Genomic DNA, 57,671 nt, shown 5'->3' with positions numbered 1-57,671 from the left:
CACATTCTGCTTGTTGGCGCCGCGCCCGGCATCGTGCCATGCTCTGCCAAATTCGCCGCCGCCGCGCAGATTGGCGATGGCATAGACCCCGCCCTGCTCCAGCCAGGCCATGCGGGTGGCGGAATAGCCGGGCGTCAGGCTGATGTTGAAGCCGCCATAGCCATAGAGGATGGTCGGCGCGGCGGTCGCGCTGTCGGCCAGCGCTCTCTTGCGCAGGATGGTGAGCGGGATCATCGTGCCGTCCTTCGACGGGTAGAGCCGCTGTTCGATGCCATAGTCGTTCGGGTCGAAGGGCAGGTCGGGCTGGGCGAAAAGCTGGAACTGACGGGTCGCGGTGTCGAAGCGATAGATGCTGGCCGGCGTGACGAAGCCGGAAAAGCTGAAAAATGTCTCCGGATCGCCCGACCGGCCGCCAAAGCCAGCCGCCGTACCGAAGCCCGGCAGCGGCACGTCACCCACCCTGCGCCCGTCAAGTTCGACCAGTTCGGCGATCGTCTGCGCGCCGTTCATGGAAGCGAGGATCAGGCGATCGCCCACCAGCGCGCCGCCCACCAGCGTCTGAGCGCGTTCGGGCACGATTTCCTGCGCGCGCCTTCGGGGATTGGCGGCGTCGAGCGTGACCACGCGCCGGTGCGGCGCGCGATGATCGGTGAGGAAATAGAGCGTCGATCCCCGGCTGCCGATCAGCCGCCAGTCCTGCGCGGGACCGCGCACCAGCCGGCGCAGGACGATGGGTCCGCCGGTCAGGGGCGCGACATGGATTTCGCGGCGCGGATCGATACCTTCGAACGAGCTGACGACCAGCCAGCGCCCATCGGCCGTCACCTGCGCTTGATGGCTGAGCCGGGGGCGGTCGGGCGTGGCGTAGATCAGCTGATCCTGCCCCTGAGACGTGCCGATGCGGTGATAATAGAGGCTCTGGCCAAGGTTGGTCGAGCGGAACGTTTCGCCGGGACCGGGTGCGGCGAAACGGGAATAGAAAAAGCCTTCGCTCCGCCCGTCCCAAGCGGTTTGCGAGAATTTGACCCATTGGACGGCATCGTCGAGCGTGCGGCCGCTGTCGACGTCGATCAGGCGCAGCGTGCGCCAATCGCTGCCCGCATCCTGCACGCCATAGGCGAGCATCCGGCCATCGGGCGAGGGCGTCCACTCCGCGAGCGCGCTGGCGCCATCCTGCGCCCAGCTGTTGGGATCGAGCAGAAGCCGCTGCCTGCCCGTCAGCCCTTCGCGCACATAAAGCGGGGTCTGATTTTCCAGCCCCCGGTTATAGCCATAGAAATAGCGGTCGCCCGCCTTGCGGGGGACAGTGTAACGGCCATGGGCGAAGAGCGCCTGCAAGCGCGCCTTGAGCGCCTCGCGCCCCGGCAACGCGTCGAGATAGCGGCGAGTGAGCGCATTTTCCCGCGCCACCCAGTCGCGGACCGCCGGATCGGCGCGCAGGTCATTTTCCAGCCAGCGATAGGGATCGGCGACCGGCACGCCGAAATGATCCTCCACTATGTCCTGCCTGCGGGCGAGCGGATACCGCAGCGCCGGATCGCTCGCCGCGATCGCCGCGTCGTCGGGATGTGCGCGCAGCATGGCCGGGGCAGCGGCCAGCCAGAGCGACAGCAGGATCAGGGCGAAGCCGCGCATCCTCTCTTCCAAGCTCTTTTATACATAACCAAAACAGGCCGCGCTTCCCATAAAGGAAACGCGGCCTGTCGGTAAAGCATCCCGTCCCGCGGCGCGGGACCGCGAAGATCAGGCGGCTTCGAAATCGTCCTCGTCGGCGCCCTGGACCGGACCGGAATCCTGACCCTTGGCATCGACGTCGCGGTCGATCAGTTCGATGATCGCGACCGGGGCGGCGTCCGACGCGCGGAAGCCGGCCTTGATGACGCGGGTGTAGCCGCCGTTGCGGTCCTTGTAGCGTTCCGCCAGCACTTCGAACAGCTTGGTCAGCTGCGCATCGTCCTGGAGCCGCGAGCTGGCCAGACGGCGATTGGACAGCCCACCTTTCTTGGCGAGGGTGATCAGCTTTTCGACATAGGGACGCAGTTCCTTGGCCTTGGCGGTGCCGGTCAGGATCTGCTCATGCTTGATGAGCGAGGCGGCGAGGTTGCGCAGCAGGGCGGTGCGATGACCGGCGCTGCGCTGAAGCTTACGATGACCGATTTTGTGACGCATGTTCGTTTCCTTCGTTCGTTAAGGGCCCGTGTGAGGTAGCCCAGACCAGGCGACCCTTGAGGGTCGTCGCCCATGACCCATTCCGTTCGATTCGAGCCTGTCGAGAATTGTTCTCGACCGACGCGTCTCGACAAGCTCGAAGCCTGTCCTGAGCGACTGCTGCAAGCAGTCAGTCGAAGGGCTGCTCGAACCGAACGGCGGTTGGAGTTTAGCCCAACAGCTCCTGTTCGAGCTTCTTGGCCATTTCCTCGATATTTTCCGGCGGCCAGCCGGGGATGTCCATGCCAAGGCGCAGACCCATCGACGAGAGCACTTCCTTGATTTCGTTCAGCGACTTGCGGCCGAAATTGGGGGTGCGCAGCATCTCGGCCTCGGTCTTCTGGACCAAGTCGCCGATATAGATGATGTTGTCGTTCTTGAGGCAGTTGGCCGAGCGGACCGACAGTTCCAGTTCGTCCACCTTCTTGAGCAGATAGCGGTTGATCTGGTTGGCGTCGCTTTCGCCTTCCGAAGCGGCGGCACCAGCGGCATGGCCGGTGGCGGGCGCAGCGGCGGGCAGCGCGTCTTCGAAGTGGACGAACAGCTGGAGCTGGTCCTGCAGGATGCGCGCGGCATAGGCCACCGCGTCTTCCGGCGTGACGGTGCCGTCGGTTTCGAGCGTCAGCGACAGCTTGTCATAGTCCAGTTCCTGGCCGACGCGGGTGTTGTCCACCTTGTAGGCGACCTGACGGACCGGCGAATAGAGCGCGTCGACCGGGATGAGGCCGATCGGCGCATCGGCCGGACGGTTGGCGACGGCGGGGACATAGCCCTTGCCGACGTCAGCGGTCAGTTCCATGTTGAGCGTCGCGCCCTGGTCAAGGTGACAGATCACCAGGTCCGGGTTCATCACTTCGATATCGCCCACGACGCTGATGTCGCCGGCCTTCACCACGGCAGGGCCGGTGGCGGAAAGCTGGAGCCGCTTGGGGCCTTCGCCTTCCATCTTCAGCGCGACCTGCTTGATGTTGAGGACGATGTCGGTCACGTCTTCGCGCACGCCGGTCAGCGACGAGAATTCATGCAGGACGTTCTCGATCTTGATCGAGGTGACCGCCGCGCCCTGAAGCGAGGACAGAAGAACCCGACGCAGCGCGTTGCCGAGCGTCAGGCCGAAACCGCGCTCCAGCGGCTCGGCAACGAACGTCGCCTTGCGCTTGCCGTCGCCCGACGCCTTGATCTCGAGGCTGTTGGGCTTCTTCAATTCCTGCCAGTTCTTCATGTTGACAGTCATGTATTTCCCCTGGGGATGGGCCGAAACGCTGTATGATCCTGACCCGACAGGAACGTTCCGGCGATGCAAACGGGAAAACGGGCGACGCGTCCGCCGCCCGCATGTCATGCAACGCTGCGGTTAGACGCGGCGACGCTTGGACGGACGCACGCCATTGTGCGGGATCGGCGTGACGTCACGGATCGAAGTGATGTGGAAGCCCACGGCCTGGAGGGCGCGCAGAGCCGATTCACGGCCCGACCCCGGACCCTTGACTTCGACCTCGAGGGTGCGGACGCCATGTTCGGCCGCCTTGCGGCCGGCGTCTTCGGCGCAGACCTGCGCGGCATAAGGGGTCGACTTGCGGCTGCCCTTGAAGCCCATCATGCCGGCCGAGGACCAGCTGATCGCATTGCCCTGGGCATCGGTGATGGTGACCATGGTGTTGTTGAAGCTGGCGTTGACGTGCGCGACGCCGGCCGAGATATTCTTGCGTTCGCGGCGCTTAATGCGCTGAGGTTCGCGTGCCATTTTGCTCTATCCTACTGAAACTTGTGAGGCTGGAGGCGTCATCCCGTGGGAGAGCTGCCCCCGGCGGAGAAGAAGACGAAACAGTCCCCCGGACTGTTTCTTACTTTTTCTTACCAGCGATCGGCTTAGCCTTGCCCTTGCGGGTGCGCGCATTGGTGTGCGTGCGCTGGCCGCGAACCGGCAGGCCCTTGCGATGACGCAGGCCGCGATAGCAGGCGAGATCCATCAGGCGCTTGATATTCATCGCGGTTTCGCGACGCAGGTCGCCTTCAACCGTGTGATCGGCGTCGATGGCTTCACGGATCTGGAGGACTTCGGCGTCCGACAGGTCCTGAACGCGGCGGCTATGGTCGATGCCCAGCTTGTCGGCGATCGACACGGCGGTGTGGCGGCCGATGCCGTGAATGTAGGTGAGCGCGATGATCACGCGCTTGTTGGTCGGGATGTTAACACCCGCAATACGTGCCATGGTAAACTATTCTCCTGCTCCACAGGGCGCTTGCGCAACCCTATCTCAAAGCGTCCGGGCCATGCTTCCCTGGCAAGGAAGAATGGCCGATTTCCTATCCCCCCAGACGCAAAAAAGACGGCCAGTGCGAAAAGCACTGCCGCTCGCCAGCGTGTTGGGGAGGGTCGCCATTAGCGATTCGGTACATCCAAGTCAACCGCGCGGCCGGGTTTCCACGCGAATCTCAAACAGCTTGGGCCAATATTTTCCGGTGACGAAAATCCGGTCCCGCGCCGCGTCATAGGCGATGCCATTGGTCACGGCTTCACTGTCTGTGACGCCCGCCTTCGCGCGCAAGGGCGCAAGATCAATCCAGTCGATGACCGTGCCCGATGCCGGGTCGATGCGGGCGATGCGCGTATCATACCAGATATTGGCCCAGATTTCGCCGCGCACATATTCCAGTTCATTGAGGCGCTGCACCGGGCGGCCGTTCCAGGTCACGGTGATGCGCCTTTGTTCAGCCAGGCTGTCGGGATCCAGGAAGCGCAGCTGCGCCGTGCCATCGCTCATGATGATGTGCCGGCCATCCTGGGTCAGCGCCCACCCCTCCCCTTCATAGCGGAATTCGCCCTGCGGCGCGAAGTCGGCCAGCGACCAGACGAAACCGCGCCGGTGCCGCCAGGTCAGGCTGACGATCCGATCCTTCCAGTTGACGATGCCTTCACCGAAATAGGGCGGATCGACGACGCGGCGTTGCAGCACCTTGCCGCTTTTGAGCGCCACCTTGCGAATGTCGGAGCGGCCCTCAAGCCCGGTACTCTCGTAAAGCGCGCCGTCGTGATAGAAGAGCCCCTCGGTAAAGGCGGACGGATCGTGCGGGTAGGTTTTGACCAGGGTCCAGGGCGTTTGCGCCTGGGCGGGCGCACCGAGGAGACAGGCGGCGAGGACCGCCAGCAGCGCGCGGATCATACCGCAGCTTCCCCCGCGATCGCCGCGGCAAGCCAATCAGGCAGCAGCGCCGGGTCCAGCCCCTCCACGCGGCGAAGCTCGATCGACAGGCCAAGATCGGGCAGGGCGGCGCGCTGGCGCTTGTCATCCGCCTTGCCGAGCGGGACGGCGACCAGCCGGCGGCTCACCTTGTTACGATAATGCATGCGCGCGGTATTTTCCTGCCCGACATAGCAGCCCTTGTCATAATCGACGCCGCCCAGTTCCTGCGCATTGGTTTCCAGCCAGAGGACCTGGTCCTGCCCCAGCTCCTCGACCCCTTCGAACACGCCGAGCGAGAGACGATGGGTGCGGAAGGCGGCGGCGGCATCGCCCTCCCCGGTCTGGTCATCCGCCGACGCAAGCCAGCGATGGCCGAGCGCGGGAAGGCGCGGATCATGCGGCTGGTCGGCCGCGTCAGGGGACCAGTGCACCGCCAGCGCCTCTTCGCGCGCGATCGTCACTTTGCGGCGCAGACGATAGAGGGTGAGGCGCTTTGCAAGCATGTCGGCCTGCGAAGCCTCGCAGTCGATCAGCACGTCGCCGCCATCTTCCCACAGGATGACGTCGAACAGCGCCTTTCCCTGCGGCGTCAGCAGGCCGGTCCAGCGCGGATGGCCTGGCTGCAATGTCAGGACATCGCGGGTCAACAGGCCCTGAAGAAAGGCGCGCGCCTCCTCCCCGGAAATTCTAAGGAGCGCGCGGTCAGTGAGGGTGGTGCCGGTCATCGGCTTTAGGTAGGACGGCAACAGGACGAAGCCAAGCCGTTCGCGCGGCCAGAGCAGACAGGAATTTGCCATGACCCAGACTTTCGACATGATCCTGAAGAACGGCACGGTCCATACGCCCGGCGGCGCGGAGCAGGTCGATGTGGGCGTGCGCGGCGGGAAGGTCGCCGCGATCGGCACGTCGCTGGGCGACGCGGGCGAAGTGATCGATTGCACGGGCCTGGACGTGCTGCCCGGCTGCATCGACAGCCAGGTTCATTTCCGCGAACCGGGGCTGGAGCATAAGGAAGATCTGGAATCGGGCAGCCGCGCCGCGGTGATGGGGGGCATAACCGCGCTGTTCGAGATGCCCAACACCAATCCCAATACCGACACCGCCGAGCGGGTGCATGACAAGCTGAGGCGCGCGCATCACCGCATGTGGTGCGACCATGCCTTCTACGTCGGCGCGACCGCCGATAATGCCGAGAAGCTGAAGGAACTGGAGCGCATTCCCGGCACGTCGGGGGTCAAGATCTTCATGGGGGCGTCGACCGGCAGCCTGCTGGTCGATGACGACGACGCCCTGTCGCGCGTGCTGGCGAGCGGCACGCGCCGCGTCGCCATCCATGCCGAGGACGAGGCGCGGATGAATGCGCGCAAGGATTTGCGGGTGGAGGGCGACCCGTCGTCGCACCCGGTCTGGCGCGATGATGAAAGCGCGATGATCGCCACGAAGCGGATCATCGCGCTGGCCCGCAAGGCGCGACGCCGTATCCACATCCTGCACGTCACCACGCCCGCAGAACTGGAATATATCGGCCAGAACAAGGATATCGCCACCTGCGAGGTGACGCCGCAGCATCTGACGATGGCGGCCGAGGACGCCTATCCGCGGCTGGGCACCTATGCGCAGATGAACCCGCCGATCCGCAGCGCCGCGCATCGCGACGGCCTGTGGTTCTGGCTCAACCAGGGCGTGCCCGACGTGCTGGGCAGCGACCATGCGCCGCACACGATCGAGGAGAAGGCCAAGCCCTATCCCGCCAGCCCCAGCGGCATGCCGGGGGTGCAGACGCTTATCCCGCTGCTGCTCAACCATGTGGCGCAAGGGCGACTGACGCTGCGCCGCTTCATCGAACTGACCTCGTCGGGGCCGCAGCGCGTGTTCGGGCTGGTGGGCAAGGGGCGGATCGCGGTCGGCTATGACGCGGATTTCACTGTGGTCGATCTCAAGAAACAATGGACCGTGGACAGGGACTGGCTGGCGTCGCGCTGCGACTGGTCGCCCTTCGACGGCGATCGGCTGACCGGCAAGGCGGTCGGCACCATCATTCGCGGCAACCGCGTAATGTGGGAAGACGCGCTGGCCAACGATGCGATCGGCGAGCCGGTGCGGTTCGAGGCGACCGAATATAATTGAGCCGGGTCAGGCGGCAGCCGCCGTCCGGTTGCGCCGGGCGGTGGCGATGCTGTCGCCGGCGAAGAGGATGAGGCCGATCCAGATGAGGGCGAAGCTCAGCATCTGGCCGATGCTCAGCACCTCCCCCAGCAGCAGGACGCCGCACAGAAATTGCAGCGTTGGGGCGATATACTGCATCAGCCCCAGCGTCGCCATCGGCAGGCGCTGGGCCGCGGTGGCGAACAGCACCAGCGGCACGGTGGTGACGCCGCCCGACAGGATCAGCAGGGCGCTGGTGGGGAGGTCCTGCCCGAAGCCGATGCCGCCATGGCCCGCTTCCCAGATCAGATAGGCGATGGCGAGCGGCGCGAGCAGCGCCGTTTCGACGCCCAGGCCCGTCATCGGCGCGACCGGCGTCAGCTTGCGCAGCAGGCCATAGAAGGCGAAGCTGAAGGCCAGGGTCAGGCTGATCCAGAGGGTGGTGAGCGCCGATGCGGCGAGGATGGCGACGCCAATGGCGGCAAGACCGATGGCCAGCAACTGGAACCGGCGCAACCGTTCCTTGAGCACGAGGACGCCCAGCAGGACATTCACCAGGGGATTGAGGAAATAGCCCAGGCTGGCAGCAACGACATGATTGTCGTTCACCGCCCAGACATAGGTCAGCCAGTTGATCGCGATCATCAGCGCCGATCCGGCCAGCGCCACCACCAATCGCGGATTGCCAAAGGTAGCGCGAAATACCGGCAGCGTGCCGCGCCAGGCCAGGATCGGCAGGATCAGCAGCAGCGACCACAGGATGCGCTGCGTCACGATCTCTATGGCGTCGATATGATGCAATAGGCGAAAGAACAGCGGCAAAAGCCCCCACAGCCCATAGGCAGCGGTCGCGGCCAGCAGGCCGCGCCGGGTTTCGGCCTGCGTCTGCGTCAGAAAATGCCTCCGCCCAGAAACAGGCGCAGCGCGCCGAAGGCGGCGACGATAAGGCAGAAATACTGGCCGCTTTTCTTTGACGACATCAGGCCGATGAAAGCGCCGAACAGCGCGATCGGCACCAATATCCAGTTGAGCGCCCCCAAAAGCGGCAATACCGCCGGGATCATGAGGATGAGGGTGACAAGGCCGATAAAGCCTGACAGGAGGTTGAGCATAGCCAATCCATGCCCCCGAACCTGTGCCAGAGCAAGACAGGTGACCGGTGCCAGTCAATCGAAACTGGCCTTTCGGCAAAAAATCGGCAGATTCACCAAAAGTCCTAACGAATGTTTAACCTTCCCTCTTCATCGCTCATTTACAAAGGAGTGAAGAATGGCCCTGTTTCGATCCGTATGCGCCGCGTCGCTGCTGCTGGCGCTGGCCGCCTGCAACAAGAAGGACGGGGATGGCGACCTTGCCGCCCTGGACGCACAGCTGACCAATAATGCGGCGGACCCGGCGATGAAGGGGGCGCTCAATGATCCTATCCTGGTCGATCCGCAACTGGTGGGGCAGGCCAATCGCGACGCCGTGCGTCCCGCCGACAAGCCCGCCACGGGCGCGGTGCCGGTGATGAGCGGGGACGCGGCCAAGGCGCAGGCGCAGGCCGTACGACAGGCGGGCGGCAAATTGCTGTCGGCTCCTGCCCCGACCACGGGCGAGGCGATGGCGTCCACGGTGACGCTGGGGGCGGTGGCGCGCGAACAGGCTGCGGCGAAGGGCGGCAATGCGGACTGCGCCAAGAAACTGAAATATGGCATGGAATGGGCCCAGCGCCTGCCCGAGGGCTTTCCCCTCTATCCCGGCGCGCAGCTGATGGAAGCCGCCGGCGCGCAGGCCGATGGCTGCACGCTCCGCGCCGCCAGCTTCGTGACGGCGGTGCCACGCCAGGGAGTGATGGACTATTATTATACGCTCGCCCGCCGCGCGGGCTATGATGGCGAGCACAAGATCATGGGCGGCGATCATGTGCTGGGCGGCACCCGCGCATCCGATGGCGCAGCCTATTTCATCCTGTTCACCGACGCGCCGGGCGGCCGCACCAGCGTCGACATCATCGCGGACCAGGGGCGCTAACGCCTCGCCCCGGCCGCGATTCGCACTACCGCCGCGCGCCCGTCAGCCGCTATTGCGCAGGGCCGTGGCGATCGCGTTGATCGACAATTCGATACCTTCCTTGATGCGCGGGTCTTCCTCCCCCGCGCGATGGCGTTTCAACAGTTCGACCTGCAACAGGTTGAGCGGTTCGATATAGGGCAGGCGCAGGCGGATCGAGGTTTCGAGCGCCGGGTTGCTTTCCAGCAGCCGGCTCTGCCCGGTCGCTTGCAATAGGCCGTCATGCGCCGCCTGCCAGCCTTCGCGGATGCGGCCGAATATGTCGTCGGCCAGCCCCTGATCCTCCACCAGCGGCAGATAGCGCGCGGCGATGCCAAGGTCCGATTTGGCGAGCACCATCTCCATATTCGCGAGCGCGGATTTGAGGAACGCCCAATGCTGCGCCATGTCCGCCAGCAGCGCCTTGTCCTCAAACCCGGCGAGCGCCTGGCCCACGCCATACCAGCCCGGCAGCATCACGCGCGCCTGCGCCCAGCTGAACACCCAGGGGATGGCGCGCAGGTCCTCGATCCGGCTGCTTTTCTTGCGACTGGCCGGGCGCGAGCCGATCTTGAGGCCCGCAATTTCCTGAATCGGCGTCAACTGGCGGAAGAAATCGCGGAATCCTTCGGTGCCGTAGACCAGGTCGCGATAGGCGGCGAAGGCGTTCTTCGAGAGTTCATCCATCGCCCCGGCAAAGCGCGCGGCGTCCCGCTGCGAAATGCCCTCCGGCTCAAGGCTGGCGAGCAGGGTCGCACTGGTCGTCGCTTCCAGATTGGTCATGGCAACGTCGCGCGTGCCGAATTTGGCGGCGATGACTTCGCCCTGTTCGGTAATGCGGATGCGCCCCTGCACGCTGCCCTTGGGCTGGGCCTGGATCGCGGCGAAGGCCGAACCGCCGCCACGGCCGACCGCCCCGCCCCGGCCATGGAACAATTGCATCGCCGCGCCAGCCTCCGCAAAGACCGGCTCCAATGCCTTGCTCGCCTTGTAGAGGCCCCAGGTCGAGGTGATGTAACCACCATCCTTGTTGCTGTCGGAATAGCCGATCATCACTTCCTGATGGCCCCGCGCCTTCACCACGCCGGCAATTTCGGGCAAGCCGAAATAGGCGGACATGATCTTGGGCGCGGCCTCCAGATCGCCAATGGTTTCAAACAGCGGGATCGCCATGATCGCGGCGTGCGGCGGATCGCCATTGTCGCCCACGCGCCACAGCCCCGCCTCCTTGAGCAGGATGTTGACCTCCAGCAGGTCGGACACGCTCTGCGCCATGGAAATGATGTAATGGGTGATGCATTGCGGCCCATAGAGGCGGTGCGCCTCGGCGGCGGCATGGACGATCGCCAGTTCCGACGCGGTTTCGTCGGAATAGGCGGAAAAGCGCGATCCGAGCGGGCGGTTATTGGCGAGTTCACGACGCAGCAGGGCGATGCGCGCATATTCGTCGAGCGCGAGATAATCCGCCTCCACGCCCGCGATCTTGAGCAGCTCAGCAACCACGCGTTCATGCACGGCGCTGTTCTGGCGCATGTCGAGTGTGGCGAGGTGAAAGCCGAAGGTTTCGACCGCGCGGATCAGGCGGCCGAGCGCACCCCCGCTCGCCAGCGCGCCATTGCCTTCGCTCGCCAGTCCCTGCGCGACGACGACCAGATCATGGCGCAGGTCGGCCGGGCTGGCATAGGGTTCGCCCTTCAGCGCCGATGGCCGCGCCGGCTGATCCCCGGTCAGCGACACGCAGGTCGCGGCCAGGCGCGCATAGATGCCGCTCAGCGCCCGGCGATAGGGTTCATCCTTGCGGCTGAGCGCGTCGTCACCGCTGGCTTGCGCCAGATCAAGCACCGCCTGCGGCACATGGGCCAGTTCAGTCGAGAGCGACAATTCCGCGCCCAGCGCATGGACGCCGTCCAGATAATAAGCGATCGCCGCCGCCGCGCCGCGTTTCAGCGCATATTGCAGCTGTGGCGCCTGGACGAAGGGATTGCCGTCGCGATCGCCGCCGATCCAGCTGCCCACGCGCAGGAAACTTTGCGGCCGCGCGCCCAGCACCCGTTCCCAGCGGGCATAGAGCGCCGGCAGCACCGGCAGGAAACTGTCGCGGAAATAGGCGAGGACATTTTCAATTTCATCGGCGACGAACAGCTTTTCCCGGCGCAGCGGCCGCGTCTGCCACAGGAGCGCGATCTGGCGAAAAATCGCTTCGTCGAGATTTTCGCCGTCCGCCGTCTCGGTTCGCCCCGCATCCTTCAGATGCATGAGGTCGGCAATGCGGTTCTTGTGGTCGATCATGCTCTTGCGCCGCACCTCGGTCGGGTGGGCGGTCAGCACGGGCACGATCAGGCTGTGCGCCAGCAGGTCGAGCACCGCATCACGCCCCACCCCCTGCGATTCGAGACGCTTGAGCGCAGAGGCGACATCGGCGCCCGGTTCGGCCGCCACGCCCTGGCGATCCTCGGCCAGGTTGGCAAGCATCGAGAACAGCATGAAGCCGCGCGTGAAATTCAGCGTGTCGTCAAGGTTGAGCGCGTCGAGCCCCGTGTCCGTGAGGTCCGCGCCCTGCACACCGCGCGCGCGATCGACCGATGCCGAGCGGATATATTCGGTCTGCTGGTAGAGTTTTTCCCCGCCATAGGCGCGAATGACATCACCCAGCAGCCGCCCGAGATAGCGGATGTCGGGATTCTGCGTGATCGCAGGGGCGGCTTGCTGTGCATGGCTCTCCATGGAGGATATGCTGCACTGCGGCATGGGAATCGTCAAGGCGGATAGGGGCTTTCCATACCTTTGCCGATCAATCGGCCTGCCGCTTCAAAAAGGCGATGATGTCGGCACGGTCGAGCGGGTCGGAGACGCCGGGATAGATCATCTTGGTCCCCGGCACGACCCGTTGCGGGTGGGCCATCCAGGCGTCGAGCGTTCGCGCGTCCCAACGGCCCCGCGCGTCGAGGAGCGCGGCGGTATAGCTGTAGCGCGCGCTTTGCTGCGCCATCGGGCGGCCATAGACGCCGTAGAGATTGGGGCCGCCCATGTCCGGGGAGCCTTTCGTCGCCTTGTGACAGCCCGCGCACACGGCGAATTTCCGCGCGCCCGCATCGGCGTCGGCCACGTTCAAAAGCGCGTCGAGTGACGGATTGGGGCCGGCGGCGGCGAGCCGTTCAGCCCTGCGATCGTCGCCGCAGCCGGCCACGGCAAGCACCAAGATCAGGGCCATCGTCATCGCAAATCGGCGCACGTCATCGCTCCTTTTCCAACCGGTCCTAAAGGCGAAGAAGCCTGATGGACAGGGGACAGAGCGTCCGCCCCCTTTGCGCTCACCCCTTGCACTTGGCCGCCCGCTTGGGCCAAAGACGCTGCCGTGACCGCCAGCATCAGCATAGGAACCGATCATCACGGCAAGGACGTGCTGGTCGACGTGGAGGAATTGCTCGCCACCCGTCTGCTCGTCCAGGGCAATTCGGGATCGGGCAAATCGCATCTTTTGCGCCGGCTGCTGGAGGAAAGCGCCGCCATGGTGCAGCAGGTGGTGATCGATCCGGAGGGCGATTTCGTCACGCTGGCGGACGAATATGGCCATGTCGTGATCGACGCGGGCGACTATAATGAGCGCGAGATCGTCACCATGGCGAGCCGCATCCGCGAACATCGCGCGTCGGTCGTGCTGAGCCTCGATTCGCTGGAGCTGGAAGCGCAGATGAAATGCGCCGCCACCTTCCTGTCGACCCTGTTCGATGCGCCGCGCGACCATTGGTATCCCGCGCTGGTCGTAGTGGACGAAGCGCAGATGTTCGCGCCGGTCGCCGCGGGCGACGTGTCGGACGAGGCGCGCCGTCTGTCGCTCGCCGCGATGACCAACCTCATGTGCCGGGGGCGCAAGCGCGGCCTGGCCGGCGTCATCGCCACGCAGCGGCTGGCCAAACTCGCCAAGAATGTCGCGGCGGAAGCCTCCAACTTCCTAATGGGACGCACGTTCCTGGACATCGACATGGCGCGCGCGGCCGACCTGCTTGGGATGGAGCGGCGCCAGGCGGAGCAGATACGCGACCTGGAGCGCGGCCGCTTCCTGGGCCTTGGCCCCGCGATCGCGCGGCGACCCGTCAATGTGAAGATCGGCGCGGTGAGGACCGGGTCGCGCGGCGGCGCGCACAAGCTGATGCCGCCGCCGGTCGCCGCGACCGGGGATTTCCAGGAATTGCTGTTCGCCAAGGCCGAAGCGGACGCCCTTCCCCCGCCCCCGCCGCGCGCCGATCCGCCCCCGCGCCCGGCCGAAGAGATTATGCGCGCATTGGCCGACACGCCGCAGGCCAAGCCCGCAGCGCCTGAGCTGGACTTTGGCGAAAATGAGCCGGTCGTGATCGCGGTGCTGGAAGAGATCGTTGCGGACCTGGGCGATGCCACGCCCAGCGTCGCGAGCCTGTATCAGGATTTTGGCGTCCGCTGCCGGATGAAGGGCCTTAAAAAATCGCCGCTCGACCTGCCGGCCTTTCGCAAGCGGTTCGCGATGGCGCAGGCGGGGATGGCGGACGGCGACGACCCGCGCTGGCAGGACGCCATCCGCGCGGCCGAGCCGGTGCCCGAGGATATGCTGGCCCCCTTCCTGCTGATCGCGCGCGCGGCGATCGACGGCCATCCCTGTCCCGACGACGGCGCGCTGGCCCGCGCCTATGGCACCAGTTCGCCCGGCCGCGTGCGCAGGCTGATCGACTATATGGAAAAGCTGGGCGTTATCGTCGCGCGCACCGATTTTTCGGGCAAGCGCTCGATCGGCCTGCCGGGCCTTGGCCTGTCGACGGCGGCGGCGGAGGGATAGACTGGCCGCCCGCCCCGGCGGCCGTGCGCCTGATCAGTCCCGCTCCCGCCTGATCGGATAGAGATGATGGTAGGGGCTGCGATCAAATCGTTGCTGCATCAGCCAGTCCAGCCGGGCGTCGCCGTCCGCAGCGAACGCCGGATCAGCCGCCAGCTTCGCCTCGAACGCCTTTTTCATGCGCGGATCGGCCGCCAGCAGAGCGTCCGCGATCGGCGCCCGCACGAAATCTTCCGCGCCGGGGGGAGCCGCCAATATTTCCGGGAAAAAGCCCCAGGCAAGAAAGCTGTCCTGGCTTTCAGGCTCCAGCAAGGCTGCGGCGAGCAGCCCCAGCGGTTGGTCGAAAGGCACCCTGACCGTACCGGCAGGCAGCGTCTCCGTCACATCCTCATGCTGCAATGTCGTGGTCAGCGGGATGCGGGCGTCACGCGCCGGCATCAATTGCGGATTGACCAGACGCACGCGATCCAGCGTCAAGGTGAGGGGCGCATCCAGCCTGTCATACCGGATGCCGTGAAGCGTCAGTCGATCGATCACATCGGCTTGCTCCACAGGTATCCACCATGCCTTGGGCAAACGCACCGTTTCGACCGGTTCCTGCCCGATGACCGGCATCCGCCAATTGGTTGGCCGGCCAAGCCAGACCTGTTCCCTGCGCCCGCTGGCGGGCGAGACATAGGTGTCGAAGGCCACCCCCTTGAACTGGTCGATCCAGCCGATCGGCTCAGGCGCAGGCCTCCAGCGCGTCAGCATCTCGGTCGGGCGCGTCGCCAGGTCGCTGGCCTTGGCTTTGGCGATGACGCCGGCATCCTGCCCCGCCAGCCCGAGCGCGGCTTCCAGCAATATATAGGTGCCCAGCACTCGCTGGCGGTAAGGCTTGAGCATATGGTTTTCGACCAGCACCGTCGGAACACCGATGAAATCGCCATAGCCGGTCGAATAGCGCGGGCCTTCGGGCGCCTGGCGGATGCCTTTCGTGGGATCACGCGTGTCGATCGGGCTGGGGTAATGGGTGGGGACATGCCCCGCCTGTTCCAGCGCCGCCGTCACGATCGGCCCGAAGCGCTGTTGCAGCCAATCGGCGGTGAAGCGGTGATAGGCGTAGCGGCCCCAGCCGGCATAGGTGAAGGTGATGTCATATTGCATGTCGAAGCCGTCGCTCACATGACAATCGACATAGAGGATGGGGTCGAGCCGGCGTAAAAGGCCGATCATCGCGCGGCTTTCGGGAGCATCCGCCTTTGCATAATCGCGGTTCAGATTGATGTTCCGGCTGTTGCCGACATAGCCTTTTTCGGCAGGGCCGCGCAGCGCCGGAAAATTCCAGCGGCTCGCCTTCTCATGCCCGTCGATATTATAGACCGGCACGAACACGAGATCGACCTTGTCCAGCAGTCCGTCCTTGCCCCGCAGCGCGATGTCACGCAGCAGCATCAGGCCCGCATCCTTGCCGTCGATTTCGCCGGCATGGATGCCCGCCTGGACGAGCACCACGGGCTTGGCCCCGCCGCCCTTGCTGGCGCGGACGAGCAGCATGTCGCGCCCTTCCCCGGTGCGGCCGAATATTTCCAGGCTGATGAGCGGCGAGGCCGCGTCCAGTCGCTTCAGCCAGGCCTGAACCTCGCCATAGCGGGGCGAAGTGGCAAAGCCCGCCCGTTCAGCCGGCGTGATCCAGGGATCATCCCGATCGACCACCAGCGCTTCGCTGGCGCCCGACCATGGCAGCGCCGGCGGCAACGCTGACATTGGCATATCTGACACCGGCATATCTGGCATCGGCGCGCGGGCCAGCGGCTGCGCCATGCCGCTGCCGGCCAGGCACAGGACCGCAGCGCCCAGGCATGTCCTCATCCATTCGACCATTTCCGGACTCCTCCTGTTCAGAAGCGGGCGCGTACGCCAAGGGTTACGGTGCGCGGCGTGCCCGGCTGCACCCAGACCGAACTGTAGCTGCTGGCATACCAGGTCGCGTCGAACAAATTGCTGACCGTTCCGAACAGCTCGACATTCTCCATCACGTCAACGCTGCCGAACAGGCGGAATAGCGTATGGGACGGCAGGGTGAAGTCGGTGCCAGTCTCGCCGAGCCGCTTGCCGACATAGTTCATGCCGGCGCCAAGCTGGGCGGCGCGCCCGGCGAGCGAGAAATGCTTGGCCGCCTGGAGGTTGAGGACATGGTCGGGAATGTTGATCAGCCGGTCGCCAGGCAGGATCTGGAACCCGAAATTGGGATCATTCACCGTCGAACGCGCCTGGGCGTCGGTATAGGCGTAGCTGAGCAGCACATCGATATCGCCGGGCAGATGGCCATTGAGGTCCAGTTCAACGCCCCGGCTTCGCGCCTTGCCGATGGCGACGGAAAAGCCAGGATTGTCGTTGTCGCTGGCCAGGACATTCTTCTTGGACAGCTGATAAACCGACAGGGTGCCCGTCAGCGCGCCGCCCAGCATCGCCAGCTTGGCGCCGGCCTCAATGGACTCGCTGGTTTCGGGATCGAAGATATTGTTGAGGAAATCCGCGCCGATATTGGCGCGATACCCCTCGCCATAGGCGGCGTAGAGGCTGATCGCGGCGTTCAGATCGTAGACGATGCCAGCCTGCGGACTGAACCGTTCATATCTGCGGCTGTTGTGCCGGATGGCGGGCGCGAGCAGGCGGTTATCGACCTTCAGCGTCAAATTGTCGTATCGGCCACCGACGCGGATCTGAAGACGGTCCGTCAGTTCGATCTGATCCTGCACATAAAAGCCGAAGCTGCGCTGCGTATCGAGGCGGTTGGTCAACACCGCCGTCGCGGGAAGCGGATATCGTCCATAAACAGGATTATCGATGTCGATGACGTAGCCGGCCTGATCGTCCGGGTTCGTGCTGACCGCCGGCGGACGATATCGCGTGAAGAAATTATCATAGCGGAAATGGTCGAAATCGCCGCCGATCAGCACGCGGTGGCGCAGGGATGCCGTGTCGAACGCACCGGCAAGTTCGGCACGCAGAACGCTATGTTCCGCGTCATAGCGGCGCGAGCGCCGTTGACGCGACAGGGAATGACCGTCGACATACAGCTTCTGGCGCGCGCGCGCCTGCTCCGCGTCGGAGGAGGAGCCGGTCAGCTTCGTGTCGCGATGGCTGGCGCCGACCTGCAGGCTCCAGTCGTCGCTGAACTGATGATCGAGCCGGAGCTGGTGGCCGGTGGCGCGCGCCACCGTATCGCCATCGCCCGGCTCGCCCAGGAAGCGGGAGCGCGGGACCGTGTCGAAATCGCCGTTCAAGACCACGATGCCGCGATCAAATGGCACTTCCACCCGCGTCCATTCGAAATCATAGGTCAGGCGCGTCCGGTCGCCCAGCGTCAGGCCCACCGAAGGCAGAAGGCCCCAGCGTTTTTGCGACACATAATCGCGGAACGTGTCGCCATTTTCATAATAGCCGATCAATCGCGCCGTGAGGCCGCTGGTCAGCGCCAGATTGGCGTCGGCATCGGCGCGGAACCGATCATAGCTGCCATATTGCAGCGACCCGGTGCCGAAGCTGCGCCCGAGTTCCGCCTGTTTGGTTACGATATTGATCGTCCCGCCCGGTTCGCCGCGCCCGATCAGGGCCGCCGCTGGTCCCTTCAGCACCTCGATCCGGTCGATCCCCGCCACGTCGCGTTGGCCGGCAAAGCCGCGTCCGGCGTTGAAGCCATTGACGAGATAACCGCTGGGCAGATTTTCGTCGCCGGCAAAGCCCCGGACCGCAAAGGCGTCCCACAAGCCGCCAAGCGTATTCTGCCGGGCGACCGACGCATTCATGTCGAGCGCATCGGTCAGGCGCACAATATTGTTCTGCTGCAATGTTTCGCCATCGATCTGAGTGATGGCCTGCGGGATTTCGCGGAGCTGAAAGTCGCCGCGATAGGCCTGGCGCACACCGGTCACCGTGATGGCCCCTTGGCCGTCCGGCAGATGGTGCAGGGCATCGCCCGACTGCGCCTGCGCGGAGGCGGCGGCAAGCAAGGCCGCGAGAGGCGTCGCCACGGTCAGATGGCGCAGGCCCCAGGCGCATGAGGACGCAGCCCGCTTTCGCGGCGTTGTTGTGATCGACATGATTTTCCCCTGATCGGACCAGCCCGATATCGTGCGCGGCTGCCCCTATGGCCGACGGGTCGCCCCCGTCAATAAAAATGTTATACCATTCCATTGACATGAGGCTGCCATCGCGAAATGCTCGTGACCAACAGCCAAGGAGCCTTGTCCCATGCCCCTGACCGCAACCGGCCAGCGCATTATTTTGTCCGATGTTCATCTATCCTACGGCAGTCAGCCTGTGCTGCGCGGCCTGACCCTGCATGTCGAGCCAGGCGAGATTTATGCGCTGCTGGGCGGCAATGGCGCGGGCAAATCGACCACCATGTCGACATTGCTGGGCTTTGCGCGGCCCGACAGCGGTACGGTGCTGGTCGCCGGACATGATCCGGCGGCGGAGCCGGATCGGGCGCGCGAGCAAATCGCCTATGTCCCGGAAAATGTCGCGCTGTACGAGCATCTGAACGCCCGGGAAAATGCCGCCTATCTGCTGGCGCTGGCCGGACGCCAGCCCGGCATGCAGGACATTGAGGGGGCGTTCGAGGCAACCGGCCTGCAACGCGGGGCATGGGACAAGCGCCTGTCGGGCTTTTCCAAAGGGATGCGGCAGAAGGTCGCGATTGCGATCGCCCTGCTGCGCGAAGTGCCGGTGCTGCTGCTCGATGAGCCGTCATCGGGTCTGGACCCGCGCGCCACTGCCGATTTCAACCGCCTTGTCCACGATGTCGCGCGCCGGGGCGCAGCGGTGCTGATGGTGACGCACGACCTTTTGTCGGCCGCCGACATCGCCGATCGCATCGGCTTCCTGGATGCCGGCCGCATCGTCGATGAAGCCTGCGCGCAGCCGCCCGAGCGGTTCGACGTGCGCGCGCTGCATCGCAAATTCACGCGCGAGGTCGCCGTCGCATGAGCCCGGTCACGCTGATTGCGCGAGACGAGCTGCGGCTGATGCGGCGCAATCGCGTCGCCGTCATCGCCTTTGCGCTGCTTGTCCTGCTGACCCTGGCCGCCGCGCTCATCAGCTGGTCGCACCAGCAGTCGATTTCCCAAACCCGCGCCCGGTTCCAGGCCCAGGCTGCCGAGGCGTTCGAGGCGCAGCCCGACAGGCATCCGCATCGGATGGTGCATTTCGGCAATTTCATCTTTCGTCCGCTCGGACCGCTTGCCGCCTTCGATCCGGGCGTCGACGCCTTCACGGGCAACGCCATGTTCCTGGAAGGCCACCGACAGAATAGCGCCAATTTCGGCGATATACGCCAATCCTCATTGCTGGTGCGTTTTGGCCAGTTGACCCCCGCCTTCATATTGCAGGTGATTGCGCCGCTGCTGCTCATCTTCCTTGGCTATGGCGCGATCGCGCGCGAAAGGGAGCGCGGGACTTTGCGGCAGATGCTGGTCCAGGGCGTATCGGCCCGATCGCTTGTCACGGGCAAGCTGCTGGCGCTGGGCAGCATTGCCGCGCTGGTCGGGTTGCCGGCCATGATCACCTTTCTGGCTATAGCCGGACAGCCGGGCGCTTCGGCCGGGCCGATGCTGGTCATCGCGCTTGGCTATGCCGTTTATCTGTGCCTGTGGACGATCATCGTCATTCTGGTCTCCGCGCTCGCACCGCGCGGGCGGGACGCCTTGCTCGCGCTACTGGCGCTTTGGGCGGTGCTGGTGATCCTGGCGCCGCGCGTCGCGCCCGACATCGCGGCGCAGGCGCATGCGCTGCCGACGCGGCTTGAAACCGACATCGCCATTGCGCAGGATTTGCACAGGCTGGGCGACAGCCACAATCCCGACGATCCGTTCTTCACCGCGTTCAAGGAAAGGACACTGCGCCGCTACGGCGTCACTCGCGTCGAAGACCTGCCCGTCAATTACAAGGGGCTGCTTGCGCTCGAAGGCGAGGCGCTCACATCGGGCCTGTTCGACGACTATGCCAACCGCAGTTTCGCCATCCAGGCGGACCAGAGCCGCCTGTACGACGGTTTCGGCATCGTCAGCCCCGCCATCGCCCTCAAACGCGTTTCGATGGCGGCTGCGGGCACGGACCTTGCCGGTCATCGCCGCTTTCTCTCGCAGGCGGAAGCCTATCGCTACGACATGGTGCAGCGCCTGAACCGGCTCCAGGCGGAGGCGGTCAGCTACCAGAATGACACGGCGAGCGACGCGGGCGCCGATCAGCGCAAGCGCATTTCCGCCAACCATTGGCATGCCATCCCGCAATTCCGGTTCCAGCCCGCCAGCGCCGCCGACCTGGTGAAGGCCAGCCTGCCCGGCCTAGGCCTGCTGCTCGCCTGGCTGATCGCCGCCGCGCTGGCGCTGCTGCCCGTCGTCCGTCATCTTCAGAAAGCCCGTCCATGACCCTGATCGCCCACGAACTGCGCCTGCTGCTGCGATCGCGCATGGCGGTGCTGACATTGTTGCTGGTTGCCCTGCTGTCGATCGCCGCCGTGGCGGCGGGCATGGCCGAAATCGCCCGCCAGCGCGATGTCATCGCCCGTATCCAGCCCAAACAGGCGCAGGATACCGCCAGCATCGCGGCATGGGTGGACAAGACCAAGGATGCCGGCAACGCCGCCTATTACAGCTTCCATGCCACATGGGATACGCCTGCGCCGCTGGCCTTCGCCGCGCTCGGCCTGCGCGACGTCGCCCCCTATATTCTGCGGGTCCGCGCGCTGGGGCTGGAGGCACAGCTATATGACGGCGAAGCGTTCAACCCCGAACTGGCGCTGCCTGGCCGTTTCGATTTTGCCTTCGTGCTGGTCTATCTGACCCCGCTGTTCGTGATCGCCCTGTTCCACGATATGGTGTCGGGCGAGCGGGAAGCGGGCCGCCTGCGGATGCTGGACGCGATCGCCGGGTCCGGCCGGCACCTTTGGGCGCGCCGGGTTGCGCTACGCGGCGGTCTGCTGTTCGTGGCGCTGGGAACGCCGCTGACGATCGGGGCGATCCTGTCGCATGTGCCGGGCATCCTGCTGCTGGCGGTATTGGGACTGACGGCGTTCTACCTCGCCTTCTGGATCAGCGTGACACTGCTCATCGGCCGCCTGCGCTGGTCATCGGTCGCCAATGCGGCAACGCTGGCGGGGCTGTGGCTGGTGCTGACGCTGGTCCTGCCGACACTTGCCCATGTCGCGATCAACCAAGCCGTCCCAGTGGGTCAGGGGGTGGAATTGACGCTAGCCCAGCGCGAAGCGGTGAACCGCGCCTGGGACATCCCGCGCGACGCGACGATGCGCGCCTTCTACGCCGGCCATCCCGAATGGCAGGACAGCCCGCCCCTCACCGACGCCTTCCATTATAAATGGTATTTCGCTTTCCACCAGGTGGGCGACGAAAGCGTCGCGCAGCAGGTTGACGCCTATCGCCGCGGCATAGAGACACGCGATGCGGCGGCCAGGACCATCGGCTGGCTGCTGCCTTCGGTAGGCGTGCAGGCGGTGCTGACGCGGCTGGCAAAGACCGACATGCAGGCGCAACTGGCCTATCAGGATCGTATCCGGGCGTTCCACAAACGACTGCGCGATTTCTATTATGGTTATCTCTTCACCGACAAGCCGTTCGGCAAGGCAGACTTCGACAAGGCGCCGAGGTTCGATGGCTGATTAGCGAGGGATGGCGGCGAAAGGGACGGTGCCCCATCGCCGCGATCTGCCGAATGGCGCCGCGCCGCGGCCCGCAGTCGTGATGAGTGTCGCTCCGCCAGCGTCGAACCGGTCAGGCCGCGCCAGCGGGAAATCATAGAGCCCGTCAGTCGAGACCGAGCCGCCCGCAGTCTCCCTGAAGATCCACGGGCGCGGTTCTGAGCCATTGCGAAGCGGCTGAGAACGCCGCAACCCGACATAAGGGGGGACGCATTCCGTCACCTGAAATAATGAGAGACTGGCGGAGAGGGTGGGATTCGAACCCACGTTACGGTTTCCCGTAAACCGCATTTCGAGTGCGGCGCATTCGACCACTCTGCCACCTCTCCGCAGAAGGTTCGCAGGGCGCCTACAGCCCTGTGTTCCCGGTCGAGCGGCGGCCATTAGCGGATGAAATCGCACTTGCCAAGCGACCTTCGGGGTATTTTTCTTGTGTCGGCGCGGCGCGGCCCTAAATTGGACTTATGAAAGAGATGAGTCAGATTTTTGGCGCGGGCATGACGGCCCCGCCGATCGTCCATGCGCGCTTCAGCATCGGCGACGTGGTCAAACACCGGATGTTCGGATTTCGCGGCGTCGTATTCGACATCGATCCGGTCTTCGCCAATAGCGAGGAATGGTATGAGGCCATTCCCGAGGCCGCCCGCCCCGACAAGCATCAGCCATTCTACCATCTGCTCGCGGAAAATGGCGATTCCAGCTATGTCGCCTATGTCAGCCAGCAAAATCTGGTGACGGACGACAGCGACGAGCCGGTCGATCATCCCGCCATTTCCGGCATGTTCGGCACGTACGCGAAGGGCAAATATCGGCTGCGTGCGCTGCATCGCCACTGATCAAGGGTCTGCGCTGCCCATTCATCGCTCAAGTTTGCGATTGATCCGCGGCCCGGCGGGATTATGACCGGACCCTTGGCATGATCGACAAGGGGTGAGCGGTGGCGAACGAACGGGCACAGGCTAGCGGCATGGCCGAATTGACGCTGCGCGGCGTCATCCTGGGCGCGCTCATTACGCTCGTCTTCACTGCCGCCAATGTCTATCTGGGCCTCAAGATCGGCCTGACCTTCGCCACCTCGATCCCGGCGGCGGTCATTTCCATGGCAGTGCTGCGGCTGTTTTCCACCGGCACCATCCTGGAAAACAATATCGTCCAGACTATCGCCTCGGCGGCCGGCACCCTGTCGGCGATCATCTTCGTGCTGCCGGGCCTGGTCATCATCGGATGGTGGCAAGGCTTTCCCTACTGGCTGTCGGCCTTCACCATCGCGACCGGCGGCATATTGGGCGTCATGTATTCCGTGCCGCTGCGCCGCGCGCTGGTGACGGGGTCCGACCTGCCCTATCCCGAAGGCGTGGCCGCCGCCGAAGTGCTGAAAGTCGGCGCCGGATCGCGCGAGGGGCTTGAGGAAAACAAGCGCGGGCTTGCCGCCATCGTCGCCAGCGCCCTGTCCGCCGCGATTTTCTCGATCATCGCCAAGACCCGGCTGATCGCGGAAGAAGCCGCCACTTTCTTCAAGCTGGGCGCGGGTGCGACGTCGGTATCGACCAGTTTTTCCATGGCGCTGATCGGCGTAGGACACCTCGTCGGCCTGTCGGTGGGCGTCGCCATGTTCATCGGCCTGCTGATCAGTTGGGTCGGCCTGGTCCCCTACCTGACCGCGCCGGTTGCTGCCGGTGCCGATCTCAGCACGGTGGTTGGCACCATATTCAGCACCAAGGCGCGCTTTATTGGCGCGGGAACGATCGGCGTCGCCGCCATCTGGACCCTGCTCAAGATTCTTGGCCCCATCATCAGCGGCATCCGCTCCGCGCTCGCCGCCAATGCCACGCGCAAGGCGGGCAATGCCGGGCTGCTCGACATTACCGAGCGTGACCTGCCGATCGGCATCGTCGCCGGCACGATCGTCGCCGCGATGCTGCCCATTGCCCTCTTGCTCTGGGTCTTCGCGCAGGGCGGGCCAATCGCCCTCAACCCCGTGCCGGTGATCGGCCTGACGCTGGCCTATGTGCTGGTGGCGGGCATCGTCATCGCATCGGTGTGCGGCTATATGGCGGGCCTGATCGGCGCATCGAACAGCCCGATTTCGGGCGTCGGCATCCTCGCCGTGCTGGGCGCTTCGCTGCTGCTGGCCGCCATTTACGGGTCGGGTGGCGATGAAGGCCAGACGCAGGCGCTGATCGCCTATGCCCTGTTCACCACAGCGATCGTCTTTGGCATTGCGACCATTTCCAACGATAATCTTCAGGACCTCAAGACCGGGCAGCTTGTCGGCGCGACCCCGTGGAAGCAGCAGCTTGCGCTGGTGCTGGGCGTCATCTTCGGCGCTTTGGTGATCCCGCCAGTGCTGGATCTGCTCAACAGCGCCTTCGGCTTTGCCGGGGCGAGCGGCGCGGGCGCCAATGCCCTGCCCGCCCCGCAGGCCGCTCTCATTTCGGCGCTGGCCAAGGGCGTGCTGGGCGGCGATCTCGACTGGGGCCTGATCGCCATCGGGGCGGGCATCGGCGTCGTCGTGATCATCATCGACGAAGCGCTGGGCCGCGCGGGCAAGCTGCGGCTGCCGCCGCTGGCCGTGGGCATGGGCATTTACCTGCCGATGGCGCTCACGCTGCTGATCCCGGTCGGCGCGGTGATCGGTCATATCTATAATCGCTGGGCGCTGCGGCAGGCGAACCCGGAATTTGCCGAGCGCATGGGCGTGTTGATGGCGACCGGCTTCATCGTGGGCGAAAGCCTGTTCGGCGTCGCTTTCGCCGGCATCGTCGCGGGAACCGACAGCGATACGCCGCTGGCGCTGGTTGGGGAAAGCCACTGGGCGGTGCCCTTCGCCATCCTGATCTTTGCTACGGTGATCGCGGGCCTCTATGCGCGCCTGCGGGGCTGGGCCAGCCGCCCCCTGTCCTAAAGGGAAGGGGACATGGCGCGCCTTTTATGCGTTGCTTCTTTTCAAAGGCAACCAGGGAAACGCGCCGGACAATGACGACAGGGGAAAGCCGCAGGACACCGCAGGACCTGACATATGTGTCCCTAGAACGGGAGGAAGACCGGCTGTACTGGACCAACCGGTTCAACGTGTCGGGCGATGAGCTGACCGAAGCGGTCGAAACCGTCGGGAACGACGTCGATGCGGTCGCCGCCTATCTCAACGTCGGTCGCTGAATTTACCGCTTACTTTCCCGGGCGTTCACGTAACTGCAACCGCAATTACATTTTTTCGTCATCGTGATGGAATGAAGCTGACGCAATAATCTCTCATGGGCCGGGTCAGCCGGCAGGCGCGCGCACACAAAGCGCATCGCTACGGCAACAGGGAGATTCCAGAATGAACCGCCTTTTCCGCGGCGCGAGCCGCGCTGCCCTTATCCTTGCGCTCTCCATGCCCGTCGCCGCGATCGCCGGCACGATCAGCGGCACGGTGTCGGACGGGACCGGAACCCGCGCCCTTCAATCGACGCAGCTGACCATCGTCGAACTGGGCCGCATCGCCGAAGCCGGTCGCGACGGGTCCTATCGCTTCCCCGACGTCGCGCCGGGCACCTATACGATCGAGGCGCGCTATGTCGGCGCCGATCCGGTCCGCACCACCGTCGTGGTGCCGGCGACCGGCGACGTGGATGCCGACATCCGCATCGGCTCCAACATCGACGCATCCATCATCGTCGTCGGCCAGGTCGCTAACCAGGCGTCGGCCCTGTCGCGCCAGCGCGCAGCCGATGGCGTTGAAAGCGTGCTGACCCGCGACGCGATCGGCCAGTTTCCCGACCAGAATGTCGCGGAATCGCTCCGCCGCCTGCCCGGCATCAACATATTGAACGATCAGGGCGAAGGGCGTTTCGTGTCGGTGCGCGGTCTTGATCCCGAACTCAACGCGGCGTCGGTCAACGGTGCGCGCCTGCCCGCGCCGGAAAGCGATGTCCGCTCGGTGGCGCTGGACGTGGTGCCGTCCGAACTGATCGAATCAATCGAGGTCAAGAAGTCCCTGACGCCCGACATGGACGCCGACACGATCGGCGCCTCGATCGAGATCAACACCACCAGTGCCTTCGACCGCAAGAAGGACCTGTATTCGGTCAAGCTGGAGGGCAGCTACAACGATTATTCGGGGGAAGTCACGCCCAAGGGCAGCGTCGATTTTTCGACCCGTCTGACCGACAGCTTCGGTGTGTCGGGCGGTTTCAGCTATTACAAGCGCAAGTTCGAAACCGACAATATCGAGGCGTCGGACTGGACCACCAGCGAAGACGGCATCGTTTATGCCGAAACGATGGAATATCGCGACTATGACGTCACCCGCAAGCGGATCGGCGCGACGCTCAATTTCGACTGGATGCCCAGCGACACGACCAAGCTCTATGCGCGCGGCATCTACAACCAGTTCGACGACCAGGAATATCGCCGCCGCCTGACCTTCGTTCTGGACGAAGAACCCGCGTCGGGCGATGCCGACAGCGCCTTTTTCACCGATGAGGATGGCCGGATCGAAGTGCGCCGCGACCTCAAGGACCGGTTCGAACGCCAGCGCATCAAGTCGATCGTGCTGGGCGGCACCACCGAAACCGGCCCGTGGAAGCTCACCTATTCGGGCAGCTGGTCGGAATCGACCGAAAAGGAAGCCGGCTCGATCGATCCCATCCGCTGGCGCGCCCGGTTCGATGGGGATGGCGTGGACGTGAACTTCAACTATGCCGATCCGCGCGTCCCCCTGTTTGAGGTGACGAGCGGCGCGGACCTGTTCAACGATCCGTCGGAATATAGCTTCAACCGCGTCGAGCAGACGGTGCTGTCGGATTCGCGCGATCGCGAATATGCGTTGAAGGGCGATATTTCCCGCGCCTTCGTCACCGACAGCGGCACCTTCACCGTGCAGACCGGCATGAAGGCGCGCTGGCGCAAGAAAAGCTATGATTTCACCATGGCCTATTATGGCGATGGCGACCTGGAATTGGGCGATGTGCTGGGCGACCAGACCTATCGCCTCGCCAATCTCGGCCCACTGCCCGCCAAGGGCGCGGCGAGCGACTATTTCTACGCCAATCCCGGCGCCTTTGAACTCGACCCGATCACCAGCGCCTATGAATCGGCCGCGCCCGATTACAGCGCGACGGAAGACATTCTGGCCAGCTATCTGCTCGGTCGGTGGGACAGTGATACGGTGCGCATCATCGGCGGCGTCCGTGTCGAACAAACGCGCAACGCATTGCGCGGCAACCTGACGCAATATGAACTGGACGACGTAGGCGAAGCGACCGGCGTCGTGACCACGCCTAATGTCTTTACAAAGAACTACACCAACTGGCTGCCCAGCCTGACCGCGCGCTTCGAACCAAGCCGTGGTCTGGTGCTGCGCGCGGCGGGTTATAAGAGCCTGGTCCGACCCAAGCTGTCGCAACTGGCGCCGCGCTTCCTTCTGGACGAGGACTTCGCCGCCGAATTCGGCAACCCCGACCTCAAACCCTATCGGGCATGGAACCTCGATGCATCGGCAGAATGGTATTTCAGCGGCAACGGCGCGCTGACCGCTGGTTTCTTCTGGAAGTCGATCAAGGATTATACCGCAGAAATCCGCGACTTCACCGACGGCACCTATAATGGGGTCGCCTATAGCGAGGCGCGATATTTCGTGAATGGCGACACCGCCAAGGTGAAGGGCGTCGAATTGTCCTACAGTCAGGTGTTCAGCTTCCTGCCCGCGCCGTTCGACGGGCTGCTGACGAACCTCAATTACACCTATACCGACGCCACCGGCCGCATCACCAGCTATGATGATGACGACAATGCCTATAGCCGCAAGATCGCCCTGCCCAATGCGTCCAAGCATACGTTCAACGCAGTGCTAGGCTATGAAAAGGGTCCTGTCTCGCTGCGCGCGGCGGGCACCTACCGCAGCAAATATCTTGATGAGCTGGGCGATGGCCCCGACAGCGACCGGTTCGTGGACAATCACTTCCAGCTCGACCTGTCGGCGAAATATAAGCTACTGCCGGGCGTGCGTCTGTTCGCGGACTGGGTGAACGTCAACAACGCCAAATATTATGCCTATCAAAACTACGGCGGTGCGCGTCGCCTGCTGCAATATGAGGAATATAACTGGACGGTGAAGTTCGGCGTGTCGGCCAGCTTCTGATCCTTTTCCTCTCCTCATCTCTGCCGGCCGCCCCGCGCGGCCGGCAGTCCTGTTTTCATGAAGGGACGCGCATGATCCGTCTTTCTTTCGCAGCGCTGTTGCTCGGCTCGGCGCTGCCGGCAATGGCGCAACCTGCGTCTCAGCCCTCCGTTCCGCGTTCGGCCGGCACCCCTTATGCCGCGCGCACCCTGCCCGACCGGATCATGCTGACGCCCGCGGCAGACCCATCCCGCGCCATGGCGGTGAGCTTCCGCACCGATATCGCCCAATCGGCGAGCGAGGCGCAGATCGCTATTTCGGTTGATGGTCCCACGCTGGAGGAAAAGGCGACGACCGTCACTGGTCCCGCCGGCGTGGCCAAGGACAGCGCCAATGGCCCGGCGCTCTATCACCAGATTCGCTTCACCGACCTGACGCCGGACACCGTTTATGCCTATCGGCTCAAGGGCAGCGCAGGCTGGAGCGAGTGGTTGCAATTCCGCACCGCCGCGACGCACGCAAAGCCCTTTCGCTTCCTGTATCTGGGCGACATCCAGAACGGCATCCTCACCTATGCCAGCCGCGTCATCCGTCAGGCCTTCCATGCCAATGGCGGCATCGAGCTGGTCCTGCACGCGGGCGACCTCGCTGCCCAGCGCGACGATCTGGATCATGACGACGAATGGGGCGAATTCAATCAGGCCGGCGGCTATAACTGGTCCATCGTCCCGCAACTGCCCGCGACGGGCAATCACGAATATATCGACGTGACACTGCCCAATGGGCAGGAAAGCCGCACGCTCGGCCCTTATTTCCCACTGCAGTTCGCCTTGCCCGACAATGGCGCGCCCGGCGTCGGAACCACCTATTTTGTCGATTATCAGGGCGTGCGGTTCATCGTCATGGACGGCACGTCGGCCATCGACCTGGGCACCATGGCGCAGCAGACCCGCTGGCTGGACCAGACATTGGCGTCCAGCAAGGCGACATGGAACGTCGTGCTGTTTCACCAACCGGTTTTCACCTGCGCCAGGCCCGATGATACGCCTGAGATCAAGGCGGCATGGCAACCGGTTTTTGAAAGCCGCAAGGTCGATCTGGTGCTGCAAGGCCACGACCATTGCTACAGCCGCCTGACGTCCGAGGCGGGGCGCGCGGCGTCGGCCAAGGCGCGAGCGGATGGCGCGGTTCAGGGACCGGTCTATCTCGTCTCCGTCACGGGTTCGAAAATGTACGGCCTTAACGACCGCGCCCGCACCCAGCCCGACAAGACCGCCGAAGCGACCGAACTTTACCAGATCGTGGATGTGGCGGGCGACCGGCTGACATTCCGCACCTATACAGCGTCGGGCAAGCTCTATGACGGGTTCGACCTGCACAAGCGCGCCGACGGCAATCACCTGACGGACACGACCGAGCCGACCATCGCTCAGCGCACCTGCACGGGCGATGTCGGCCCGGACGGGGGCAAATGCGTCGCCCGCGCCAAATAAGGAGCAGTAGCATGAAGCGTGTCATTCTTCCCCTGACCGGCCTGCTCGCGCTTGCGGCCTGCGCGACCGCGAACCAGGACGTGCCGGTCGAGGTCCGCATCGCCAATGCGACGCCGGCCGTTTCCGTCACCGCGCGCGGCGAAACCGCGCCGGTCGGCACCGCCAATGCCGACGCCGCCGACGACCCCGCAATCTGGCGCAATGCTGCCGATCCCGCGCAGAGCCTGATCGTGGGCACCGACAAGAAGGCCGGGCTCTACGTCTATGGTCTGGATGGCAAGACCCGCGACTTTCTGGACGCGGGCCGCGTCAACAATGTTGATCTGAAGGATGGCGTCATCATCAACGGCGCGCCGGGCGTGCTGGTCGCCGCGTCCGATCGCAGCGATGTCGCCCATGCCAAGGTGGCGCTGTTCCGGCTCGATACCGCGACCGCGAAACTGACCGCCATCGGCAAGGTCGATGGCGGCATGGGCGAAGCCTATGGTCTGTGCCTGGGCCGCGATGAGAGCGGCCTGTCGGCCTTCATCGTGCTGAAGGACGGGACCATCCACCAGATTGCGGTCGACACGTCTGGCGCGGCACCCACCGGGCGTATCGTGCGCACCATGAAGCTGGGCACGCAGGCGGAAGGCTGCGCAGTCGATGACCGTACGCACACCCTTTATGTCGCGGAGGAGGATGTCGGCCTGTGGCGCTTCGACGCGCGCGGCACCGGTGCAACCACGCCGACGAAGATCGCGGCGGCGGACGGCAAGAACCTCGTCATGGATGCCGAAGGCGTGGCCATCGCGCCGATCGGCGAGAAAGACGGCTATGTCATCGTGTCGAGCCAGGGCGACAATGCCTATGTCCTCTATCGCCTGCGCGACGACGCCTATGTCGGCCGCTTTCGCGTCGTCGATGGCCAAGTTGGCGGGTCGGAGGAAACCGACGGCATCGAAGTGATGCTGGGCGATTTCGGCCCGGCCTATCCCGGCGGCCTCTTCGTCGCGCAGGATGGCCATAACGCGGCGGCCGCGCAGAATTTCAAGCTCGTCGCCTGGGACGATATCGCCAAGGCGCTCGGCCTGCTACATTGACGCAAGGAGAGGGAGGTAGTCACAAAGACGCCCCCCTCCCCACAGCCCCTTGGTCTGACGCTGCCCTTGCTCTATGGGGGCAGGCCTGTCCAATTTGAGGGAAGCCGATTTGATCCTGGACCTTGCCGCGGCCGCTTCGAGTGCCATCCACTTCAACGATCTGGGGCTTGATCCGGTCGCCCTCGACCTCGGCTTCTTTCAGCTGAAATGGTACAGCCTGGCCTATCTCGCCGGCATCCTGATCGGCTATTGGTATCTGCTCAAGCTGGTCGCGCAGCCCGGATCGCCGATGGCGCGCCGTCATGCCGACGACATGATCTTCTATGCAACGCTGGGCATCATCATCGGCGGGCGGCTCGCTTACGTGATCTTCTACCAGCCTGAAATTCTGGCCAATCCGCTGGACATTTTCAAACTGTGGAATGGCGGCATGTCCTTCCATGGCGGCGCGGTGGGCGTGTCGCTCGGCATCCTCTACATGGCGCGGAAGGAAAAGCTGAGCTGGCTGCGGATCCACGATTATGTCGCCTGCGTCGTGCCCTTCGGCCTGTTCTTCGGTCGCCTCGCCAATTTCGTGAACGGAGAGTTGTGGGGCAAGGCGACTGACGTGCCCTGGGCGATCGTCTTTCCCACCGGCGGCGACGTGCCGCGCCATCCCAGCCAGCTGTATGAAGCAGGGCTGGAGGGCATTATCCTGTTCCTGATCCTGGCCTTTGCCTTCTGGAAGACCAAGGCGCGCTACAAGCCCGGCATGCTGGTGGGCATCTTCCTGCTGGGCTATGGCTGTTTCCGCTTCGCCGTCGAATATTTCCGCGAAGCCGATGCGCAATTAATGGAATTTGCGGCGCGCACCGGGCTGCATATGGGTCAGTGGCTCTGTATTCCGATGATCCTGGCTGGCCTCTATTTTATCCTGACCGCCAAGGGCCGGCGCCTGCGCGTCGAACCGGTCGCAGGAAGCGCCAGTGTCGCCTGATCCGCTGCCGCTGGCCGACAGGCTGGCGCGGCAGATCGCCTCTGGCGGACCGATTTCGGTCGCCCATTATATCGCCGAGGCGAACCAGCATTATTACGCCACTCGCGATCCCCTGGGCGCGGAGGGCGATTTCACGACCGCGCCGGAAATCAGCCAGATGTTCGGGGAGCTTGTCGGGCTGGCGCTGGCCGACATCTGGATGCGGTCGGGCCGAAGCGGGCAGGCCGCCTATGTCGAACTCGGCCCCGGACGCGGCACGCTGGCGTCCGATGCCCTGCGCGCGATGCAGCGCGCCGCCCTGGCGCCGCCAGTGCATCTGGTGGAAACCAGTCCAGCGCTGCGCGGCCGGCAACAGGCGCTGCTGCCCACCGCGATCCACCATGACACGATCGCGAGCCTGCCCGAACAAGGCCCGCTGCTGGTCGTCGCCAATGAATTTTTCGACGCGCTGCCCGTCCGCCAATGCATCCGGGTCGGCGACGAATGGCGCGAGCGGGTGCTGCTGCCGCGCGAAGAGCCGGGCCGCTTCATCGCGGTCGCAGGCTATCGCCGCATCGAATCGGGCCTGCCGCCGATTGCGGCGGATGCGCCCGATGGTGCGATCCTGGAATCGCCGATCGCAGCCGCGGAAATCGCCTATGCCCTGGCGCAGAAGATCGCGCGGCAGGGCGGCGCGGCGATCATCGTCGACTATGGCTATGAAGGGCCGGCGCTGGGCGACACGCTTCAGGCGGTGAAGGCGCACCGGTTCGCCGATCCCTTCGCCGATCCGGGCGAGGTGGACCTCACCACCCATGTCGATTTCACCATGCTCGGCAATATGGCTCGGCAGGCGGGGCTGCGCGTCCATGGCCCGGTGGGTCAGGGCAGCTTCCTGCGCCAGCTGGGCATCGACGCCCGCGCCGCGCAACTGGCCGCCGGAGCACCTGCGCGCGCGCAGGACGTGCAGGCCGCGGCGCACCGGCTGACCGATGCGGACGCGATGGGCACGCTGTTCAAGGCGATGGCGTGGACCCACCCGGACTGGGCCGATCCGGCAGGGTTTGACGCCTAACGGGCAGACGCGCCCGATTAGTCGTCCTGATGATAGCGGCTGAGCTTGCGGATGAAGCCGATGAGACCGGTCTGGCGGCTGCGCTTCATCCGTTCGGCGTGCAGGATGGTCTGGACGCGGCGGAAACAATCCTCCGCATCGACATTGCACAGCACATAGTCATAGCCGTCCCAGTGAGCGATTTCGCCCGCGGCGCGCGCCATGCGCCCTTCGATCACGTCATTGCTGTCGGTGGCGCGCCCGCGCAGGCGACGCTCCAGCTCCTCCATCGACGGCGGCAGGATGAAGATGCGCACGACATCGCCCCCGGCAATCTGGTGCAACTGCTGCGCGCCCTGCCAGTCAATGTCGAACAGCACGTCCTTGCCCGATTTCAGCATCGCTTCCACCGGCGCGCGCGGCGTGCCGTAGCGCTGGCCGAACACATGCGCCCATTCCAGAAATTCATGGTCATTCGCCATGCGCCGGAAATCTTCCAGATCGACGAAATGATAATCCTTGCCGTCGACCTCGCCCGGCCGCATCGGCCGCGTGGTCGCCGACACCGACATGGACAAGTCGGGCTCGGCCGCCAGCAACTTGCGCGCGATCGTCGATTTGCCCGCGCCAGAGGGCGAGGACAGGACGAACAGGACGCCGCGGCGCTTGAAATCGGGAATGTCTGCTGGGATGGTGTCGGCCATGGCCGCTAGTGGCCGGAAAGACGCATTTTTGCAAGAGGCGGGGGATCGGCGGATTGACGGCATCGCATAGGCGACGAAACAGACGCGGTTTTCTGCTGGCGGCCTTGATAGCGGCAATGGCGTGTGGATTGCTGTTCCTGATGGACAGGCCACCCATCTGCGCCTGCGGCCGGGTGGAAGTGTGGCACGGCGCGCTCGACAGTGGCAACAGTCAGCATATCGCGGATTGGTATAGCCTCAGCCATGTCATCCATGGCTTCCTATTCTATGCGCTGACGCGTTGGCTGCTGCGGCGGCAACCCCTCGGCGAGCGGCTTGCCATTGCGGTGGGAATCGAGGCGGCGTGGGAGATTGTCGAAAACTCCCCCATCATCATCGACCGGTATCGCACGGCGACGATCGCGCTTGGCTATTCGGGCGATTCCATTGTCAACTCGATGAGCGATATTGCAATGATGACGCTGGGGTTTGTCTTCGCGGCGCGAGCACCGGCGTGGCTGACGGTGTCGCTGGCGATCGGGCTGGAATTATTGGCGCTTTTCGTCATCCGCGACAATCTGACGCTCAACATCCTGATGCTGACCTCGCCGGTCGAGGCCGTTCGCGACTGGCAGGCCGCGCTTTAAGGGGGGGTCAGCGCTGGGTGGTCTTGCGCGCGCTCTCGATCGGGATAGCCTCACCGGTCCGGTCGGGCAGCAGTTTCTGCGCTTTTTTCGCGTCGGCCGCGCGTTTCGCTTCGAACATCTTGCCGGCCATATAGGCCCCGGTCACAAACATCGCGCCAGCGGGATAGCGCAGAATGAGCCGCTTCGCGCCTGCGCCGGCGAGCAGGCCGATCACGCCCTTCTTGCCCGTATCCGCAGCCACACGCGCAGCGACGAGCGTCGCGCCGACGCGCGCCGCCTTGCGCAATATTCCACGCTTCTTATGCGATTTGGGGGCCATAAGGGCGGGGGGCGCGGATTTCCTCTTCATATAAGGTCAATGTATCGCGCGGCGACTGGTTCCGCCAGCGTCAGACCATATTTTCCGGCCGCACCAGCCGGTCGAAGGTCGGCCCGTCGACCAGCCCCAGTTCCAGTCCCGCCTCCCGCAGCGTCTGCCCGGTCTTGTGGGCGTGTTTGGCGATCGTGGCGGCATTGTCATAGCCGATTTCGGGCGCGAGCGCCGTGACCAACATCAAAGACCGGTTGACCAGATCAGCGATCCGTTCTTCATTCGCCTTCAGCCCGTCGACACAGCGTTCGGCGAAGCTTTCCATGCCGACGCTCAGCAGGTGAATGGACCGCAGCACATTGGCGCCGATCAACGGCATGAAGACATTGAGTTCGAAATGCCCCTGCATGCCGCCCACCGTCACCGCCTGATGATTGCCGATCACCTGCGCCGCCACCATGGTCAGCGATTCGCACTGGGTCGGGTTGACCTTGCCCGGCATGATCGAGCTGCCCGGTTCATTGGCCGGCAGGTCCAGTTCGCCCAACCCCGATCGCGGCCCCGATCCCAGAAACCGGATATCATTGGCGATTTTGGTCAGCGCCACCGCCAGCGTGTTGAGCGCCCCGGAATAGAAGACCAGCCCGTCCTTGGCGGCAAGCTGCTCGAATTTGTTCGGCGCTGCCTCGAACGGCGTGCCGGCAATGTCGCTGATCGCCGCGACCATGTCCTGCGCCCAGCCCTCCGGCGCGTTGAGCCCCGTGCCGACCGCGGTTCCGCCGATCGCCAGCTTGCGGATATTGCCATTGAGCGCGCCTTCGATCCGCGCCTTGCTGCTGATCAGTTGCGCGGCATAGCCGGAAAATTCCTGCCCCAGCGTCAGCGGCGTCGCGTCCTGCGTGTGGGTACGGCCGATCTTGACGATGTGACCCCACGCCTTGGCTTTGCCCGTCAACGCCGCGGTCAGCTTTTCCAGCGCTGGGATCAGCCGGTCGCGCGTCGCAAGCACGGTGGCGACATGCAGCGCGGTCGGAAAGCTGTCGTTGGACGACTGGCTCATATTGACATGATCATTGGGATGGACGGGGCTCTTGCCGCCGCGCGTGCCGGCCAGCTTTTCATTGGCATAGCCCGCGATCACTTCATTGACGTTCATGTTGGTCTGGGTGCCGCTGCCCGTCTGCCAGATGACGAGCGGGAACTGATCGTCGAGCGCGCCCGATACGATGGCCTGCGCGGCGTCCTCGATCCCCTCCACGATCTGCGGGTCCAGGCCATGTTTCGCATTCACCCGCGCCGCCGCCTGCTTCACGATAGCCTGCGCGTGGACGATGCCGATCGGCATGCGCTCGGTCGCGCCGAACGGAAAATTCTCGATACTACGCTGGGTCTGCGCACCCCAATAGGCGGCGGCGGGGACTTCGATGGCCCCGATGCTGTCGGTTTCGGTGCGCGTGTCAGCCATGAAGCGGGACTCCCAATTGAGAACAAATCGCAAAACATGTAGCGACGCGCGCCGGGATTCCAACCCTTGTCCCCCGCGCTCGCTGCGCTATGCACGGGGCCGTCACCAGCGCGGGAGCATCCATGGGTCGGCTCATCACCATCATCCGGGGCGCGGGCATCGCGCTGTTGTTCCTTGTCATCGCCTTGTGCCTGGCGATCACGATCGTGCCGCCCTTCCTCGATCGCATCTATTACGACGGGCCGGTCAGTCGCCATTATGACGGCGCGCATTTCTTCAATCCCGATGGAGACATCACACCCCCGGCACCGCCCGGCACCAGCCGATCTGGCTTTGTCGCGCGTTGGTTACTGGGCGATGACGACCGCCCGGCCTGGCCGCAAGCGGTGGCGGTCAAGCCGTCCCGCCCCGCGCCCTTCGCCGCGCCGCGCGGCATGATCGCGACCTGGGTCGGTCATGCGACGGTGCTGGTGCAGGCGGCCGGCCTCAACATCCTCACCGACCCCATCTGGTCCGACCATGCCAGCCCCTTTCCCCCGCTTGGCCCCAAGCGGGTGGCGCAACCGGGCATCCGCTTCGATGATCTGCCCAAGATCGACCTGATTGTGCTCAGCCACAATCATTATGACCATATGGATCTGCCGACGCTCAAACGGCTCTGGGCGCGTGACCGGCCCAAAATCGTCACCAGCCTGGGCAACGATACGATCCTGAAACATCATGGCATCCCGGCGACCGCACTCGACTGGGGCCAGTCGGTCAGCGGCGCGGCGCTGAGCGGCCTGGCCCCCAATGCGGTGATCCAGTGCGGCAATTACGAACATTGCCCCGATTATCGCGTGCATGTGACGCGCAACCATCATTGGGGCAGTCGCTGGGGCAGCGACCGTAACCGGGCGCTGTGGTCGAGCTTCGTGATCGAAACCCGGGCGGGCAATATCTTCTTTGCCGGCGACACCGGTGCGGGCGACATGGGCTGGCCGATCGAGGCGCGCCGCTACGGCCCGATCCGACTGGCGCTCATCCCCATCGGCGCGTTCCGCTTCTGGAAAGGGCAGATGCAGTCGGACGCGCATATCGGCCCGATCCAGGCGGTGGAGGTGTTCAGACGGCTGGGCGCGTCGACCGCCATTCCCATTCACTGGGGCACATTCCGCCTGTCCTATGAAGGATGGAACACGCCGCCCCGAATGCTGCAACTGGCGCTGCGCTGCGCCGGCATCCCTGCCGAGCGCTTCGCCCCGCTGCGCATCGGTCAGCCGCTGGCCATCCCGACCACCAGCGCGGTGCCGTCGGTCCCGCGCCGGTGCGACGAACGCGCGATACGGGCGCTGGAATAGGCGCGAGGCCGCGCCATGGTCGCAGCCGCCTGCGCCGGCAGATGAATGCTGAAAGAAAAGATGGTGCGGTCGAGAAGACTCGAACTTCCACGGCCTTTCGGCCACAACGACCTCAACGTTGCGCGTCTACCAATTCCGCCACGACCGCACATCAACAGGGAAACCGGCGGGGCCGGTGCCTTGGTAGGAGGCGGCCCTTAGCAAAGGCTTTTGGGCCATGCAACAAGTGATGTGCGTCTGCGTTGGCTTTGTAGTGAGAAACGATGGGTGATCCGCTAAGGGAGCGGAAGGAGCGGACGTGATGCGATTATGGATGCTGTCAGGCGGCACGGTGGCCGCCGCCACGGCGATGGGCCTGACGTTGGGGAGCTACGCCGTCAGCCCCCAGCGATCGCCGCTGGACCAGCCGGACGCAGAGCCGATCAGCACTGATTTCGCCGCTGCACCGGTCGCCATGTCCGATCCTGGCCCACAGACGATCAGCTGCACCGGCTGTGGCCCCACGCTGGCGGAGCGCCGCTACGCCGCCGATATGGCAGGGTATGACAGCTATGCCATGATCGACGGCGGCAGCAGCGACCCGATGGTGCAAGACTATATGGCGCAGGATTATGGCGCACCGCCGCTGGAGGGCAGCTTGCAAGAGGCCGCTTTGGTGAAGGTCCCCGTCCCGACCATCCACCAGTTGCCGCCCAATGTCGTGCGCTTTGCCGATGGCCCGTCCCCCGCCGAACGGCCCGCGACGCCGGCATCACGGCCGGCATCGCAGCCAGCAGCCCGTTCCGTCATGCGGGTGGCGCTGGGCGGACAGCAGAACAGGGCGGACGCTCCGCCCCGTTCCGCCATGACCCAACCTGCTATGACCGCGCCCGCCAGCGCCTATTGACCCGCTGCCGGCATGCGGTCAGCCGATCACTCGGCCGCCACCGTCTGCATCGGCACATCGCTGAGGGGATGCGACAGGCGGTTCACCATTTCCTTGGGGCAAACCTGCCAGAAATACCGACGCCAGCGATCCCAATCGTCCAATATGGTGTTGGACCACCGGCTGTCCGTCGCCACCGCATGTTCGGCGATCAGCGCCTTCAGCTGCGCTTCCCAATGGGCGCTTTCCAGCCGCTGCCAGATGATGCTTTCGGGATTGGCGCGAGAGGGGAAGCGGCCATCCTCGTCTAGGATGAAGGCCATGCCGCCCGTCATCCCGGCGCCGAAATTGGCGCCGGTCTCGCCCAGGATCACGGCGGTGCCGCCGGTCATATATTCGCAGCCATTGGCGCCGCAGCCTTCCACCACGACCTGCGCGCCCGAATTGCGGACCGCAAAGCGCTCCCCCGCCTGCCCCGCCGCGAACAGCTTTCCACTGGTCGCGCCGTAAAGGACGGTGTTGCCGATGATGGTGTTATCCTTCGACGATAGCGGCGAGGACACAGTCGTGCGCACTTTGATGATGCCGCCCGACAACCCCTTGCCGACATAGTCATTGGCGTCGCCAAAGACCTCCAGCGTGATGCCCTTGCACAGGAATGCGCCCAGCGACTGGCCCGCGCTGCCGCGCAGCCGGACGGTCAGATGCCCGTCGGCCAGCGCCGACATGCCAAACTTCTCGGTGATGCGGGCGGACAGCCGCGTGCCGACCGCACGATGCGTGTTGCGCACGGTGTAGGTGAGCTGCATCTTCTCGCCGCGTTCGAATACCGCGCGCGCATCCTTCATCATCTGCGCGTCCAGGCTGTCGGGCACCTCGTTGCGCCATTCCTTGAGCGAAAAACGGCGCTGCTCGTCGGGCGCATCGACCTTGGCCAGGATGGGGTTGAGGTCCAGGTCGTCCAGATGCTCGGCGCCGCGATTGACCTGCTTGAGCAGTTCGGTCCGGCCGATCACCTCGTCCAGGCTGCGGAAGCCCAGCCGCGCCAGTATCTCGCGCACTTCCTCGGCGATGAAGGTCATGAGGTTGATGACCTTTTCGGGCGTGCCGGTGAATTTCTGGCGCAGTTTTTCGTCCTGCACGCACACGCCCACCGGGCAGGTGTTGCTGTGACACTGGCGCACCATGATGCAGCCCATCGCGACGAGGCTGAGCGTGCCGATGCCGAACTCCTCCGCACCCAGGATCGCGGCGATGACGATGTCGCGCCCGGTCTTGAGGCCGCCGTCGGTCCGCAGCTTCACCCGATGCCGCAGGCCGTTGAGCGTGAGCACCTGATTGGCCTCACTCAGGCCCATTTCCCACGGCGTCCCGGCATATTTAATCGACGTCTGCGGGCTGGCCCCGGTGCCCCCGACATGGCCCGCGACCAGGATGACGTCGGCATGCGCCTTGGCGACGCCCGCCGCGACCGTGCCGATGCCCGCCTGGCTGACGAGCTTGACGCACACCCGCGCGCGCGGGTTGATCATCTTGCAGTCGTAGATGAGCTGCGCCAGATCCTCGATCGAATAGATGTCATGATGCGGCGGCGGTGAAATCAGCGTCACGCCGGGCGTCGAATGGCGCAGCTTCGCGATGAACTCCGTCACCTTGAAACCGGGCAGCTGGCCGCCCTCTCCGGGCTTGGCGCCCTGCGCCACCTTGATTTCGATTTCCTCGGCCGATCCCAGATATTCGGCATGGACGCCAAAGCGGCCCGACGCGATCTGCTTGATCACCGAATTCGCGTTGTCGCCATTTTCATAAGGGGTGAAGCGGTTGGCATCCTCGCCGCCTTCGCCCGACACCGCCTTCGCGCCGATGCGGTTCATCGCGATCGCCAGCGTTTCATGCGCTTCGGGCGACAAAGCGCCCAGGCTCATGCCCGGCGTCACGAATCGCTTGCGGATTTCGGTGGTGGCTTCCACCTCGTCAATCGGCACGGCTTCGCGCGCGAAGTTGAATTCCATCAGGTCGCGCAGATAGACCGGCGGCAAATCGCGCACACCGCGCGAAAATTGCAGATAGGTCGAATAGCTGTCGGTCCCGACCGCGGTTTGCAGCAGATGCATCAATTGCGCGGAATAGGCGTGGCTTTCGCCGCCATTGCGCTGGCGGTAGAACCCCCCGACCGGCAGGCGCACGACCGCCGCGTCATAGGCCGCCTGATGCCGCAGCATCGCGCTGTAATGCAGCGACTGATAGCCTTCGCCCGAAATCTTGGCGGGCATGCCGGGGAACAGGTCGTTGACCAGTGCGCGCGACAAGCCGACCGCTTCGAAATTATAGCCGCCGCGATAGGAGCTGATGACCGCAATGCCCATCTTGGACATGATCTTGAGCAGCCCTTCGTTGATCGCCGTGCGATAGCGTTCGACACACTGGTCCAGGCTCAGCTCGCCGAACAGGCCGCGCGCATGGCGATCCGCGATGCTCGCTTCGGCCAGATAGGCATTTACCGTGGTCGCGCCCACGCCGATCAGCACCGCATAATAATGGGTGTCGAGCGCTTCGGCGCACCGCACGTTGATCGACGCGTAGCTGCGCAGCCCCTTGCGCACCAGATGGGTGTGGACGGCGGCCGCCGCCAGCACGCCCTGAATCGCGATGCGCGTTTCGCTGACATGCTCGTCTGTCAGGAAAATCTCGGTCCGCCCTTCGCGCACCGCCTGTTCGGCCTCCTGCCGGATGCGGGCGATCGCGGCGCGCAGCTGTTCCTGCCCGCCTTCGGCCGGAAAGGTGCAATCAATTTCCGCGACCGCCGCGCCGAAATTGGCCTTCAGCCGCGCCCATTCGCCGCTAGTGACGACCGGCGATTCCAGCACCAGCACATGGCTGTTCTGCGCGCCTTCCTCCAAAATATTGTGCAGGTTGGAAAAGCGCGTCTTGAGGCTCATCACATGCCGTTCGCGCAACGGGTCGATCGGCGGGTTGGTGACCTGGCTGAAATTCTGGCGGAAGAAATGGCTCATGGTGCGCGGCTTGTCGGAAATGACGGCCAGCGGCGTATCATCGCCCATGGACCCGATCGCTTCCTTCGCATCCTCGACCATGGGGCTGAGGATCAGTTCCATATCCTCCAGCGTCATGTTCGCCGCGACCTGCCGGCGCGTCAGTTCCGCCTTGTCCCACGCCGGCAGTGCGCTGGGCGCGTCGGCCAAGTCATCGACGGTCAGGAAGTCCTTGATCAAATCGCCATAGGGCCGCTCGCCGGCGATCTGGTCCTTGATCGCGCGATCGTCGTAGATTTCGCCTTCCTGCAAATCGACCGCGATCATCTGGCCCGGTCCCATGCGCCCCTTGCGCACGATGGTGGTTTCGGGAACCACGACCATGCCGGTTTCCGATCCCACGATCAGCAGATTGTCGCCGGTCAGCGTGTAGCGCAGCGGCCGCAGCGCATTGCGATCGACGCCGGCCACGACCCAGCGCCCGTCCGTCATCGCGAGCGCGGCCGGGCCGTCCCACGGCTCCATGACGGAGGCGAGATATTCATACATGTCCGCATGCGCCTTGGGCAGTTCGGCATTGTCGCCCTGCCAGGCTTCGGGAACCAGCATCAGCTTGGCCGTAGGCGCGTCCCGACCCGATCGACAGATCGCCTCGAACACGGCGTCCAGCGCGGCGGTATCGGATGCGCCCGCCGGAATGACCGGCTTGATATCCTCCGACTGCTCGCCAAAGGCGAGGCTCGCCATCTTGATCTCGTGGCTCTTCATCCAGTTCTTGTTGCCGCGGATCGTGTTGATCTCGCCATTATGGGCTAGCGTGCGGAACGGCTGGGCCAGCCACCATTGCGGGAAAGTATTGGTGGAATAACGCTGGTGGAAGATCGCGACACGGCTTTCGAACCGCTCATCCTGCAAATCGGGATAGAAGACCGACAGCGATTCCGCCAGGAACAGCCCCTTGTAGATGATCGAGCGGCAGGACAGCGAACAGATGTAGAAATCCTGGATCTGCGCCGCGATCACCTTGCGCTCGATGCGCCGGCGGATGAGGTAGAGGTCCTTCTCGAATTCAGCGACGTCGCGTTCCTCGGGCATCGGCCCGGCGATCATGATCTGCTCGATTTCCGGGCGCGTGCGCTGCGCCTTTTCACCGATGACCGACACATCGACCGGGACCTGGCGCCAGCCATAGATGGTATAGCCCGCCTCGATGATCTCGCTCTCGACGATGGTGCGGCAGGTTTCCTGGGCGCTGAGGTCCGTGCGCGGCAGGAAGATCATGCCGACCGCCAGGCGATTGGGCAGCGGCTTGTGCCCGCCATCGGCGATCGCGTCGTCAAAGAAGCGCACCGGCAGGTCGACATGGATGCCCGCGCCATCGCCGGTCTTGCCATCGGCGTCCACCGCGCCGCGATGCCACACGGCCTTCAATGCATCGATCGCGCTCGACACCACGCGCCGCGACGGCTTGCCATCGGTCGCCGCGACCAGCCCCACGCCACAGGCGTCGGATTCGAGGTCGGGATGATACATGCCCTGCGCAGCGATGCGCGCCCGTTCTTGGGGGCGGGCGGTGAAATTGGTGTCGCTCATCATGACTACCCTTGGATGCGGCCGTCCGCTTTCAACGTCGGCCTTGTTATTCCTGTACCCGCCGCGTGGAAGCGGGCGAAGATCGTCAATTCGCCTTGGCTGGGTCAGCGCCGATCAGGGTGACCAGGCGGTCGCGCTCGGCCTGCGACAACTGGTCATAGGTGCGCGGCTTGGGCAATTTGGCGAGTTCGGCTTCCGACGATTTCAGGATTTCCGGCATGGCCTGCATCATCTGCGGCATGACCTTTTGCATCCGCCCCAGATAATGGGGGTCGGTCGCCAGCTCCATGAAGCCTGCACCGAATTTCGCGCCTACGGGCGTCTTCATGAAGGCGGCGATCTGGTCCAGTTCCGCTGCCGAATAGCGATGGGCGAACGCTTCGGCCATGCCCGCGCGCATATCGGGTTCATATCTGCTCATGAAGCGCCCCATGGCCGGCATCATCGTGTTCACGATCACATCCATTCGCTTGCGGAAATTGGGATCGATGATCGCCATCACTTGTTCCATCGTGCCTTGGCCCAGGGAGTCCGCCTTTTCGGGATCCATGCCGCCGACCTTCAGAAATTCACGGATCGGCATTTTGGTCATGCCATCCATCATCGGACCCATCATCTTCTGCATCATCGGACCCATCATCTTTTCCATCGTGCCGTCGGGCAGGATGACAGCGACAATGGGTTGGGCCTTGGCGAGCAACGCTGGATCAGTCGGCGTTTCGGCGGCGACGGGCGCCGCGATCTGCGCATACCCGGCGACCGGCGTCATCAGCATGATCAACGACAGAAACAGCCCGCGCCTCACGCCGCGACCCTCTCGCCCGAGGCCGCCTTGGCCTTCGCCTTCAGATAGCGATGCATATGCTCGGTCACGTCGCGGCCGTCGCGGATCGCCCAGACGACCAGCGAAGCGCCGCGCACGATGTCGCCGGCGGCGAACACGCCGTCCATGCTGGTCATCATCGTCTTGTGATCGACGCGCAGCGTGCCCCAGCGGGTGACCGACAGATCGTCTGCGCCAAACAAGCTGGGCAGGTCTTCGGGGTCGTAGCCCAGTGCCTTGATGACCAGGTCCGCCTCCAGCGTATGTTCGCTGCCCGGATCAGGTTCGGGCGCACGGCGGCCCGACGCGTCGGGCTGGCCCAGGCGCATCTTCGTGACCTTGACGCCGGTCACATGGTCGGTGCCCTCAAACGCGATCGGCGCGGTCAGCCACACGAACTCGACGCCTTCCTCCTCGGCATTGGCGACTTCGCGCTGGGACCCCGGCATATTGTCGCGGTCGCGGCGATAGAGGCACTTCACCGACTTCGCCCCCTGGCGGATGGCGGTGCGCACGCAGTCCATCGCCGTGTCGCCGCCGCCGATGACGACGACATTCTTGCCCGTCGCCAGCAGGCTGCCATCCTCATGTTCGGGCACCGCGTCGCCAAAGCCGGCGCGGTTGGAGGCGGTGAGGAAATCAAGCGCCTTCACCACGCCCGCCGCGCCCACGCCCGGCGCCTTGATATCGCGCGGCTTATAGACGCCGGTCGCGATCAGGATCGCGTCATGTTTTTCGCGCAATTGCTCCATCGTCGCGTCGCGGCCGACCTCGAAGCCTTCGTGGAAGACGATGCCGCCGTCCTTCAACCGCTGGACGCGGCGCATGACCACGTCCTTTTCCAGCTTGAAGCCAGGGATGCCATAGGTCAGCAGCCCGCCGGCACGGTCATGCCGGTCATAGACATGCACCTCATAGCCGGCGACGCGCAGATATTCGGCGGTGGTGAGGCCGGCCGGTCCCGCGCCGATCACGCCGATCGACTGGCCCATGGCCTTGCCGGGGACGAGCGGCTCGACCCAGCCTTCTTTCCAGGCGGTGTCGGTGATGAATTTTTCCACGCTGCCGATGGTGACGGCGCCGTGCCCGGAAAATTCGATGACGCAATTGCCTTCGCACAGCCGGTCCTGCGGGCAGATGCGGCCGCAGATTTCGGGCATTGTGCTGGTCAGGTTCGACAGCTCATAGGCTTCGCGCAGCCGCCCCTCCGCCGTCAGGCGCAGCCAGTCGGGAATGTGATTGTGCAACGGGCAATGGGTGGAGCAATAGGGAACGCCGCATTGCGAGCAGCGCGACGCCTGCTCCTCCGCCTTGTCCACGATGAAGCTGCGACTGATTTCCAGAAAGTCGTCGGCGCGGTCGTCCGCGGCACGCTTGTCGGGATAGGCCTGGCCCAGTCCTACAAATTTCAGCATCGGATTGTCGGCCATTGCATGTCCTCAACGTCTGTGTTGGGCAAGCGCATAGCAGGAAAACCCGCAGAGTCACGCGGTTTTTGACTTATAGGTCAGGTTTAGTGACCTAATATTTGACCTAAAAAGGAGAAGATTGCGGTTCCTTGAAATTTTCTTTCGCAATATAGAGCCGGTTCGGCCCTACCTCATCGCAAGCCAGACCAGTGCCGACGCGCCCGCGACGATTCGATACCAGGCGAAAGGCGCGAACCCATGTTTCGACACCAGCCCGACGAACGCCTTTATGACGACGATGGCAACGAGGAAGGACACGACGAAGCCCAGCGCGATACTGTCCCACCCGACTGCCGCGCTGGTGATCCGATCGCCCTTTTTGATAAGCTCCAGGGCGGTCGCACCCAGCATGGTCGGGATCGCCAGGAAAAAGCTGAACTCGGCCGCCGTGCGCCTTTCCACGCCAAGCGTCAGCGCACCCATGATCGTCGCGCCGGACCGGCTGACGCCCGGCACCATCGCCAAGCACTGGATGAAGCCAATGCCGATCACGCGGACCATGGGAATGTCGGCGATGCCATGGAACAGGTCCTGCTTTACCATCCGTTCGATCAGCAGGATGGCGACACCGCCCGCTATCAAGGCCCAGGCGACCACCTGCGGCGCGCCCAGCAAAATCTCGATATAGTCGTGCAGCGCCAGGCCGATGACCGCCGCCGGGATGAAGGCGACGACCAGATTGCGCAGGAAGCGCCAGCTTACCGGCTCGCGCCGCAGCAATCCCATCGCCACCGCCCAGAAGGTACGCCAGTAGAGCACCACCACCGCCAGGATCGCGCCCAGCTGGATGACGACGTTGAACATCGCCCAGGTCGACGCATCATAGCCCAGCAATTCGCTCGCCAGAATAAGGTGCCCGGTCGACGACACAGGCAAAAACTCGGTCAGCCCTTCGACAATGCCCAGCAGGATGACGGTGAGATAATGAAGGTCCATGGCGACGCCCTATTGCGCTTGCATAAAAAATCCTCCCCGGTTGCGGGGAGGAGCTTAACGGGCGGGACAGGCCGTGCCCGATCCCGCCCCGATGATTTCAGCCTGGCTCAGGCGCGCACGCGTCCGGCGAAGCGCCCATGGCGGCGATAGCGCACCAGCCATTTGTCGGCGACGGCCGCCATGGGCGTCGCTGATACGCCCAGCGCGTCGAGGCCCGGCGCGCCCGCAGCGGCGACATTGTCGCGGCCCAGCATCGCCAGCTGATCGCGCGTGATCGGCCCGCCCGGCAGCATCGCGAGCAGCGAGGCGACGCCGCCCGGCACGTCGACGATCGGCTTGTCCCGGCCGATCTGCTTGGCGATCCAGCTGTTGATCTCCTTCATCGACAGGATTTGCGGCCCGGCGACCTCATAGACCGTGCCGCCATGCAGGTCCGGCCGTTCAGCGGCGTTGGCGATCGCGTCGGCCACATCGCCGACATAGACGGGCTGGAATTTGGTGGCACCGCTGATTACCGGAATGACGGGCATGGACGCGATGAGGTCCGCGAAGCGGTTGAGAAACTGGTCCTGCGGGCCGAAGATGATCGAGGGGCGGATGATCGTCGCGCCGGGAAAAGCCTCTTTCACCGCAGCCTCTCCCGCCGCCTTGGACCGGCCATAAGCGGACGGGCTTTCCGCGTCCGCGCCGATCGCCGACACATGCACCAAGGCGCGCACATTGGCGGCGGCGGCGGCCTGTGCGACATGCGCCGCGCCCTGATGATGAAAGGCGTCGAAGTCGCCCGCCAATATGCCGACCAGATTGATGACCACGTCGCTGCCCGCGATCGCGCGTTCGACGGTCGCAGGCTTGCGGATGTCGGCAGCGACGAACTGGCTTTGCCCCAGCGCGCCCAGCGATTTCACCTTGATCGCACTGGCCAGGTCGCGCTGCGCGATCCGCACGCGCGCGCCCCGCGCCATCAGCGCCTGTGCGACCTGCCGGCCCAGAAAGCCGCCGCCGCCGAAGATCGTAACCAGACTGTCCTTCATCACGCGCGTCCCATATCTTCCAAGCTGAAGGGAATGACTCTGCCCATCCCCTTGCAACAGCCGCCGCGCGCTGACAACCGCCCCGCGCGCGCGCCGTTCCTTTTTTGCCCGTTTTGGCGGCTCGATCGAGCTATCAGCCGATCCAGCCTTGCAGGTCGGCGATCATCCACAGCCCCAGCAGCAGGAACAGCAACGCCGCCGCCAGTTGCAGCGCGCGCATCGACACCTTGCGGGCCAGCGCCTCGCCAAAGAGCACGGCGGGCACATTGGCGATCATCATGCCCAGCGTCGTGCCGGCCGTCACGGCGAGCAGATTGTCGAACTGCGCGCCCAGCGCCACGGTCGCCACCTGCGTCTTGTCGCCCATCTCCACCAGGAAGAAGGCAACCAGCGTAGTGAGAAACACGCCCGCCTTCGACGGGGCCTTGAGCGGGGCATCCTCGTCGATCTTGTCAGGGATCAGCGTCCAGGCGGCCATCGCGATGAAGGATGCGGCGACGGCATAGCGAAACCAGGGCTGGGTCAGCACGCCGGCGATCGAATGGCCGACCAGCGCAGCAAGGAAATGATTGGCGAGCGTCGCGACCAATATGCCCAGGATGATCGGCACCGGCTTGCGGAAGCGGGTGGCGAGCAGCATGGCGAGCAACTGGGTCTTGTCACCCATTTCAGCCAGCGCCACGAGCGCGCAGGACGTCAGCAGGGCATCCATTCGGGAAAATCTCCGGGCCGGGCTTTCTGCAACAGACACAATGCCACCGTCGCATTCCGCCCGGCCGGACAGGAACGCGTCGATGCCATTGGTCTCGCCCGATGCGGCTTTGCGCCGCGCCCCATGCGCCACGGCCTCTCAGCCGAATATGTTGACGCATGGCCCGTTCCGGAAAAAGGAACGGCTGGCTACTCCCCAGATGACGGGCCAGCGTCTAGGCGGTCAGGCGCAAGAACACAAGCCACCTGTCAGCTCAAAGGGCGGATCAGCGGGTCGGCACGGGTTCCGGCCCGGAATAATCGTAAAAGCCGCGGCCGGTCTTGCGGCCATACCAGCCCGCTTCGACATATTTGACCAGCAGCGGCGCGGGGCGATATTTGGGATCGCCGGTGGTGGTGAGAAACACGTTCAGAATTTCCAGCGCCGTGTCGAGCCCGACGAAATCGAGCAAGGTCAACGGTCCCATCGGATGGTTGAGCCCCAGCTTGCAGCCCTGGTCGATGTCGGTGACGCTGCCCACGCCTTCGCCCAGCACGAACACCGCCTCATTCAGCATCGGCAGCAGGATGCGGTTGACGACGAAACCGGGCGCGTCGAACGCATGAACCGCAGTCTTGCCGATCCGCGTGGCATAGGCTTCCACCGCCTCCACGACCTCAGGCGTCGTCGCCAGCCCACGGATAATTTCGACCAGCACCATCACCGGCACCGGATTGAAGAAATGCACGCCGATGAACCGCTCCGCGTCAGGCGCGGCCTGCGCCAGCCGGGTGATGGGAATGGACGATGTGTTGGTCGCCAGGATTGCGTCCTTGCCCAGCAGCTTGCCGACATTGCCGAAAATCGCGCGCTTCACCTCCTCGCGCTCGGTCGCGGCCTCGATCACGAACTGGGCATCGGCCAGCGGCGCCAGCTCGCCCACCGGCGTGATGCGCGCCAGAACGGCGTCGGCTTCGGACTGGGTCATCTTTTCCTTGTCGACCGCGCGGGCCAGCAGCTTGGCGATATTCGCCTTGCCCTTTTCGGCGCGCGGCAGATCAATGTCGGACAGGATGACATCATATCCCGCCTGCGCCGACACCTGGGCGATGCCGATGCCCATTTGTCCCGCGCCAATGACGCCCAAGGTGCGAATATCCGTCATGCAAATCCTCCCTGTCCATCCTGCCCGTCCCCTTAGTCACGGCGCGCGCGCAAAACCAGAGGCGCGTTCTCATTATAATGGCCAGCCGGGCGGATGGGACGAGCAATCGAACGGAATGGCGCACGCAGCGATTTTCCCGCTTTGCCTAGCGCCCGCCCCATGGTTAAAAGCCCGCCATGCCCTTGCCCGAACCGATGCCAGCGCCAGCGACCGGACGCTTCCTGTCCGCCGTGCATCATTTCCCGCTGCGCATCTATTTTGAGGACACCGATCTTTCGGGCCTGGTCTATCACGCCAATTATCTGCGCTACATGGAGCGCGCCCGGTCCGACATGCTGCGTATCGCGGGTATCGACCAGCGGAGCGAGCATGAAGGGGGCAGCGGCGTCTATGCCGTCACCGACCTTGCGATCCGCTATCGCCGGCCCGCGCGGCTGGACGATGAGCTGATGGTGGTCAGCCGGGTCGCCGCCGTGCGATCGGCCAGTTGCACCATTGACCAATCCGTCATGCGCGGCGACGAAGAGCTGACCAACGCCACCATCACCGTCGCCTGGCTGACGCCGCAGGGCCGCCCGCAACGTCAGCCAAAGGCCTGGACCGACATTTACACCCGCCTTTGCCAAGGGGAAGATCTCCACCCATGACGCTCAACCTGCCCGCCGGCGCGATGACCGACGCCGCGACCATTTCCCCGCTCGCCCTGTTCCTTCAGGCCGACATCGTCGTCAAAGGCGTGATGATCGGCCTGTTGCTGGCCAGCATCTGGACCTGGGCGATGATCATCGGCTTCAGCGTCACGCTGCGCAAGGCCAGCAAGGAAAGCCGCAAGTTCGAAGCGGATTTCTGGAAGGCCGAGGATATCGACCGTTTCTACGAAGCGCGTGGCAAGGGCAGCTTCCCGGCGGCCAAGGTCATGGCGGCCGGCGTCACCGAATGGCGCCGCTCGACCGCGCAGAAGGTGATCGACCGCGAAGGCACGCGCGACCGGCTGTCTACCGTCATGTCCAGCACCATCGCCAGCGAGGTCGATCGCCTGTCCGACCGGCTGAACATCCTGGCAACGATCGGATCGGTCGCGCCTTTCGTCGGCCTTTTCGGCACCGTTTGGGGCATCATGCGCGCCTTCACCTCGATCGCGGCCGAACAGAATAGCTCGCTTGCCGTCGTCGCGCCGGGCATTGCTGAAGCGCTGTTCGCGACCGCCATCGGCCTGTTCGCCGCCATCCCCGCCGTCATCGCCTACAATCGCTTCAGCCACGGCATCAACCGGCTGGAAGCGGCGATGACGCGCTTTGCCGACGGCTTCTATTCGACGCTCAGCCGCGAACTGGAGGCGCAGCGATGAACTTGGGCATCGCTGCAAGAGCGGGAGCGCGCTGATGGCGATGGCGGGTCCCCCTTCCGGGCGGCGCGGGCGCGGCCGCGCGCCCATGGCCGACATCAACGTGACGCCCCTGGTCGACGTCATGCTGGTGCTGCTCATCATCTTCATGGTGACGGCGCCGCTGCTGGTGACGGGTGTTCCTGTCAACCTGCCCGAAACCCGCGCCAAGGGGCTGGACCAGGACGCCAAGCCGACGGTCGTGTCGATCGACCGCGACGGCGGCCTGTTTATCGACGACGCGCAGATCAGCGACGCCGAATTGCCCGACCGCCTGGCCGAAATCATGGCGGCCAATGCCGGCAAGGCGGACGCGCCGCAGATTTTCCTGCGCGCCGACACCGCGCTCGACTATGGCCGGGTAATGCGGGTCATGGGCGAGCTGAACCGAGCCGGCCTCAACAAGGTTGCGCTGGTCAGCACCGGCTCGGACAGCGACGGTTCAGAATAGGGGCCATAGGTCGTTTATATGGAGCGCGCGGAAAAGATCGGCCTTGGCGTCGCGACGGCGGGACATGTCCTCCTGTTCGGCTTGCTGTCGGCCGGATTCCTCTCGACCCCCAACCCGCTCAAGCTCAACAGCCCACCCATGGACGTGAGCCTGGTGGACGAGGTGGCGCTCAAATCCATGGCGCCGCAAATTTCGACGCAGCCGCCCCCGCCCAGCGTCGCCCCGGATCAGGGTCCGACCGAAGAGGCCGCGCCCGCGCCTGAACCCGCGCCTGCGCCGGAACCGACGCCCGCGCCGCCCGAACCTGCGCCAGCGCCGCCGCGCCCCGCGCCAAAGGAGGCTCCGGTCAAGCCCAGGGAAAAGCCCGCGCCGCCCAAAAAAGCGACGGCCAAGGCTCCTGCCAAACCAAAGCCCGCAGCCGAAAAGCCGGCGGCGAAGGCAAAGCCCAAGCCTGAAAAACCGGCTTCAAAGCCTGCCGCGGCGACGCCCGCCAAATCATCGAGCAAAGCCAAGATGACAAGTGACGCGCCGGCCAAGGCATCGGGCGCGGGCAAGGCGGACAAGCCGCGCGGATCGCTGCTGGGCAAGGATTTCCTCAAGGGCATCGACACCAGCGCCGATGCCCCGCGCAAGGCCGCGCCGCCGCCCGCCGCCGCCATGGGGCCGGCGCAGAAATCGGCATTGGACGCGGAAATCCGCCGTCAGCTCAAACCGCACTGGCGTCCGCCTTCGGGCGCGGACGCCGACCAGCTCGTCACCCTGCTGGAGGTGCGGCTGGACAAGAGCGGCGCGCTTGTCGGCACACCGCAGGTGATCGACCAGCTTGGCGTCACGGCCAGCAATCGGCCGCAGGCCAAGCTGCACGCCGAACGCGCGATCCAGGCCGTGAAACTCGCCGCCCCCTTCAGGAATTTGCCCCCTGAATTTTACGACCAATGGAAATGGCTCCGGCCACTCCGCTTTGACGCGAGGCTGAACCGATGAAAACGACCTTCCTGCGCACCCTGTCGCTTGCGACGGTCGCGCTCGCCGCCCTGTTGACTGCACCGGCCATGGCGCAATTGTCGGTCGATGTGACCGGCGACATTGACAGCAATCTTAAGATCGCGGTGCCGCCCATGCCCGCGCAGCAGGAGGCCGACACGCCGGCCGGGTCTGCCAGCGACCTTGGCCGCAAGATCGCCGAAGTCATCGCGTCGGACCTTAAAAGCTCCGGCCTGTTCGATCCTTCGGGACCTAGCGGCCTACCCGCCATACCCTTCCCCGAAGTCACCTTCCCCCAATATCAGAAATGGGGCGCCTACCAGGCGTTGGTGCAGGGCTTCGTGCGGACCAGTGGCGGCGAAGCCGACATCACCGTGGGCTGCTATCTCTATGACGTGGCGCTGCAACAGGAACTGACGCGCCAGGGCTATGTCGTCGCCCCGCGCGACTGGCGACGCGCGGCGCATAAATGCGCCGACGCCATCTATGCCCGCCTGTCGGGCGAAAGCCCCTTCTTCGACAGCCGCATCGCCTATATCGCCGAAAGCGGCCCCAAGGGGAACCGGACCAAGCGGCTCGCCATCATGGATTCGGACGGCGCGAACCACCGCTTCATCACCAACGGCCAGTCGATCGCGCTCACCCCGCGCTTTTCCCCCGATTACAAATCCATCGTCTATGTCAGCTATCTGGGCAGCCGGGTCCGCCTCTATGTCTATGACATCGGCACCGGACAGCAGCGCCTTGTGACGGAAAGCAACAACCCGACCTTCGCGCCGCGCTGGTCGCCCGATGGCCGCAACATTCTCTTTTCTATGGCGGTCGCGGGCAATACCGATATTTATCGCGTCTCCGCCAATGGCGGATCGCCGGTGCGCCTCACCAACTCGCCCGGCATCGACGTGGGCGGCAGCTATTCGCCCGACGGCAGCCGCATCGTCTTCGAAAGCGACCGGTCCGGTGGCCAGCAACTCTATGTCATGAATGCCGACGGGTCGAACCAGCGCCGGATCAGCCATGGCGGGGGCCGTTACGCGACGCCCGAATGGAGCCCGCGCGGAGACCTCATCGCCTTCACCAAGCTGTCGGGCGACTTCAAGATCGCGGTGATGTCGCCAAATGGCGACAATGAGCGGATATTGACCAACGGCTGGCAGGACGAACAGCCCACCTGGTCGCCCAATGGCCGGGTGCTGCAATTTTTCCGCACGACGCCGGGCCGCCAGGGCACCAGCCAGGTGTGGCAGGTGGACCTGACCGGCGTCAACGAACGGCGCATCCCGACGCCGCTCAGCGGGTCCGACCCGGCCTGGGGACCGCTGCTTCCCTGACCGGGCCGCCGGAACCCAATCGTCTTGACAGCGTAACGATGTTTACAGACCCTGTCGCCGCCCCCTCCCCTTCAAGCCGGGCGGCAGACAGCGCAACAAGGAGACCTTGTGATGAAATTGTCCCGCACCGTGCTCGCCGCAAGCGCCATCATCGCCCTTGCCGCCTGCTCGAAAAAGCCGCCGGCCGAACTGCCCCCCGCGCCCGGTGGCACGGACGCTGGCAGCACCATGCCCACCGGCCCCGCCACGCCCGCCGGCCCGCGCAAGGGCAGCCAGGAAGATTTCGTTGCGTCCGTCGCCTCCGACCGCATCTTCTTTGGCCTCGACCAATATGATGTTGATGCTGAGGATCAGGCGACACTGCAAAGCCAGGCCGCCTGGTTGCAGCAGAACCCGTCGGTCCGCGTCACGATCGAGGGCCATGCCGACGAACGCGGCACGCGTGACTATAATATTGCGCTCGGTGAACGCCGCGCCAATGCCGCCAAAAACTATCTCGCCTCGCTCGGCATCGATCCCGGCCGGATCACCACCGTCAGCTATGGCAAGGAACGCCCCGCCGCGCTCGGCTCCGACGAAGCCGCCTGGGCGCAGAACCGCCGCGCCGTGACGGTCACGATCCAATATTGATCCGGGCGCTTCGACCCGACGACATGATGGCCCGCCGATCGCCCCTGATCGGCGGGCCTTTTCGTCAGCCGCAACAAATCTGCTGACAACGCCGCCAAATTGCCCGATACCCTTTCCGATATATGGGACGCGCCCGCCATATGGGACGCGCAAGGGGCAAGCATGGCGACACAGCATCAGGACGACAAACAGGAACAGGGGGTCAAGGGCACGCAGACCTTGATGCGGGCGCTCGACATCATGGACGAAGTGATCGACGGGCCGATCCGCGCCGCCGACCTTGCTCGCAAACTGGGCATGAGCAAGACCACCGCCCACCGGCTGGTGCAGGCGCTGCGCTCGCGCAACTATCTGTCGGTCACGCGCGACGGCTTCGCGCTGGGGCCCAAATTGTTGCAGCTGGGCGTGCTGGCGACCGAACAGATCGACTATGTCCGCGTCGCCCGCCCCTTCATGGAATTATTGTCCGAACGCACCGGCTTTTGCGTTTTCGTGGGCAAGCGGGAGGGCGAATTTTCCCGCCATCTGGACCGCGTCACCGGCACGCAGCGTCTGCGCGTCGCGACCGCGCCGGGCGACCGCCGCCCCATCGCGGAAACCGGCATCGGCAAAGCGTTGCTGCTCGACGAGGATGAGGAGACGTGGCAGCGCCTCTATGTCGAGGCCAAGGGCGGGACCGCCACCAAGGCGCAGATCGACCGTTTCCTCAAGGACATGCGCGCGCACAAAGCGCGTGGCATGGTGTTGCATGACAGCGAGCTGGGCGATGGCGTACGGTCCATCGCGGTGCCGATCCGCGATGCCAAGGGCCAGATCGGCATTGCCATCTCGATCGCCAGCGCGGCCCATTATCTGACCGACGATCTGCGCCCCGACCTTGCCGAACAGGTGCGTCGCGCCGCCGAACAGATTAGCGGCGCCGTGGGCTACGCCGCGCCGCGCTGACGCGGCCTACCCCGACAAGAAAAAGGGCGCGGTCCACAGATGTGACCGCGCCCTTCAAGTTTCGGGAGGATTGGGGGATTACATCCGGTAGGTCACGCCGAAGGTGAAGGTCCGGCCGATCCGCGTTTCGAACAGCGTGTCCTGACGCTGGCTGTCGATATAAAGGCGGTTCTGTTCATCGGTCAGGTTTTGCGCCTCGACGATGATCTTCAGCCGGTCGGTCACATTGTAGCTGGCCGACGCATCCATGTAGAAGGTCTTGGCATTGCCCTGAAGATCGCTGCCCGGCGACGCCGGGATGCCGCGGATGAACTTGTCGCGGAAATTGCCGGTGGTGCGGATGGAGAACTTGTCATCCTCATAATAGAGCGTGCCCGACGCGGTATTTTTCGACAGGCCGACCAGGTCCGCCGTGGTTGTGACCGTTGGCGTACCGTTCACACTGGCAAGGATATAGTCGATCTTCGATGTGACATGGGTGTAGTTGGCCAGCACGCCGAAATTACCCAGGAACCCGTCCAGGAAGGTGAAGGGAATCTGCGCATTGAGCTCGATGCCCTTGAGCGGCCCGCCCGGCGTGTTGAAGGGCTGCGACACGGTGAACAGCTCGGTCGGTGCGGTGTTGGTCCCGTCCAGTAGCTCGATCGGCAGGCCCAGTTCGTTGAACGGGATCTGGCTGTTCACATTCTGGATGAAGCTCTTGATGTCCTTGTAGAAGAAGGCAGCCGACAGCAGCGATCCGGGGCGGAAATACCATTCCACCGCCACGTCGAACGTGTTGGCGCGAATGGGGTCGAGGAAGGGGTTGTTGACATTGCCGACGCGGGTCACGCCGTTGACGCCGCTGGTGGGCGTAAGCAGCCCCAGTTCCGGACGCGCCAGCACCTTGGCGCCCGACAGGCGGACAAGGACGTTGCGCACCGGCTCGATCACGATATTCGCCGACGGCAGCCAGTCGTCATAGCTGTTGGTGGCCGCGGCGAACTGCCCGCCAAGGCCGGTGGGCGATGTCGCGCTGGACACGGTGATATAGCCCGACGAGCGCATGTCGGTCTTGACGTAGCGCACGCCGATGTCGCCGCGCACGCCAAAACCGATCGCCTCCTCCAGATCGAAATTGGCCATGATGTAGCCGCTCATCACCTCTTCGCGGACCCGGCTGTCGCCGCCGCCGCATTCGACGCCGCAATAGCGCACCGAATCAAAGCCGAAGGTGTCGGCCCATTTTTCCGGGTCGATCGCTGCCCAGCTGGACGGCGCGCCATTGCCCCACAGCTTGTCGACCCCCGTGATCGACCGCGTAAGATCGGCCAGGCTGGTACCGGCCGGCAGCGGCTGCATCACCAGGTCTGCCGAATAGGGCCGCAGGAAGGTCGATTTGAAATCGCTGCGGCGATATTGCCCGCCCGCCCGGAAGGACAGCGCGTCATTGACCGTCCATTTCAAGTTCATTTCGCCGGTCATGTTGTCGGTGGTGTTCTTCGACGGCTTGCCCTGATAGCTGAAGCCGCCAAGGACCGTGCCATCGGGCCGACCCGGCGCATAGTTGAAGCTGGCCGGATCATTGACGTCGATGCCGAAGCCCAGAACGGGCGTCGTGCCGCCATCGCGGAAATCGATGGTGAAACCATCAGTGTCGATCGCGTCCATATAGGTTTGCAGGCGCTTCTTGCCGTCCCAGATCGACCGGTTGAAGCCGACGATGCCGCTCACTTCCAGATTGTCGTTGAGGCGACGGCGGAAATTGAGGTTCGCCTGCTTGAAGGTCGATACGAAATTGTCGACCAGTCCTTCCGACCGCACATCGACGCCGTCGAACGCGCCATAGACGAGCGAGCCATTCTCATCGAATTCGACATCGCGCACCGACGTCATCGGCTGACCATTATTGGACGCCGACCGCGCGAAGGAGACAGCGGCGATATAATTGTCGCGCCGCGTGACTTCGAACCGCGAATAGAGCAGGTCGAGCGAAATGTCGGTGTCGTCGTCGGGATTGAATTGCAGCGTCAGCGATCCGCCGATCCGTTCCTGATCCTGTTCGCTGTTGAGGTAGCGCGGCAGGCGCGGCAGGAAGGCGCCGCTGCCCGGCGTATTGGGCAGGTCGTCGCGCCGCAGGTCCTGAATCGCCTGATAGGCGGCAGGGTCGCTGGTGCGTGGATTGCCTGTGCTGCAATTTTCCGCCGTTACACCGCGCAAGAGCAACTGCTCGGGCGTCTGGCCGGCGGTGTTGATCGGCGCGCCCAATGGCGAACAAAAACCGCCATTGGTATTAGCCGACAATATATCGACCGCTGAATAGCCTACTTCGCGGATATTGCGCTTCTGATAGGCGATCGAACCGAGGATGCCGAAGCCGCTGTCGCCGAATTTCTTGGAAATCAGCATCGACGCGCGCGGATCGACCTGTTTCGACAGTTCGTTATAGACGCCGCGCGCGGTCATGGAGAGGACAAAATCGTCCTTCTGGTCCATCGGTTTGGGCGCGGACAGGTCCACTGTCGCGCCCAGCGATCCTTCCTCCACATCGGCCGACGGGGTCTTGCGCACGGTCAGCGCGGAGAAGATTTCGGTCGGGAAGACGTTGAAATCGAAGCTGCGGCCATTATTGCCCGCGCCATAAATGTCCGACGAACCGGTCTGCGACGTGCCTTCCATCCCGTTGATCCGTACGCGGGTGAAGCCGGCGCCCAGGCCGCGCACCGAAATATTGCGGCCTTCGCCGCCGTCGCCACGCGCCAGCGCCACGCCCGGCACGCGCTGCATCGATTCCGCCAGGTTGGAGTCAGGGAATTTGCCGATATCTTCGGCCACGATCGAATCGATCGCCGCGGCTTCCTGCCGCTTCATGCCCAGCGCGCTGTCCAGCGACGCGCGGAAGCCGGTGACGACAATGTCCGCTGTGTCCTGCTGTTCTGCCTGTTCCTGCGCAGCGGCGGACGCGCCGATCATCATGGTCGAAATCATCGCCAGCGCCGACACCCGGCGCGCGAACATGGCACGTGTCACCTGAACAGACATAAATCCTCCCCTTCGATTCCGGCCTTTCCCGGAAGTCCCGCTATATGGAACCATTGCTCAATTTATACGGATTCGCGCGTCAATGCCATAGAAATCAACATATGGCTGATAATACCACAATATGAACTACATGAGGGATAAAGGCCTTGTCG

General features: G+C 64.5%; 48 protein-coding genes, 2 tRNA genes and 1 riboswitch (1 of these 51 running past the window's edge). Of the genes, 24 read left to right on the top strand and 26 right to left on the bottom strand.

The window, feature by feature from the left end; genetic code table 11:
- From SKA58_RS01495 to ygfZ, 7 genes are all read right to left on the bottom strand, one after another.
- Positions 1-1,635: the 5' portion of a prolyl oligopeptidase family serine peptidase gene (locus SKA58_RS01495; RefSeq protein WP_009820566.1), read on the bottom strand. It extends 606 nt beyond the left edge of the window; 1,635 of the gene's 2,241 nt are visible here — the first part of the coding sequence; it begins with the start codon at positions 1,633-1,635; its stop codon lies beyond the left edge, outside the window.
- 108 nt (positions 1,636-1,743) lie between these two features.
- Positions 1,744-2,169, bottom strand: a complete 426-nt coding sequence (rplQ, locus tag SKA58_RS01490; protein WP_009820565.1) for a 50S ribosomal protein L17 — start codon at positions 2,167-2,169, stop codon at positions 1,744-1,746.
- A gap of 208 nt (positions 2,170-2,377) precedes the next feature.
- Entirely contained in the window at positions 2,378-3,442 is a 1,065-nt protein-coding gene (locus SKA58_RS01485; RefSeq protein WP_037542000.1) for a DNA-directed RNA polymerase subunit alpha, read from the bottom strand.
- A 120-nt stretch (positions 3,443-3,562) separates the two neighbouring features.
- On the bottom strand, positions 3,563-3,952 hold the full coding sequence (gene rpsK / locus SKA58_RS01480) for a 30S ribosomal protein S11 (protein WP_004208752.1): 390 nt from the start codon (positions 3,950-3,952) through the stop codon (positions 3,563-3,565).
- Between the two features lie 100 nt (positions 3,953-4,052).
- The gene (rpsM, locus tag SKA58_RS01475; RefSeq protein ID WP_009820563.1) at positions 4,053-4,421 is read right to left on the bottom strand and encodes a 30S ribosomal protein S13; all 369 of its coding nucleotides are present in this window, start codon (positions 4,419-4,421) and stop codon (positions 4,053-4,055) included.
- Between the two features lie 192 nt (positions 4,422-4,613).
- The gene (locus tag SKA58_RS01470) at positions 4,614-5,372 is read right to left on the bottom strand and encodes a glutaminyl-peptide cyclotransferase (RefSeq protein WP_009820562.1); all 759 of its coding nucleotides are present in this window, start codon (positions 5,370-5,372) and stop codon (positions 4,614-4,616) included.
- Positions 5,369-6,118 (bottom strand): CAF17-like 4Fe-4S cluster assembly/insertion protein YgfZ, encoded by a 750-nt coding sequence (gene ygfZ, locus SKA58_RS01465; RefSeq protein ID WP_037542423.1) that lies wholly within the window; start codon positions 6,116-6,118, stop codon positions 5,369-5,371. Before ygfZ ends, SKA58_RS01470 begins: the two co-directional genes overlap by 4 nt.
- A 70-nt stretch (positions 6,119-6,188) precedes the next feature.
- Between ygfZ and SKA58_RS01460 the strand changes: the two genes are divergently transcribed.
- The gene (locus SKA58_RS01460) at positions 6,189-7,520 is read left to right on the top strand and encodes a dihydroorotase (RefSeq protein ID WP_009820560.1); all 1,332 of its coding nucleotides are present in this window, start codon (positions 6,189-6,191) and stop codon (positions 7,518-7,520) included.
- A gap of 6 nt (positions 7,521-7,526) precedes the next feature.
- On the opposite strand, the gene rarD is transcribed toward SKA58_RS01460, so the two are convergent.
- Together rarD and SKA58_RS01450 are read right to left on the bottom strand one after the other, a co-directional pair.
- Positions 7,527-8,396, bottom strand: a complete 870-nt coding sequence (gene rarD, locus SKA58_RS01455; protein ID WP_050762998.1) for an EamA family transporter RarD — start codon at positions 8,394-8,396, stop codon at positions 7,527-7,529.
- A gap of 32 nt (positions 8,397-8,428) precedes the next feature.
- On the bottom strand, positions 8,429-8,650 hold the full coding sequence (locus SKA58_RS01450) for a hypothetical protein (RefSeq protein WP_009820558.1): 222 nt from the start codon (positions 8,648-8,650) through the stop codon (positions 8,429-8,431).
- A gap of 157 nt (positions 8,651-8,807) precedes the next feature.
- Between SKA58_RS01450 and SKA58_RS01445 the strand changes: the two genes are divergently transcribed.
- A complete protein-coding gene (locus tag SKA58_RS01445; protein ID WP_009820557.1) occupies positions 8,808-9,551 on the top strand; it encodes a hypothetical protein in 744 nt (247 codons plus the stop codon).
- 42 nt (positions 9,552-9,593) lie between these two features.
- Here SKA58_RS01445 and ppc read toward each other — a convergent pair whose 3' ends face one another.
- Entirely contained in the window at positions 9,594-12,293 is a 2,700-nt protein-coding gene (gene ppc, locus SKA58_RS01440; protein WP_009820556.1) for a phosphoenolpyruvate carboxylase, read from the bottom strand.
- 67 nt (positions 12,294-12,360) lie between these two features.
- Entirely contained in the window at positions 12,361-12,801 is a 441-nt protein-coding gene (locus SKA58_RS01435; RefSeq protein WP_050762987.1) for a c-type cytochrome, read from the bottom strand.
- 123 nt (positions 12,802-12,924) lie between these two features.
- On the opposite strand from SKA58_RS01435, the gene SKA58_RS01430 reads away from it, so the two are divergent.
- On the top strand, positions 12,925-14,376 hold the full coding sequence (locus tag SKA58_RS01430) for an ATP-binding protein (RefSeq protein WP_009820554.1): 1,452 nt from the start codon (positions 12,925-12,927) through the stop codon (positions 14,374-14,376).
- A 33-nt stretch (positions 14,377-14,409) separates the two neighbouring features.
- Here the strand turns inward: SKA58_RS01430 and SKA58_RS01425 are convergent, their stop codons facing one another.
- Together SKA58_RS01425 and SKA58_RS01420 are read right to left on the bottom strand one after the other, a co-directional pair.
- A complete protein-coding gene (locus SKA58_RS01425; RefSeq protein ID WP_009820553.1) occupies positions 14,410-16,236 on the bottom strand; it encodes a M14 family metallopeptidase in 1,827 nt (608 codons plus the stop codon).
- Positions 16,237-16,253: 17 nt separating this feature from the next.
- On the bottom strand, positions 16,254-18,458 hold the full coding sequence (locus tag SKA58_RS01420) for a TonB-dependent siderophore receptor (RefSeq protein WP_009820552.1): 2,205 nt from the start codon (positions 18,456-18,458) through the stop codon (positions 16,254-16,256).
- Between the two features lie 151 nt (positions 18,459-18,609).
- Here SKA58_RS01420 and SKA58_RS01415 point away from each other — a divergent pair, with 151 nt between their 5' ends.
- From SKA58_RS01415 to SKA58_RS01405, 3 genes are read left to right on the top strand one after another with little or no spacing between them, the layout of a single operon-like run.
- Positions 18,610-19,347, top strand: coding sequence for an ABC transporter ATP-binding protein (locus tag SKA58_RS01415; protein ID WP_009820551.1), 738 nt, complete (start codon positions 18,610-18,612; stop codon positions 19,345-19,347).
- The gene (locus tag SKA58_RS01410) at positions 19,344-20,786 is read left to right on the top strand and encodes an ABC transporter permease (protein ID WP_009820550.1); all 1,443 of its coding nucleotides are present in this window, start codon (positions 19,344-19,346) and stop codon (positions 20,784-20,786) included. The genes SKA58_RS01415 and SKA58_RS01410 overlap by 4 nt, the downstream gene beginning before the upstream one ends.
- Positions 20,783-22,033: a DUF3526 domain-containing protein gene (locus SKA58_RS01405; protein WP_009820549.1), complete on the top strand. Its 1,251-nt coding sequence runs from the start codon at positions 20,783-20,785 to the stop codon at positions 22,031-22,033. The genes SKA58_RS01410 and SKA58_RS01405 overlap by 4 nt, the downstream gene beginning before the upstream one ends.
- A gap of 278 nt (positions 22,034-22,311) precedes the next feature.
- On the opposite strand, the gene SKA58_RS01400 is transcribed toward SKA58_RS01405, so the two are convergent.
- A tRNA-Ser gene (locus SKA58_RS01400) sits at positions 22,312-22,401 on the bottom strand.
- A gap of 135 nt (positions 22,402-22,536) precedes the next feature.
- On the opposite strand from SKA58_RS01400, the gene hspQ reads away from it, so the two are divergent.
- From hspQ to SKA58_RS01360, 8 genes are all read left to right on the top strand, one after another.
- A complete protein-coding gene (gene hspQ / locus SKA58_RS01395; RefSeq protein ID WP_009820547.1) occupies positions 22,537-22,908 on the top strand; it encodes a heat shock protein HspQ in 372 nt (123 codons plus the stop codon).
- Between the two features lie 131 nt (positions 22,909-23,039).
- Complete coding sequence (locus SKA58_RS01390; protein ID WP_037542417.1) at positions 23,040-24,977, top strand: OPT family oligopeptide transporter; 1,938 nt, start codon at positions 23,040-23,042, stop codon at positions 24,975-24,977.
- 26 nt (positions 24,978-25,003) lie between these two features.
- On the top strand, positions 25,004-25,231 hold the full coding sequence (locus SKA58_RS01385; RefSeq protein ID WP_323133412.1) for a DUF3606 domain-containing protein: 228 nt from the start codon (positions 25,004-25,006) through the stop codon (positions 25,229-25,231).
- 163 nt (positions 25,232-25,394) lie between these two features.
- Positions 25,395-28,196 carry a TonB-dependent receptor gene (locus SKA58_RS01380; protein ID WP_037541997.1) on the top strand — a complete coding sequence of 934 codons (2,802 nt, stop codon included), beginning with the start codon at positions 25,395-25,397 and terminating at the stop codon, positions 28,194-28,196.
- A gap of 71 nt (positions 28,197-28,267) precedes the next feature.
- On the top strand, positions 28,268-29,668 hold the full coding sequence (locus tag SKA58_RS01375; RefSeq protein WP_009820543.1) for a purple acid phosphatase family protein: 1,401 nt from the start codon (positions 28,268-28,270) through the stop codon (positions 29,666-29,668).
- A gap of 11 nt (positions 29,669-29,679) precedes the next feature.
- Positions 29,680-30,750, top strand: a complete 1,071-nt coding sequence (locus SKA58_RS01370; protein ID WP_009820542.1) for a phytase — start codon at positions 29,680-29,682, stop codon at positions 30,748-30,750.
- Between the two features lie 109 nt (positions 30,751-30,859).
- Positions 30,860-31,726, top strand: coding sequence for a prolipoprotein diacylglyceryl transferase (gene lgt / locus SKA58_RS01365; protein ID WP_037542415.1), 867 nt, complete (start codon positions 30,860-30,862; stop codon positions 31,724-31,726).
- Complete coding sequence (locus SKA58_RS01360; RefSeq protein WP_009820540.1) at positions 31,716-32,780, top strand: class I SAM-dependent methyltransferase; 1,065 nt, start codon at positions 31,716-31,718, stop codon at positions 32,778-32,780. Before lgt ends, SKA58_RS01360 begins: the two co-directional genes overlap by 11 nt.
- A gap of 17 nt (positions 32,781-32,797) precedes the next feature.
- On the opposite strand, the gene gmk is transcribed toward SKA58_RS01360, so the two are convergent.
- On the bottom strand, positions 32,798-33,463 hold the full coding sequence (gene gmk / locus SKA58_RS01355) for a guanylate kinase (protein ID WP_009820539.1): 666 nt from the start codon (positions 33,461-33,463) through the stop codon (positions 32,798-32,800).
- Positions 33,464-33,516: 53 nt separating this feature from the next.
- Between gmk and SKA58_RS01350 the strand changes: the two genes are divergently transcribed.
- On the top strand, positions 33,517-34,089 hold the full coding sequence (locus SKA58_RS01350) for a DUF2585 domain-containing protein (RefSeq protein WP_037541996.1): 573 nt from the start codon (positions 33,517-33,519) through the stop codon (positions 34,087-34,089).
- Between the two features lie 7 nt (positions 34,090-34,096).
- Here the strand turns inward: SKA58_RS01350 and SKA58_RS01345 are convergent, their stop codons facing one another.
- Positions 34,097-34,438: a hypothetical protein gene (locus SKA58_RS01345; protein WP_037541995.1), complete on the bottom strand. Its 342-nt coding sequence runs from the start codon at positions 34,436-34,438 to the stop codon at positions 34,097-34,099.
- A gap of 40 nt (positions 34,439-34,478) precedes the next feature.
- On the bottom strand, positions 34,479-35,864 hold the full coding sequence (fumC, locus tag SKA58_RS01340) for a class II fumarate hydratase (RefSeq protein ID WP_009820536.1): 1,386 nt from the start codon (positions 35,862-35,864) through the stop codon (positions 34,479-34,481).
- Positions 35,865-35,986: 122 nt separating this feature from the next.
- Between fumC and SKA58_RS01335 the strand changes: the two genes are divergently transcribed.
- On the top strand, positions 35,987-37,204 hold the full coding sequence (locus SKA58_RS01335; RefSeq protein ID WP_009820535.1) for an MBL fold metallo-hydrolase: 1,218 nt from the start codon (positions 35,987-35,989) through the stop codon (positions 37,202-37,204).
- Between the two features lie 61 nt (positions 37,205-37,265).
- Here the strand turns inward: SKA58_RS01335 and SKA58_RS01330 are convergent.
- Positions 37,266-37,352: transfer RNA gene (locus SKA58_RS01330), tRNA-Leu, on the bottom strand.
- 153 nt (positions 37,353-37,505) lie between these two features.
- Between SKA58_RS01330 and SKA58_RS01325 the strand changes: the two genes are divergently transcribed.
- Positions 37,506-38,090 carry a hypothetical protein gene (locus tag SKA58_RS01325; protein ID WP_156784123.1) on the top strand — a complete coding sequence of 195 codons (585 nt, stop codon included), beginning with the start codon at positions 37,506-37,508 and terminating at the stop codon, positions 38,088-38,090.
- Positions 38,091-38,116: 26 nt separating this feature from the next.
- On the opposite strand, the gene gltB is transcribed toward SKA58_RS01325, so the two are convergent.
- The 7 genes from gltB to SKA58_RS01290 form a co-directional block, all read right to left on the bottom strand.
- Positions 38,117-42,655 (bottom strand): glutamate synthase large subunit, encoded by a 4,539-nt coding sequence (gene gltB / locus SKA58_RS01320; protein ID WP_037542409.1) that lies wholly within the window; start codon positions 42,653-42,655, stop codon positions 38,117-38,119.
- Positions 42,656-42,740: 85 nt separating this feature from the next.
- Positions 42,741-43,430 (bottom strand): DUF2059 domain-containing protein, encoded by a 690-nt coding sequence (locus tag SKA58_RS01315; protein ID WP_037542407.1) that lies wholly within the window; start codon positions 43,428-43,430, stop codon positions 42,741-42,743.
- A 26-nt stretch (positions 43,431-43,456) separates the two neighbouring features.
- On the bottom strand, positions 43,457-44,908 hold the full coding sequence (locus tag SKA58_RS01310; RefSeq protein ID WP_009820530.1) for an NAD(P)-dependent oxidoreductase: 1,452 nt from the start codon (positions 44,906-44,908) through the stop codon (positions 43,457-43,459).
- Positions 44,909-45,073: 165 nt separating this feature from the next.
- Entirely contained in the window at positions 45,074-45,883 is an 810-nt protein-coding gene (locus tag SKA58_RS01305) for an undecaprenyl-diphosphate phosphatase (RefSeq protein WP_009820529.1), read from the bottom strand.
- Positions 45,884-45,990: 107 nt separating this feature from the next.
- On the bottom strand, positions 45,991-46,917 hold the full coding sequence (locus tag SKA58_RS01300; RefSeq protein WP_009820528.1) for a complex I NDUFA9 subunit family protein: 927 nt from the start codon (positions 46,915-46,917) through the stop codon (positions 45,991-45,993).
- A gap of 133 nt (positions 46,918-47,050) precedes the next feature.
- Entirely contained in the window at positions 47,051-47,629 is a 579-nt protein-coding gene (locus SKA58_RS01295; protein WP_037542404.1) for a TMEM165/GDT1 family protein, read from the bottom strand.
- A gap of 72 nt (positions 47,630-47,701) precedes the next feature.
- A riboswitch (yybP-ykoY riboswitch) is annotated at positions 47,702-47,840 on the bottom strand.
- 54 nt (positions 47,841-47,894) lie between these two features.
- The gene (locus SKA58_RS01290) at positions 47,895-48,773 is read right to left on the bottom strand and encodes a 3-hydroxyacyl-CoA dehydrogenase NAD-binding domain-containing protein (protein WP_037541994.1); all 879 of its coding nucleotides are present in this window, start codon (positions 48,771-48,773) and stop codon (positions 47,895-47,897) included.
- A gap of 176 nt (positions 48,774-48,949) precedes the next feature.
- On the opposite strand from SKA58_RS01290, the gene SKA58_RS01285 reads away from it, so the two are divergent.
- The 7 genes from SKA58_RS01285 (at position 48,950) to SKA58_RS01255 (ending at position 54,498) form a co-directional block, all read left to right on the top strand.
- Positions 48,950-49,420: a YbgC/FadM family acyl-CoA thioesterase gene (locus tag SKA58_RS01285; protein ID WP_009820525.1), complete on the top strand. Its 471-nt coding sequence runs from the start codon at positions 48,950-48,952 to the stop codon at positions 49,418-49,420.
- The gene (gene tolQ, locus SKA58_RS01280) at positions 49,417-50,121 is read left to right on the top strand and encodes a protein TolQ (protein WP_009820524.1); all 705 of its coding nucleotides are present in this window, start codon (positions 49,417-49,419) and stop codon (positions 50,119-50,121) included. The genes SKA58_RS01285 and tolQ overlap by 4 nt, the downstream gene beginning before the upstream one ends.
- A 34-nt stretch (positions 50,122-50,155) precedes the next feature.
- Entirely contained in the window at positions 50,156-50,608 is a 453-nt protein-coding gene (gene tolR / locus SKA58_RS01275; protein ID WP_009820523.1) for a protein TolR, read from the top strand.
- An 18-nt stretch (positions 50,609-50,626) separates the two neighbouring features.
- Positions 50,627-51,592, top strand: coding sequence for a hypothetical protein (locus SKA58_RS01270; RefSeq protein WP_009820522.1), 966 nt, complete (start codon positions 50,627-50,629; stop codon positions 51,590-51,592).
- Complete coding sequence (gene tolB, locus SKA58_RS01265) at positions 51,589-52,923, top strand: Tol-Pal system beta propeller repeat protein TolB (RefSeq protein WP_009820521.1); 1,335 nt, start codon at positions 51,589-51,591, stop codon at positions 52,921-52,923. The genes SKA58_RS01270 and tolB overlap by 4 nt, the downstream gene beginning before the upstream one ends.
- A 111-nt stretch (positions 52,924-53,034) precedes the next feature.
- Positions 53,035-53,553 (top strand): peptidoglycan-associated lipoprotein Pal, encoded by a 519-nt coding sequence (pal, locus tag SKA58_RS01260; RefSeq protein WP_009820520.1) that lies wholly within the window; start codon positions 53,035-53,037, stop codon positions 53,551-53,553.
- A gap of 162 nt (positions 53,554-53,715) precedes the next feature.
- On the top strand, positions 53,716-54,498 hold the full coding sequence (locus SKA58_RS01255; RefSeq protein WP_009820519.1) for an IclR family transcriptional regulator: 783 nt from the start codon (positions 53,716-53,718) through the stop codon (positions 54,496-54,498).
- Positions 54,499-54,576: 78 nt separating this feature from the next.
- Here the strand turns inward: SKA58_RS01255 and SKA58_RS01250 are convergent, their stop codons facing one another.
- Positions 54,577-57,519, bottom strand: coding sequence for a TonB-dependent receptor (locus SKA58_RS01250; RefSeq protein WP_037541993.1), 2,943 nt, complete (start codon positions 57,517-57,519; stop codon positions 54,577-54,579).
- Positions 57,520-57,671 lie beyond the last annotated feature (152 nt).

Origin of the sequence: Sphingomonas sp. SKA58, assembly GCF_000153545.1 — a bacterium.
Taxonomy (GTDB): Bacteria; Pseudomonadota; Alphaproteobacteria; order Sphingomonadales; family Sphingomonadaceae; genus Sphingobium; species Sphingobium soli.
The sequence above is the reverse complement of the archived record's forward strand: the minus strand, read 5'-3'. Positions and strand labels throughout refer to the sequence as shown.

Excerpts from the sequence above, each read along its gene's own strand:
- gmk (WP_009820539.1), bottom strand. The coding sequence starts at position 33,463 with ATGGCCGACACCATCCCAGCAGACATTCCCGATTTCAAGCGCCGCGGC.
- SKA58_RS01390 (WP_037542417.1), top strand. The coding sequence starts at position 23,040 with ATGGCCGAATTGACGCTGCGCGGCGTCATCCTGGGCGCGCTCATTACG.
- SKA58_RS01450 (WP_009820558.1), bottom strand. The coding sequence starts at position 8,650 with ATGCTCAACCTCCTGTCAGGCTTTATCGGCCTTGTCACCCTCATCCTC.
- rpsM (WP_009820563.1), bottom strand. The coding sequence starts at position 4,421 with ATGGCACGTATTGCGGGTGTTAACATCCCGACCAACAAGCGCGTGATC.
- gltB (WP_037542409.1), bottom strand. The coding sequence starts at position 42,655 with ATGAGCGACACCAATTTCACCGCCCGCCCCCAAGAACGGGCGCGCATC.
- ppc (WP_009820556.1), bottom strand. The coding sequence starts at position 12,293 with ATGGAGAGCCATGCACAGCAAGCCGCCCCTGCGATCACGCAGAATCCC.
- pal (WP_009820520.1), top strand. The coding sequence starts at position 53,035 with ATGAAATTGTCCCGCACCGTGCTCGCCGCAAGCGCCATCATCGCCCTT.
- SKA58_RS01285 (WP_009820525.1), top strand. The coding sequence starts at position 48,950 with ATGCCCTTGCCCGAACCGATGCCAGCGCCAGCGACCGGACGCTTCCTG.
- tolR (WP_009820523.1), top strand. The coding sequence starts at position 50,156 with ATGGCGATGGCGGGTCCCCCTTCCGGGCGGCGCGGGCGCGGCCGCGCG.
- SKA58_RS01420 (WP_009820552.1), bottom strand. The coding sequence starts at position 18,458 with ATGTCGATCACAACAACGCCGCGAAAGCGGGCTGCGTCCTCATGCGCC.
- SKA58_RS01370 (WP_009820542.1), top strand. The coding sequence starts at position 29,680 with ATGAAGCGTGTCATTCTTCCCCTGACCGGCCTGCTCGCGCTTGCGGCC.
- SKA58_RS01255 (WP_009820519.1), top strand. The coding sequence starts at position 53,716 with ATGGCGACACAGCATCAGGACGACAAACAGGAACAGGGGGTCAAGGGC.
- rpsK (WP_004208752.1), bottom strand. The coding sequence starts at position 3,952 with ATGGCACGCGAACCTCAGCGCATTAAGCGCCGCGAACGCAAGAATATC.
- SKA58_RS01345 (WP_037541995.1), bottom strand. The coding sequence starts at position 34,438 with ATGAAGAGGAAATCCGCGCCCCCCGCCCTTATGGCCCCCAAATCGCAT.
- SKA58_RS01380 (WP_037541997.1), top strand. The coding sequence starts at position 25,395 with ATGAACCGCCTTTTCCGCGGCGCGAGCCGCGCTGCCCTTATCCTTGCG.
- rplQ (WP_009820565.1), bottom strand. The coding sequence starts at position 2,169 with ATGCGTCACAAAATCGGTCATCGTAAGCTTCAGCGCAGCGCCGGTCAT.
- SKA58_RS01410 (WP_009820550.1), top strand. The coding sequence starts at position 19,344 with ATGAGCCCGGTCACGCTGATTGCGCGAGACGAGCTGCGGCTGATGCGG.
- SKA58_RS01335 (WP_009820535.1), top strand. The coding sequence starts at position 35,987 with ATGGGTCGGCTCATCACCATCATCCGGGGCGCGGGCATCGCGCTGTTG.
- SKA58_RS01295 (WP_037542404.1), bottom strand. The coding sequence starts at position 47,629 with ATGGATGCCCTGCTGACGTCCTGCGCGCTCGTGGCGCTGGCTGAAATG.
- tolB (WP_009820521.1), top strand. The coding sequence starts at position 51,589 with ATGAAAACGACCTTCCTGCGCACCCTGTCGCTTGCGACGGTCGCGCTC.
- SKA58_RS01325 (WP_156784123.1), top strand. The coding sequence starts at position 37,506 with ATGCGATTATGGATGCTGTCAGGCGGCACGGTGGCCGCCGCCACGGCG.
- hspQ (WP_009820547.1), top strand. The coding sequence starts at position 22,537 with ATGAAAGAGATGAGTCAGATTTTTGGCGCGGGCATGACGGCCCCGCCG.
- SKA58_RS01405 (WP_009820549.1), top strand. The coding sequence starts at position 20,783 with ATGACCCTGATCGCCCACGAACTGCGCCTGCTGCTGCGATCGCGCATG.
- SKA58_RS01415 (WP_009820551.1), top strand. The coding sequence starts at position 18,610 with ATGCCCCTGACCGCAACCGGCCAGCGCATTATTTTGTCCGATGTTCAT.
- SKA58_RS01250 (WP_037541993.1), bottom strand. The coding sequence starts at position 57,519 with ATGTCTGTTCAGGTGACACGTGCCATGTTCGCGCGCCGGGTGTCGGCG.
- ygfZ (WP_037542423.1), bottom strand. The coding sequence starts at position 6,118 with ATGACCGGCACCACCCTCACTGACCGCGCGCTCCTTAGAATTTCCGGG.
- SKA58_RS01375 (WP_009820543.1), top strand. The coding sequence starts at position 28,268 with ATGATCCGTCTTTCTTTCGCAGCGCTGTTGCTCGGCTCGGCGCTGCCG.
- SKA58_RS01310 (WP_009820530.1), bottom strand. The coding sequence starts at position 44,908 with ATGGCCGACAATCCGATGCTGAAATTTGTAGGACTGGGCCAGGCCTAT.
- SKA58_RS01305 (WP_009820529.1), bottom strand. The coding sequence starts at position 45,883 with ATGGACCTTCATTATCTCACCGTCATCCTGCTGGGCATTGTCGAAGGG.
- SKA58_RS01290 (WP_037541994.1), bottom strand. The coding sequence starts at position 48,773 with ATGACGGATATTCGCACCTTGGGCGTCATTGGCGCGGGACAAATGGGC.
- SKA58_RS01385 (WP_323133412.1), top strand. The coding sequence starts at position 25,004 with ATGCGTTGCTTCTTTTCAAAGGCAACCAGGGAAACGCGCCGGACAATG.
- tolQ (WP_009820524.1), top strand. The coding sequence starts at position 49,417 with ATGACGCTCAACCTGCCCGCCGGCGCGATGACCGACGCCGCGACCATT.
- SKA58_RS01485 (WP_037542000.1), bottom strand. The coding sequence starts at position 3,442 with ATGACTGTCAACATGAAGAACTGGCAGGAATTGAAGAAGCCCAACAGC.
- fumC (WP_009820536.1), bottom strand. The coding sequence starts at position 35,864 with ATGGCTGACACGCGCACCGAAACCGACAGCATCGGGGCCATCGAAGTC.
- SKA58_RS01315 (WP_037542407.1), bottom strand. The coding sequence starts at position 43,430 with ATGCTGATGACGCCGGTCGCCGGGTATGCGCAGATCGCGGCGCCCGTC.
- SKA58_RS01300 (WP_009820528.1), bottom strand. The coding sequence starts at position 46,917 with ATGAAGGACAGTCTGGTTACGATCTTCGGCGGCGGCGGCTTTCTGGGC.
- SKA58_RS01460 (WP_009820560.1), top strand. The coding sequence starts at position 6,189 with ATGACCCAGACTTTCGACATGATCCTGAAGAACGGCACGGTCCATACG.
- SKA58_RS01445 (WP_009820557.1), top strand. The coding sequence starts at position 8,808 with ATGGCCCTGTTTCGATCCGTATGCGCCGCGTCGCTGCTGCTGGCGCTG.
- SKA58_RS01270 (WP_009820522.1), top strand. The coding sequence starts at position 50,627 with ATGGAGCGCGCGGAAAAGATCGGCCTTGGCGTCGCGACGGCGGGACAT.
- SKA58_RS01425 (WP_009820553.1), bottom strand. The coding sequence starts at position 16,236 with ATGGTCGAATGGATGAGGACATGCCTGGGCGCTGCGGTCCTGTGCCTG.
- SKA58_RS01470 (WP_009820562.1), bottom strand. The coding sequence starts at position 5,372 with ATGATCCGCGCGCTGCTGGCGGTCCTCGCCGCCTGTCTCCTCGGTGCG.